General features: G+C 60.7%; 48 protein-coding genes and 2 pseudogenes (2 of these 50 cut by a window edge). 19 read left to right on the top strand and 31 right to left on the bottom strand.

The window, feature by feature from the left end:
* From H8F23_RS22570 to hemE, 11 genes are all read left to right on the top strand, one after another.
* A protein-coding gene (locus H8F23_RS22570; RefSeq protein ID WP_093430076.1) for a pilus assembly protein PilM crosses the window boundary here: on the top strand, positions 1-880 show its 3' portion. 185 nt of this gene lie to the left of the window's left edge; only the last 880 of its 1065 coding nucleotides appear in the window; its start codon lies beyond the left edge, outside the window; the stop codon is at positions 878-880.
* Positions 880-1446: a PilN domain-containing protein gene (locus H8F23_RS22575; protein WP_194935820.1), complete on the top strand. Its 567-nt coding sequence runs from the start codon at positions 880-882 to the stop codon at positions 1444-1446. The genes H8F23_RS22570 and H8F23_RS22575 overlap by 1 nt, the downstream gene beginning before the upstream one ends.
* On the top strand, positions 1443-2066 hold the full coding sequence (pilO, locus tag H8F23_RS22580) for a type 4a pilus biogenesis protein PilO (protein WP_099757776.1): 624 nt from the start codon (positions 1443-1445) through the stop codon (positions 2064-2066). The genes H8F23_RS22575 and pilO overlap by 4 nt, the downstream gene beginning before the upstream one ends.
* Entirely contained in the window at positions 2063-2590 is a 528-nt protein-coding gene (locus tag H8F23_RS22585) for a pilus assembly protein PilP (RefSeq protein ID WP_194935821.1), read from the top strand. Before pilO ends, H8F23_RS22585 begins: the two co-directional genes overlap by 4 nt.
* A 13-nt stretch (positions 2591-2603) precedes the next feature.
* A complete protein-coding gene (pilQ, locus tag H8F23_RS22590; RefSeq protein ID WP_194935822.1) occupies positions 2604-4685 on the top strand; it encodes a type IV pilus secretin PilQ family protein in 2082 nt (693 codons plus the stop codon).
* 4 nt (positions 4686-4689) lie between these two features.
* Positions 4690-5208, top strand: coding sequence for a shikimate kinase AroK (aroK, locus tag H8F23_RS22595; protein WP_011332081.1), 519 nt, complete (start codon positions 4690-4692; stop codon positions 5206-5208).
* Between the two features lie 152 nt (positions 5209-5360).
* Positions 5361-6461: a 3-dehydroquinate synthase gene (gene aroB / locus H8F23_RS22600; RefSeq protein WP_093430081.1), complete on the top strand. Its 1101-nt coding sequence runs from the start codon at positions 5361-5363 to the stop codon at positions 6459-6461.
* 10 nt (positions 6462-6471) lie between these two features.
* Positions 6472-8061: an AAA family ATPase gene (locus H8F23_RS22605; RefSeq protein ID WP_194935823.1), complete on the top strand. Its 1590-nt coding sequence runs from the start codon at positions 6472-6474 to the stop codon at positions 8059-8061.
* Positions 8062-8411: 350 nt separating this feature from the next.
* Positions 8412-12857 (top strand): glutamate synthase large subunit, encoded by a 4446-nt coding sequence (gltB, locus tag H8F23_RS22610; RefSeq protein WP_194935824.1) that lies wholly within the window; start codon positions 8412-8414, stop codon positions 12855-12857.
* A 33-nt stretch (positions 12858-12890) separates the two neighbouring features.
* A complete protein-coding gene (locus H8F23_RS22615; RefSeq protein ID WP_003220910.1) occupies positions 12891-14309 on the top strand; it encodes an FAD-dependent oxidoreductase in 1419 nt (472 codons plus the stop codon).
* Positions 14310-14549: 240 nt separating this feature from the next.
* Positions 14550-15617: a uroporphyrinogen decarboxylase gene (hemE, locus tag H8F23_RS22620; RefSeq protein WP_100846503.1), complete on the top strand. Its 1068-nt coding sequence runs from the start codon at positions 14550-14552 to the stop codon at positions 15615-15617.
* Between the two features lie 177 nt (positions 15618-15794).
* Here the strand turns inward: hemE and H8F23_RS22625 are convergent, their stop codons facing one another.
* Positions 15795-17069, bottom strand: a complete 1275-nt coding sequence (locus H8F23_RS22625; RefSeq protein WP_194935825.1) for an MFS transporter — start codon at positions 17067-17069, stop codon at positions 15795-15797.
* A 118-nt stretch (positions 17070-17187) separates the two neighbouring features.
* Between H8F23_RS22625 and H8F23_RS22630 the strand changes: the two genes are divergently transcribed.
* Positions 17188-18084: a LysR family transcriptional regulator gene (locus H8F23_RS22630; protein ID WP_034152950.1), complete on the top strand. Its 897-nt coding sequence runs from the start codon at positions 17188-17190 to the stop codon at positions 18082-18084.
* Positions 18085-18170: 86 nt separating this feature from the next.
* On the opposite strand, the gene H8F23_RS22635 is transcribed toward H8F23_RS22630, so the two are convergent.
* Positions 18171-18608 carry an excinuclease gene (locus H8F23_RS22635; RefSeq protein WP_194935826.1) on the bottom strand — a complete coding sequence of 146 codons (438 nt, stop codon included), beginning with the start codon at positions 18606-18608 and terminating at the stop codon, positions 18171-18173.
* Positions 18609-18724: 116 nt separating this feature from the next.
* On the opposite strand from H8F23_RS22635, the gene H8F23_RS22640 reads away from it, so the two are divergent.
* Positions 18725-19030 (top strand): type II toxin-antitoxin system RelE/ParE family toxin, encoded by a 306-nt coding sequence (locus tag H8F23_RS22640; RefSeq protein ID WP_194935827.1) that lies wholly within the window; start codon positions 18725-18727, stop codon positions 19028-19030.
* A complete protein-coding gene (locus tag H8F23_RS22645) occupies positions 19027-19314 on the top strand; it encodes an addiction module antidote protein (protein ID WP_194935828.1) in 288 nt (95 codons plus the stop codon). The genes H8F23_RS22640 and H8F23_RS22645 overlap by 4 nt, the downstream gene beginning before the upstream one ends.
* A 57-nt stretch (positions 19315-19371) precedes the next feature.
* On the opposite strand, the gene H8F23_RS22650 is transcribed toward H8F23_RS22645, so the two are convergent.
* The 21 genes from H8F23_RS22650 to H8F23_RS22750 all read right to left on the bottom strand — a co-directional run bounded on the left by H8F23_RS22650 (position 19372) and on the right by H8F23_RS22750 (position 38383).
* A complete protein-coding gene (locus tag H8F23_RS22650; protein WP_093430088.1) occupies positions 19372-20175 on the bottom strand; it encodes a hypothetical protein in 804 nt (267 codons plus the stop codon).
* Between the two features lie 25 nt (positions 20176-20200).
* Positions 20201-21427 carry a beta-ketoacyl-ACP synthase gene (locus H8F23_RS22655; RefSeq protein WP_194935829.1) on the bottom strand — a complete coding sequence of 409 codons (1227 nt, stop codon included), beginning with the start codon at positions 21425-21427 and terminating at the stop codon, positions 20201-20203.
* Positions 21427-22155 carry a 3-oxoacyl-ACP reductase FabG gene (fabG, locus tag H8F23_RS22660; RefSeq protein WP_194935830.1) on the bottom strand — a complete coding sequence of 243 codons (729 nt, stop codon included), beginning with the start codon at positions 22153-22155 and terminating at the stop codon, positions 21427-21429. Before fabG ends, H8F23_RS22655 begins: the two co-directional genes overlap by 1 nt.
* Positions 22148-22612: a hotdog family protein gene (locus H8F23_RS22665; protein WP_194935831.1), complete on the bottom strand. Its 465-nt coding sequence runs from the start codon at positions 22610-22612 to the stop codon at positions 22148-22150. The genes fabG and H8F23_RS22665 overlap by 8 nt, the downstream gene beginning before the upstream one ends.
* Complete coding sequence (locus tag H8F23_RS22670) at positions 22609-23805, bottom strand: beta-ketoacyl-[acyl-carrier-protein] synthase family protein (protein ID WP_194935832.1); 1197 nt, start codon at positions 23803-23805, stop codon at positions 22609-22611. Before H8F23_RS22670 ends, H8F23_RS22665 begins: the two co-directional genes overlap by 4 nt.
* The gene (locus tag H8F23_RS22675) at positions 23802-24257 is read right to left on the bottom strand and encodes a hypothetical protein (RefSeq protein WP_194935833.1); all 456 of its coding nucleotides are present in this window, start codon (positions 24255-24257) and stop codon (positions 23802-23804) included. Before H8F23_RS22675 ends, H8F23_RS22670 begins: the two co-directional genes overlap by 4 nt.
* Positions 24258-24397: 140 nt before the next feature.
* On the bottom strand, positions 24398-25123 hold the full coding sequence (locus tag H8F23_RS22680) for a class I SAM-dependent methyltransferase (RefSeq protein ID WP_194935834.1): 726 nt from the start codon (positions 25121-25123) through the stop codon (positions 24398-24400).
* Positions 25120-26367, bottom strand: a complete 1248-nt coding sequence (locus H8F23_RS22685) for an NAD(P)/FAD-dependent oxidoreductase (protein ID WP_194935835.1) — start codon at positions 26365-26367, stop codon at positions 25120-25122. The genes H8F23_RS22680 and H8F23_RS22685 overlap by 4 nt, the downstream gene beginning before the upstream one ends.
* Complete coding sequence (locus H8F23_RS22690; RefSeq protein WP_194935836.1) at positions 26354-27517, bottom strand: cation:proton antiporter; 1164 nt, start codon at positions 27515-27517, stop codon at positions 26354-26356. Before H8F23_RS22690 ends, H8F23_RS22685 begins: the two co-directional genes overlap by 14 nt.
* A complete protein-coding gene (locus tag H8F23_RS22695; protein WP_194935837.1) occupies positions 27514-29853 on the bottom strand; it encodes an MMPL family transporter in 2340 nt (779 codons plus the stop codon). The genes H8F23_RS22690 and H8F23_RS22695 overlap by 4 nt, the downstream gene beginning before the upstream one ends.
* Positions 29837-30439, bottom strand: coding sequence for an outer membrane lipoprotein carrier protein LolA (locus tag H8F23_RS22700; RefSeq protein ID WP_099757791.1), 603 nt, complete (start codon positions 30437-30439; stop codon positions 29837-29839). The genes H8F23_RS22695 and H8F23_RS22700 overlap by 17 nt, the downstream gene beginning before the upstream one ends.
* The gene (locus H8F23_RS22705; protein ID WP_016983876.1) at positions 30436-30861 is read right to left on the bottom strand and encodes an acyl-CoA thioesterase; all 426 of its coding nucleotides are present in this window, start codon (positions 30859-30861) and stop codon (positions 30436-30438) included. The genes H8F23_RS22700 and H8F23_RS22705 overlap by 4 nt, the downstream gene beginning before the upstream one ends.
* Positions 30854-32398 carry an HAL/PAL/TAL family ammonia-lyase gene (locus H8F23_RS22710; RefSeq protein WP_180698671.1) on the bottom strand — a complete coding sequence of 515 codons (1545 nt, stop codon included), beginning with the start codon at positions 32396-32398 and terminating at the stop codon, positions 30854-30856. Before H8F23_RS22710 ends, H8F23_RS22705 begins: the two co-directional genes overlap by 8 nt.
* On the bottom strand, positions 32379-33326 hold the full coding sequence (locus tag H8F23_RS22715; protein WP_194935838.1) for an LpxL/LpxP family acyltransferase: 948 nt from the start codon (positions 33324-33326) through the stop codon (positions 32379-32381). Before H8F23_RS22715 ends, H8F23_RS22710 begins: the two co-directional genes overlap by 20 nt.
* Positions 33323-34057 carry a glycosyltransferase family 2 protein gene (locus H8F23_RS22720; protein WP_194935839.1) on the bottom strand — a complete coding sequence of 245 codons (735 nt, stop codon included), beginning with the start codon at positions 34055-34057 and terminating at the stop codon, positions 33323-33325. The genes H8F23_RS22715 and H8F23_RS22720 overlap by 4 nt, the downstream gene beginning before the upstream one ends.
* Before the next feature lie 77 nt (positions 34058-34134).
* Complete coding sequence (locus H8F23_RS22725) at positions 34135-35814, bottom strand: acyl-CoA synthetase family protein (RefSeq protein WP_194935840.1); 1680 nt, start codon at positions 35812-35814, stop codon at positions 34135-34137.
* Complete coding sequence (locus H8F23_RS22730; protein ID WP_141127289.1) at positions 35811-36356, bottom strand: COG4648 family protein; 546 nt, start codon at positions 36354-36356, stop codon at positions 35811-35813. Before H8F23_RS22730 ends, H8F23_RS22725 begins: the two co-directional genes overlap by 4 nt.
* On the bottom strand, positions 36353-36607 hold the full coding sequence (locus tag H8F23_RS22735; protein WP_064388843.1) for an acyl carrier protein: 255 nt from the start codon (positions 36605-36607) through the stop codon (positions 36353-36355). The genes H8F23_RS22730 and H8F23_RS22735 overlap by 4 nt, the downstream gene beginning before the upstream one ends.
* 9 nt (positions 36608-36616) lie before the next feature.
* Entirely contained in the window at positions 36617-36892 is a 276-nt protein-coding gene (locus tag H8F23_RS22740) for a phosphopantetheine-binding protein (RefSeq protein WP_194935841.1), read from the bottom strand.
* The gene (locus H8F23_RS22745) at positions 36870-37682 is read right to left on the bottom strand and encodes a lysophospholipid acyltransferase family protein (RefSeq protein WP_194935842.1); all 813 of its coding nucleotides are present in this window, start codon (positions 37680-37682) and stop codon (positions 36870-36872) included. The genes H8F23_RS22740 and H8F23_RS22745 overlap by 23 nt, the downstream gene beginning before the upstream one ends.
* The gene (locus tag H8F23_RS22750) at positions 37658-38383 is read right to left on the bottom strand and encodes a beta-ketoacyl synthase chain length factor (RefSeq protein ID WP_194935843.1); all 726 of its coding nucleotides are present in this window, start codon (positions 38381-38383) and stop codon (positions 37658-37660) included. Before H8F23_RS22750 ends, H8F23_RS22745 begins: the two co-directional genes overlap by 25 nt.
* A gap of 356 nt (positions 38384-38739) precedes the next feature.
* Between H8F23_RS22750 and H8F23_RS22755 the strand changes: the two genes are divergently transcribed.
* Positions 38740-39510: a ParA family protein gene (locus H8F23_RS22755; protein WP_034152927.1), complete on the top strand. Its 771-nt coding sequence runs from the start codon at positions 38740-38742 to the stop codon at positions 39508-39510.
* Positions 39511-39639: 129 nt separating this feature from the next.
* On the opposite strand, the gene trxC is transcribed toward H8F23_RS22755, so the two are convergent.
* From trxC to H8F23_RS29370, 6 genes and pseudogenes are all read right to left on the bottom strand, one after another.
* Positions 39640-40074 carry a thioredoxin TrxC gene (trxC, locus tag H8F23_RS22760; protein WP_194935844.1) on the bottom strand — a complete coding sequence of 145 codons (435 nt, stop codon included), beginning with the start codon at positions 40072-40074 and terminating at the stop codon, positions 39640-39642.
* Between the two features lie 80 nt (positions 40075-40154).
* Complete coding sequence (selO, locus tag H8F23_RS22765) at positions 40155-41630, bottom strand: protein adenylyltransferase SelO (RefSeq protein WP_194935845.1); 1476 nt, start codon at positions 41628-41630, stop codon at positions 40155-40157.
* 48 nt (positions 41631-41678) lie between these two features.
* On the bottom strand, positions 41679-45032 hold the full coding sequence (gene mscK, locus H8F23_RS22770) for a mechanosensitive channel MscK (RefSeq protein WP_194935846.1): 3354 nt from the start codon (positions 45030-45032) through the stop codon (positions 41679-41681).
* Between the two features lie 34 nt (positions 45033-45066).
* Positions 45067-46809 (bottom strand): potassium/proton antiporter, encoded by a 1743-nt coding sequence (locus H8F23_RS22775; RefSeq protein WP_007909521.1) that lies wholly within the window; start codon positions 46807-46809, stop codon positions 45067-45069.
* A 440-nt stretch (positions 46810-47249) separates the two neighbouring features.
* Positions 47250-48122, bottom strand: a complete 873-nt coding sequence (locus H8F23_RS29365; protein WP_371042268.1) for a methyl-accepting chemotaxis protein — start codon at positions 48120-48122, stop codon at positions 47250-47252.
* Between the two features lie 30 nt (positions 48123-48152).
* Positions 48153-48905: pseudogene (locus H8F23_RS29370) on the bottom strand (MCP four helix bundle domain-containing protein); the annotation flags it as partial.
* A 248-nt stretch (positions 48906-49153) separates the two neighbouring features.
* Here H8F23_RS29370 and H8F23_RS22785 point away from each other — a divergent pair.
* The 4 genes and pseudogenes from H8F23_RS22785 to H8F23_RS29460 all read left to right on the top strand — a co-directional run bounded on the left by H8F23_RS22785 (position 49154) and on the right by H8F23_RS29460 (position 52301).
* Complete coding sequence (locus H8F23_RS22785; protein WP_194935848.1) at positions 49154-49384, top strand: hypothetical protein; 231 nt, start codon at positions 49154-49156, stop codon at positions 49382-49384.
* Positions 49381-49683, top strand: coding sequence for a cell division protein ZapA (locus H8F23_RS22790; RefSeq protein ID WP_064117128.1), 303 nt, complete (start codon positions 49381-49383; stop codon positions 49681-49683). Before H8F23_RS22785 ends, H8F23_RS22790 begins: the two co-directional genes overlap by 4 nt.
* 725 nt (positions 49684-50408) lie before the next feature.
* A pseudogene (locus H8F23_RS29455) lies at positions 50409-51434 on the top strand (cache domain-containing protein); the annotation flags it as partial.
* Positions 51435-51569: 135 nt separating this feature from the next.
* Positions 51570-52301 carry a methyl-accepting chemotaxis protein gene (locus H8F23_RS29460; protein WP_456107226.1) on the top strand — a complete coding sequence of 244 codons (732 nt, stop codon included), beginning with the start codon at positions 51570-51572 and terminating at the stop codon, positions 52299-52301.
* Positions 52302-52501: 200 nt separating this feature from the next.
* Here the strand turns inward: H8F23_RS29460 and H8F23_RS22800 are convergent, their stop codons facing one another.
* Both H8F23_RS22800 and putA read right to left on the bottom strand, forming a co-directional pair.
* Positions 52502-54304 carry an acyl-CoA dehydrogenase gene (locus tag H8F23_RS22800; RefSeq protein ID WP_194935850.1) on the bottom strand — a complete coding sequence of 601 codons (1803 nt, stop codon included), beginning with the start codon at positions 54302-54304 and terminating at the stop codon, positions 52502-52504.
* A gap of 277 nt (positions 54305-54581) precedes the next feature.
* Positions 54582-57671 carry the 3' portion of a trifunctional transcriptional regulator/proline dehydrogenase/L-glutamate gamma-semialdehyde dehydrogenase gene (gene putA / locus H8F23_RS22805; protein WP_194935851.1) on the bottom strand. 864 nt of this gene lie beyond the right edge of the window, so 3090 of the gene's 3954 nt are visible here — the last part of the coding sequence; the start codon falls outside the window, past its right edge; the stop codon is at positions 54582-54584.

Consider the following 57671-nt stretch of genomic DNA (forward strand, 5'->3'; position numbering starts at 1 on the left):
GGCCCTGAGCCGTTTACTGGTCAAGGCGCGCACCGGGCTCAAGAGCGTGGCAGTCGCAGTGGCCGGTTCCGCCGTGATCACCAAGATCATCGAGATGGACGCCGGGCTGTCCGACGACGAGCTGGAAAACCAGCTCAAGATCGAGGCCGATCAGTACATTCCCTACCCGCTGGACGAAGTCGCCATCGATTTCGAAGTCCAGGGCGTGTCACCGCGCAACCCTGAGCGGGTCAACGTGTTGCTCGCTGCCTGTCGCAAGGAAAACGTCGAAGTCCGCGAAGCGGCGCTGGCTCTGGCCGGGCTGACTGCACGGGTGGTCGACGTCGAAGCCTATGCGCTGGAGCGCTCGTTCGGCTTGCTGGCCACGCAACTGGCGGCGTCTCAGGAGCGTCTGACTGTCGCGGTGGTCGACATCGGCGCGACCATGACCACGCTCAGCGTCCTGCACAATGGCAAGATCATCTATACCCGCGAGCAATTGTTCGGCGGCCGGCAACTGACCGAGGAAATCCAGCGCCGCTATGGCCTGACCCTCGAACAAGCGGGGCTGGCGAAAAAACAGGGTGGCCTGCCCGATGATTACATCAGCGAGGTCTTGCAACCGTTTCGCGAGGCGCTGGTGCAGCAAGTGTCGCGCTCGCTGCAGTTCTTCTTCGCCTCGGGGCAATACAACGCGGTCGATCACATTCTGCTGGCCGGCGGCACGGCTTCAGTGCCCGGGCTGGATCGGCTGATCGAGCAGCGCCTGAGCACACCGACACAAGTAGCCAACCCGTTTGCCAACATGGCCTTGAGCAGCAAAGTCAACGCCGGGGCTTTGGCCAGCGACGCGCCGGCGCTGATGATCGCCTGCGGGCTCGCGCTCAGGAGTTTCGACTGATGGCGCGGATCAACCTCCTACCCTGGCGCGAGGAACGTCGCGAAGAGCGGCGCAAGCGCTTTCTGCTGGCCTTGATCGGCGTGTTGGCCGGCTCGGTCGGTGCGGTGCTCATCGCCGATCAGATCATCAGTGCGGCGATTGAGCAGCAAGTGGCGCGCAACGACTACATCGCCAAACAGATCGCCGTGGTCGACGAACGGATCAAGCAGATCAGTGAACTCAAGGCGCGCCGTCAGCAACTGGTCGAGCGCATGCGCATCATCCAGGACTTGCAGGGCAACCGGCAGATCAGCGGGCGCATCTTCGATCAACTGGCGCGCACGCTGCCGGACGGGGTGTATTTCACCGATGTGAAGATGGTCGGCAAAACCCTGTCGATCAGTGGCGCTGCGGAATCGAACAACCGGGTCTCGGACCTGATGCGCAATCTGGAGGCTTCCGACTGGTTCGACGCACCGAGCCTCAACGAGGTGAAGGCGACGACTGCAGGGCAGGTGGATCAGGCCAACACCTTTGAGCTGACGGTACGACAGACCCAGCCCCGCACCGTGGAGGACGAGCAATGAAGCCGTCCGAATGGCTGGAAAGTCTGCGCGACATCGATTTCAACGACCTCGATACCAGCAACATCGGCTCATGGCCGGCAGCAGTGAAAGCCATCGCCGGGGCGCTGTTGATGGTGTTGGTCCTGGCGCTCGGTTATAACTTTTTCATCAGTGACCTGGAAAACCAGCTCGAAGCCAAGCGCGAGGAAGAAGCCACGCTCAAGGAGCAGTTCGCCAGCAAGGCACGCCTTTCGGCCAACCTTGAGTTGTACACCCAACAAATGAAGGAGATGGAAAACACCTTTGGCGTGCTGTTGCGCCAATTGCCCAGTGACACCGAAGTGCCGGGCCTGCTCGAAGACATCACCCGCACGGGGCTGGGCAGCGGCCTGGAGTTCGAAGAGATCAAACTGCTGCCGGAGGTCACCCAGCAGTTTTACATCGAGCTGCCGATCCAGATCACCGTCACCGGTGCCTATCACGACCTTGCGACCTTCGTCAGTGGCGTGGCCGGGCTGCCACGCATTGTCACCTTGCACGATTTCGAGCTCGCGCCGGCCGATAAAGAGGGTGGGCCGAAGCTGCGCATGAGCATCCTTGCCAAGACCTACCGGTATAACGACAAGGGGCTGCAGAAATGAGCCCGATTCGCTACATCGCGTTGTCGATGACGCTGCTCGCGCTGAACGGTTGTGGTGGCAGCAATGACTTCAGCGATCTTGATGCCTACCTGAATGAAGTACGCCTGCGCCCGGCAGGCAAAATTGAACCAACCCCGACATTCCGGTCTTACCCGACATTCACTTACAGCGCAGCCAACCTGCGCAGTCCGTTCTCGCGCCAGGTGCGGGTTGATCTGGCCGGGCAGAAACAAGGCTCACGCAACGTCAAGCCCGATCCCAATCGGGTCAAGCAGTACCTCGAAGGTTTCAACATCGAGCAGTTCGAGATGGTCGGCACGATCTCCAATGTTTCCGGCTCCTTTGCGCTGTTGCGCGGGGCGGGCGGGGTGCATCGGCTGAAAGTCGGCGATTACCTGGGGCGCAATGACGGCCGCATCGTCGCTATCAGCGCCACCCAGGTCGATGTCGTCGAAATCGTCCCCGACGGCGAAGGCGCCTGGCTGGAGCGTCCGCGCACCATTCCTTTGAAAGAGCACTCATAGTGGAAGTCGAACAATGAACAGGATTTTCTCCACCCTCGGTTTTTCGCTATGGATAGCGCTGATGTCGCCGATGGTACTCGCGGCCAATCTGAAGACGCTGGACGTGGCGGCGTTGCCGGGTGATCGCGTCGAGCTGAAGTTGTCGTTCGACGGCCCGCCACCACAGCCCAAGGGCTACACCACCGAATCGCCGGCGCGGATTGCGCTGGACCTGCCCGGTGTCGCCAGTCAGTTGGCCAGCAAGAACCTCGATCTGGGCAGTGGCAATGCGCGCACCGCCACTGTGGTTGAGGCCAAGGAGCGCACGCGGCTGATTGTCAGCCTGACGCAATTGGCGCCTTACACCACGCGGGTCGAAGGCAATAACCTGTTCGTGGTGGTCGGTCAGGGCGCACCGGCAACTGCGTCGCGCCCTGCAGCCGTTGCGCCCCGCACTACGGCCAAAGCGGCCGCACCCGCCAAGGCCTTTGTGCCGAAAAGCCGGGCGATTCGCGGTGTGGACTTCCAGCGTGGTACGGCGGGGGAAGGCAATGTGGTCATCGACCTGTCCGACCCGACCATTGCTCCGGATATCCAGGAGCATGACGGCAAGATCATCCTCAGCTTCGCCCGTACGCAGTTGCCGGACAAGTTGCGGGTACGCCTCGACGTCAAGGATTTCGCCACTCCGGTGCAGTTCGTCAATGCCGGAGTAACCGCTGATCGCACAGTCATTACCGTTGAACCCAGTGGCACCTACGAGTACTCCACCTTCCAGACCGACAACAAACTGACCGTCAGCATCCGCCCGATGACTGTCGATGACCTGCAAAAGCGTAACGCTGACCGCCAGGCGTACGTCGGCGAAAAGCTCTCGCTGAACTTCCAGGACATTGACGTGCGCTCGGTGCTGCAACTGATCGCCGACTTCACCAACCTCAATCTGGTTGCCAGCGACACGGTGCAGGGTGGCATCACCTTGCGCCTGCAAAATGTGCCGTGGGATCAGGCCCTGGATCTGGTGTTGAAAACCAAGGGCCTGGATAAGCGCAAGATCGGTAATGTGCTGCTAGTGGCTCCGGCAGATGAAATCGCTGCCCGCGAGCGTCAGGAACTGGAGTCGCAGAAGCAGATCGCCGAACTGGCGCCGTTGCGTCGTGAGTTGCTGCAAGTGAATTACGCCAAAGCCGCGGACATCGCCAAGCTGTTCCAGTCGGTGACCAGTGCCGAGGCGAAAATCGACGAGCGCGGTTCGATTACCGTCGACGAGCGGACCAACAACATCATTGCCTACCAGACTCAGGATCGCCTCGACGAACTGCGGCGGATCGTGGCACAGCTGGATATTCCGGTGCGTCAGGTGATGATCGAAGCGCGGATTGTCGAGGCCAACGTTGATTACGACAAAAGTCTGGGCGTGCGCTGGGGCGGTTCGATCCAGAACAAGGGCAACTGGAACACCTCGGGCGTGAGCAACGGCACATCGTCGACCATCGGTACGCCGGGCAGCACCAGCACCAACTCGCCGTTCGTCGACATGGGCACGGTGGGCAATACCTCAGGGATCGGCATCGCCTTCATCACCGACAACGTGCTCCTCGATCTCGAGCTGACCGCGATGGAGAAGACCGGTAACGGCGAAATCGTCTCGCAGCCGAAGGTGGTCACCTCCGACAAGGAAACCGCAAAAATCCTCAAAGGCACCGAGATTCCGTATCAGGAAGCCAGTTCCAGCGGCGCGACGTCGGTGTCGTTCAAGGAAGCCTCGCTGTCACTGGAAGTCACCCCGCAGATCACCCCCGATAACCGCATCATCATGGAGGTCAAGGTCACCAAGGACGAACCGGATTACCTGAACAAAGTGCAGGATGTGCCGCCGATCAAGAAAAACGAGGTCAACGCCAAGGTGCTGGTCAACGACGGCGAAACCATCGTGATTGGGGGCGTTTTCTCAAATACTCAAAGCAAGGTCGTAGATAAGGTGCCATTTCTTGGCGATGTGCCGTATCTTGGCCGCCTTTTCCGGCGTGATGTGGTATCGGAGAAAAAATCCGAGCTGCTGGTATTTCTCACACCACGTATCATGAATAACCAGGCGATTGCTGTGAGTCGTTGATTCTGTGCGAAATTTGATTCTTGTAGGACCGATGGGTGCTGGCAAAAGCACCATCGGCCGGTTACTGGCCAAAGAGCTGCGCCTGCCGTTCAAAGATTCCGACAAGGAAATTGAATTGCGCACGGGCGCCAATATCCCGTGGATCTTCGACAAGGAAGGCGAACCCGGCTTTCGTGACCGTGAGCAGGCGATGATCGCCGAGCTGTGCGCGTTCGATGGCGTGGTGCTGGCGACCGGCGGTGGCGCAGTCATGCGCGATGCCAATCGCAAGGCCCTGCATGAGGGTGGGCGAGTGGTGTATCTGCATGCCTCTGTGGAGCAGCAGGTCGGCCGCACGTCGCGCGACCGCAACCGGCCGTTGCTGCGTACCGCCAATCCGGAAAAAACCCTGCGTGATCTGCTGGCGATCCGCGATCCGCTTTATCGGGAAATTGCCGATCTGGTGGTGGAAACCGACGAGCGGCCGCCACGTATGGTGGTGCTCGACATTCTCGATCGTCTGGCGCAGCTTCCTCCCCGTTAAAGCATCGCTCGAAATGCGCTATCCTCGGCGTCCTGTCACAGTCCGCCGAGGTTGTGGCGGATGGCGTGCGAGCGGCGTCATACGCGCTATAGGCCGCAGACAACCAATAATTCAGGGCAGGACGCCTGCTTCCATCTTCACTGTGGGGACACATGCAGACACTCAAGGTCGATCTAGGCGAGCGCAGCTACCCGATTCATATTGGCGAAGGTTTGTTGGATCAGCCCGAGCTGCTGGCTCCGCATATCCATGGGCGGCAGGTGGCAATCATCTCCAACGAGACCGTTGCGCCGCTCTATCTTGAACGTCTGACCCGCAGCCTGGCGCAGTTCTCGGTGATCTCCGTGGTGCTGCCGGACGGCGAAGCCTTCAAGAACTGGGAAACCCTGCAACTGATCTTCGACGGCCTGCTGACTGCCCGTCATGACCGCCGCACCACCGTGATCGCCTTGGGCGGCGGTGTGATCGGCGACATGGCCGGTTTTGCCGCTGCCTGTTACCAGCGCGGCGTCGACTTCATCCAGATTCCTACCACCCTGCTGTCCCAGGTCGATTCTTCGGTGGGCGGCAAGACCGGTATCAACCATCCACTGGGCAAGAACATGGTCGGCGCGTTCTACCAGCCGAACGTGGTGCTGATCGATACGGCGTCCCTGAAAACCCTGCCAGAGCGCGAACTGTCTGCCGGTCTGGCCGAAGTCATCAAGTACGGGCTGATCTGCGACGAGCCGTTCCTGACCTGGCTCGAAGAAAACGTCGATGCCCTGCGCGCGCTGGATCAGAAAGCCCTGACTTACGCGATCGAGCGCTCTTGCGCGGCCAAGGCTGCGGTCGTTGGCGCCGATGAGAAAGAAACCGGGGTACGTGCCACGCTCAACCTCGGCCACACTTTCGGCCACGCCATCGAGACCCACATGGGCTATGGTGTCTGGTTGCACGGGGAAGCGGTCGCGGCTGGCACCGTGATGGCGCTGGAGATGTCCGCGCGTCTGGGCTGGATCAGTGACGAGGAGCGTGATCGCGGTATTCGTCTGTTCCAGCGCGCCGGCTTGCCAGTGGTGCCGCCGACTGAAATGACCGAAGCCGATTTTCTTCAACACATGGCAATCGACAAAAAAGTGATCGACGGTCGTCTGCGCCTGGTGCTGCTGCGCCGGATGGGCGAAGCGGTAGTGACCGACGATTATCCGAAAGAGGTTCTACAGGCCACGCTGGGAGCGGATTACCGCGCCCTGGCTCAGCTTAAAGGTTGAAAAGATTCCAATGACTAGTTTGCATGCCGACGAGGCGTTCCTCGGCCATTTCCAGTTAAGTCACGACCCGTTCGCGCCACGCGTGCCGGGCTTCAAGTTCTTCCCGGCCCAGCGCAAACCGGTGCTGGGTCAACTGCATCATCTGGCGCGTTACAGCCAGTTGCTGCTGGTGGTCACCGGCCCGCAAGGCAGCGGCAAAACCTTGCTGCGTCAGGCGCTGGTCGCCAGCACCAACAAACAGTCGGTGCAGAGCGTGGTGGTTTCCGCCCGTGGTGCCGGTGATGCCGCTGGCGTGCTGCGCCAGGTGGCGCAGGCGCTGAACGTCGCTCAGGCCGAAGTTGGCGCGATTCTCGATCAAGTGGTGCAACTCGCACTGACCGGCCAGGAAGTCTATCTGTTGGTGGACGACGCTGAGCAACTCGACGAGTCCGCTCTCGAAGCGCTGATGGCGCTGGGTGCCGGCGCACCGGAAGGTCGCCCGCATGTGTTCCTGTTCGGTGAGTCGTCGCTGATCGCTCAGCTCGAGGCGTTGCACCTTGAGGAAGAGCGTTTCCATGTCATCGAGCTGCAGCCGTACACCGAAGAAGAAACCCGCGAATATCTCGACCAACGGCTCGAAGGTGCCGGCCGGGGTGTCGAACTTTTCACCGCGGATCAGATCTCTGATATTCACGAAAGTGCCGAGGGTTGGCCGGGCAATATCAACCAGGTCGCTCGCGATGCTCTGATCGAAGTCATGATTGCCAGCCGCTCTGCGGTCAAGCGTCCAAGTATGGGGTTCAACATGCCGAAGAAACACGTATTGGCGATTTCCGCCGTCGTTGTGGTCGCGGTCGCCGCCGCCTGGTTGATGCCGGGTCGCAACAAGGCGCCAACCACCGGCGCTCCTGCCAATGAACAGGCACAGTTGCCTTTGGGGCAGGGTGCCAATGGCGGCGCACCGAACGTCGAGTTCGCCGGCAATACGCAACCGATGCCGTTGCCGCTGGTCGGTAACTCGCAACCGGTCATGCGCGGCCCGTTGGCCGAGGCGGCTGGCGGTATTACCGAAGGCGACGATGGCGTGCCGCTGGAAGGTTCCAGCGCGACTCCGCCGACCGTGACCACTTCCGCGCCACCGGCGGGCGTTCCGGCCGGTCCCGCGCCGACACCGGTTCCGTTGCCGGCCGCCAAACCGACTCCTGCTCCTGCTCAGGTTGCCACCGCCAAGCCTGCTCCGGCCGCGCCAGTGGCCAAACCGGCTCCAGCGCCAGCCAAACCAGTCGCTGCTGCGAAACCGGCCGAGAAGCCGGTGACCGTTGCCAAAGCCGCCGGTGGCAGCTGGTACGCCGGTCAGCCGACCGGCAACTACGTGGTGCAGATCCTCGGCACCAGCTCTGAAGCGGCAGCGCAAAACTTCGTCAAAGAGCAGGGCGGCGAGTACCGTTATTTCAAGAAAGTGCTCAACGGCAAGCCTCTCTATGTGATCACCTACGGCAACTTCGCCAATCGTGATGCAGCCGTTTCTGCCATCAAGGCCTTGCCAGCGAAGGTTCAGGCTGGTAAACCTTGGCCTCGCACTGTCGCCAGCGTCCAACAGGAACTGGCAACAACTCGCTGAAGATTCGGCGGCCTTACCCAGGCCGCCTCTCCAAGCACCTCAAAATTTCTACGAGTGCGCGCCGTCTCTACAGACCGCGTGCCTTGTGGTGTCTGCGTTACAGTAGTCTTTGAGTCGTTGCAGTCAAAATTAAAAAAGTTTTGACTAGCACAGCAGATCGCTTTAAACCTTTCACAAATGCGACATGAATTTGCGACATTTCGTCGTCAAATTTGTGAGCCTCTGTGTCGCTGTGTACAATGACCACCCTTTTGCCCCCGCCAAGCCGGCGTACGTTCGGCGCAGGACGCAAGTGGTTGAATTGAAAAGAAATTTGCCTCGAAAAGAGGCAGCCTGGTGAGAAAGTGTCTATGAAAGCAGGTCTGTACCAACCAGATGAATTCAAGGATAACTGCGGTTTCGGCCTGATAGCCCACATGCAGGGCGAGCCCAGTCATACCCTTTTGCAAACGGCCATCGAGGCCCTGACCTGCATGACCCACCGCGGTGGGATTAATGCCGACGGCAAGACCGGTGACGGTTGCGGTCTGCTGATTCAAAAACCTGATGCGTTCCTGCGCGCCATTGCCCAGGAAACCTTCAGCGTCGAGTTGCCCAAGCAATACGCGGTGGGCATGGTCTTCTTCAACCAGGATCCGGCCAAGGCCGAAGCCGCTCGCGAGAACATGAACCGCGAGATCCTTGCTGAAGGCCTGCAGCTGATCGGCTGGCGCAAAGTGCCGATCGACACCAGCGTCCTCGGTCGCCTGGCCCTTGAGCGTCTGCCGCAAATCGAGCAGGTGTACATCGGCGGCGAAGGCCTGAGCGATCAGGACATGGCCGTGAAGTTGTTCAGTGCACGTCGTCGTTCGTCGGTGGCCAACGCCGTCGACTCCGACCACTACATTTGCAGCTTTTCGCACAAGACCATCATCTATAAAGGCCTGATGATGCCGGCTGATCTGGCGGCGTTCTATCCAGATTTGAGTGACGAGCGCCTGCAAACCGCGATCTGCGTGTTCCACCAGCGCTTCTCCACCAACACCCTGCCGAAATGGCCGCTGGCCCAGCCATTCCGCTTCCTCGCCCACAACGGCGAGATCAACACCATTACCGGTAACCGTAACTGGGCGCAGGCCCGTCGGACCAAGTTCACCAACGATCTGATGGATCTGGAAGAACTCGGCCCGCTGGTCAACCGTGTCGGTTCCGACTCCTCGAGCATGGACAACATGCTCGAACTGATGGTCACCGGTGGCATCGACCTGTTCCGTGGCGTGCGGATGATCATTCCGCCTGCGTGGCAGAACGTCGAAACCATGGACCCGGATCTGCGTGCGTTCTACGAGTACAACTCGATGCACATGGAACCGTGGGACGGCCCGGCCGGAGTGGTCATGACCGACGGTCGCTACGCGGTGTGCCTGCTCGACCGTAACGGTCTGCGCCCGGCACGCTGGGTCACCACCACCAACGGTTTCATCACCCTCGCGTCGGAAATCGGCGTGTGGGACTACAAGCCTGAAGACGTGATTGCCAAAGGCCGTGTCGGCCCTGGCCAGATCTTCGCCGTGGACACCGAAACCGGGCAGATCCTCGACACCGATGCGATCGACAACCGTCTGAAGTCCCGTCATCCGTACAAGCAATGGCTGCGCAAGAATGCCCTGCGCATTCAGGCGACCATGGAAGACAACGACCACGGTTCGGCGTTTTACGACGTCGATCAGCTCAAGCAATACATGAAGATGTATCAGGTCACGTTCGAAGAGCGCGATCAGGTCCTGCGTCCGCTCGGCGAGCAAGGCTACGAAGCCGTTGGCTCGATGGGCGATGACACGCCGATGGCCGTGCTCTCGCAACGTGTGCGCACGCCGTACGACTATTTCCGTCAGCAGTTCGCGCAGGTCACCAACCCGCCGATCGACCCGCTGCGTGAAGCGATCGTGATGTCGCTGGAAATCTGCCTTGGTGCCGAGCGCAACATTTTCCAGGAGTCGCCGGAGCATGCTTCGCGCGTGATCCTCAGCTCGCCGGTGATCTCGCCGGCCAAGTGGCGCTCGCTGATGAACCTCGACCGCCCGGGTTTCGAGCGGCAGATCATCGACCTCAACTACGACGAAAGCGTTGGCCTCGAAGCGGCGATCCGCAACGTTGCCGATCAGGCTGAAGAAGCCGTGCGCGCCGGTCGTACCCAGATCGTTCTGAGCGACCGCCATATTGCCCCGGGCAAACTGCCGATCCACGCATCCTTGGCGACCGGTGCGGTGCACCACCGTCTGACCGAAAAAGGCCTGCGTTGCGATTCCAACATCCTTGTTGAAACCGCAACCGCCCGTGACCCGCATCACTTTGCGGTGCTGATCGGCTTCGGCGCCTCGGCGGTCTATCCGTTCCTGGCCTACGAAGTGCTGGGCGACCTGATCCGTACCGGTGAAGTGCTGGGCGACCTCTACGAGGTGTTCAAGAACTACCGCAAGGGCATCACCAAAGGTCTGCTGAAAATCCTGTCGAAGATGGGCATTTCGACCATCGCTTCGTACCGTGGTGCGCAGCTGTTCGAGGCCATTGGCCTGTCCGAAGAAGTCTGCGACCTGAGCTTCCGTGGCGTGCCGAGCCGCATCAAAGGTGCGCGTTTCGTCGACATCGAAGCCGAACAGAAAGCGCTCGCCAGCGAAGCCTGGAGTCCGCGCAAGCCGATCCAGCAGGGTGGTCTGCTGAAGTTCGTCCACGGTGGCGAATATCACGCGTACAACCCGGACGTGGTCAACACCCTGCAAGCCGCCGTGCAGCAGGGCGACTACGCCAAGTTCAAGGAATACACCTCGCTGGTGGACAACCGTCCGGTGTCGATGATCCGCGATCTGTTCAAGGTCAAGACCCTCGACACGCCGCTGGACATCAGTGAAATCGAACCGCTGGAATCGGTGCTCAAGCGCTTTGACTCCGCCGGTATCTCGCTGGGCGCCTTGTCGCCGGAAGCTCACGAAGCCCTGGCCGAAGCCATGAACCGCCTCGGTGCGCGTTCCAACTCCGGCGAAGGTGGTGAAGACCCGGCGCGATACGGCACCATCAAGAGCTCGAAAATCAAGCAGGTCGCCACTGGCCGTTTCGGCGTAACCCCGGAATACCTGGTCAACGCCGAAGTGCTGCAGATCAAGGTTGCGCAAGGCGCCAAGCCGGGTGAGGGCGGGCAACTGCCGGGCGGTAAAGTGAACGGGCTGATCGCCAAACTGCGTTACGCAGTGCCGGGCGTGACCTTGATTTCGCCACCGCCGCACCACGACATCTACTCGATCGAAGACTTGTCGCAGCTGATTTTCGACCTGAAGCAGGTCAACCCGAAGGCACTGGTTTCGGTGAAATTGGTAGCTGAAGCAGGCGTCGGCACCATCGCCGCTGGTGTGGCCAAGGCCTATGCGGACTTGATCACTATCTCCGGCTACGACGGTGGCACCGGTGCTTCGCCGCTGACTTCGATCAAGTACGCCGGCGCACCGTGGGAACTCGGCCTCGCCGAAACTCACCAGACCCTGCGCGGCAACGACCTGCGCGGCAAAGTCCGGGTGCAGACCGACGGCGGCCTGAAAACCGGCCTCGACGTGATCAAGGCTGCAATCCTCGGCGCTGAAAGCTTCGGCTTCGGTACTGCGCCAATGATCGCGCTGGGTTGCAAGTACCTGCGTATCTGCCACCTGAACAACTGCGCCACCGGCGTTGCGACGCAGAACGAGAAGCTGCGCAAGGATCACTACATCGGTACCGTCGACATGGTGGTGAATTTCTTCACCTACGTCGCCGAGGAAACCCGTGAGTGGCTGGCCAAGCTCGGCGTACGCTCCCTCGAAGAGCTGATCGGTCGTACCGATCTGCTGGAAACCCTCGAAGGCCAGACCGCCAAGCAGAACCACCTGGATCTGACGCCGCTGTTGGGCAGCGATCACATCCCGGCAGACAAACCGCAGTTCTGCGGTGTTGAGCGCAACCCGCCGTTCGACCAAGGTTTGCTGGCCGAGAAAATGGTCGAGATGGCCTCGTCGGCGATCAACGACATGAGCGGCGCCGAGTTCGATCTGGACATCTGCAACTGCGACCGTTCGATCGGCGCGCGGATCTCCGGCGAAATCGCCCGCAAGCATGGCAACCAAGGGATGGCGAAAGCGCCGATCACCTTCCGCTTCAAGGGCACGGCGGGCCAGAGCTTCGGCGTGTGGAACGCCGGCGGTCTGAACATGTACCTCGAAGGCGACGCCAACGACTACGTCGGCAAAGGCATGACCGGTGGCAAGCTGACCATCGTGCCGCCGAAGGGCAGCGTTTACAAAACTCAGGAAAGCGCCATCATCGGCAACACCTGTCTGTACGGCGCCACTGGCGGCAAGTTGTTCGCCGCCGGCACCGCAGGCGAGCGTTTCGCCGTGCGTAACTCCGGTGCCCACACGGTTGTGGAAGGCACTGGCGATCACTGCTGTGAGTACATGACCGGTGGTTTTGTCTGCGTGCTGGGCAAGACCGGTTACAACTTCGGCTCTGGCATGACCGGTGGTTTCGCCTACGTGCTCGATCAGGACAACACCTTCGTTGACCGGGTCAACCACGAACTGGTGGAAATCCAGCGGATCAGCGGCGAGGCGATGGAAGCCTATCGCAGCCACCTGCAAAACGTGCTGAACGAGTACGTCGCGGAAACCGATAGCGAGTGGGGTCGTGAACTCGCCGAAAACCTCGATGACTACCTGCGCCGTTTCTGGCTGGTCAAGCCCAAGGCTGCCAACCTGAAATCGTTGCTTTCCAGCACTCGTGCCAACCCGCAGTGATATGCGCCTGAAGAGTTTGATGAGGTTTTAACAATGGCTGAACGTCTGAATAACGACTTCCAGTTCATCGATGTCGGGCGCAAAGATCCGAAGAAGAAACTGTTGCGTCAACGCAAGAAAGAGTTCGTCGAAATCTACGAACCGTTCAAACCCCAGCAGTCGGCCGATCAGGCCCACCGCTGTCTGGGTTGCGGCAACCCGTATTGCGAATGGAAGTGCCCGGTGCACAACTTCATTCCGAACTGGCTGAAGCTGGTGGCCGAAGGCAACATCCTTCAGGCGGCCGAACTGTCGCACCAGACCAACACCCTGCCGGAAGTCTGCGGCCGGGTGTGCCCGCAGGATCGTCTGTGCGAGGGTGCCTGCACCCTTAACGACGGCTTCGGCGCGGTGACCATCGGTTCGGTCGAGAAGTACATCACCGACACCGCGTTCGCCATGGGCTGGCGCCCGGACATGTCCAAGGTCAAACCGACCGGCAAACGTGTCGCCATCATCGGTGCGGGCCCGGCGGGTCTGGGTTGTGCCGACGTACTGGTACGCGGCGGCGTGACCCCGGTGGTGTTCGACAAGAACCCGGAAATCGGTGGCTTGCTGACCTTCGGCATCCCCGAGTTCAAGCTTGAGAAGAGCGTGCTGAGCAATCGTCGCGAAGTCTTCACCGGCATGGGCATCGAGTTCCGTCTGAACACCGAAGTCGGCAAGGACGTGACCATGGAACAACTGCTCGCCGAATACGATGCGGTGTTCATGGGCATGGGCACCTACACCTACATGAAGGGCGGTTTTGCCGGTGAGGATCTGCCGGGCGTTTATGACGCGCTGGACTTCCTCATCGCCAACGTCAATCGCAACCTGGGCTTTGAAAAGTCGCCGGAAGATTTCGTCGACATGAAAGGCAAAAAGGTTGTGGTACTCGGCGGCGGCGACACGGCGATGGACTGCAACCGCACGTCGATCCGTCAGGGCGCCAAGTCGGTGACCTGCGCTTATCGTCGTGACGAAGCGAACATGCCCGGCTCGCGCAAAGAGGTGAAGAACGCCAAGGAAGAAGGCGTGAAATTCCTCTACAACCGCCAGCCGATCGCTATCGTCGGTGAAGACAAGGTCGAAGGCGTCAAAGTGGTCGAGACCCGTCTCGGCGAACCGGACGCCCGTGGCCGTCGCAGCCCTGAACCGATCCCGGGTTCCGAAGAGATCATCCCGGCTGATGCCGTGGTTATTGCCTTCGGTTTCCGTCCGAGCCCGGCGCCATGGTTTGAACAGTTCGAAATCCAGACCGACAGCCAGGGCCGCGTTGTTGCGCCTGAGCAAGGTCAGTACAAGCACCAGACCAGCAACCCGAAAATCTTTGCCGGTGGCGACATGGTGCGCGGCTCCGACCTGGTGGTGACGGCGATCTTCGAAGGCCGCAACGCCGCCGAAGGGATCCTCGATTACCTGGGCGTCTGAACAAGCGACGCAATTCCCTGTAGGAGTGAGCCTGCTCGCGATGACGGTAGATCAGTCACCTGATGCATTGACTGAAGCACCGCTATCGCGAGCAGGCTCACTCCTACAGTTGTTTTGTGGTGCTGCAAAATCAGCATTCCAACGCAATAAATTGACCCGATAGACAAAAGGCTGACCTGCATCCGTGCCTTTTGCGCCGCGCTCTGAGAAAATGCCCGCACTTTTTTTCCGGATGCCGACATGACTGCCCTGAAGAACGACCGTTTCCTCCGCGCCCTGCTCAAGCAACCCGTTGACGTCACCCCGGTGTGGATGATGCGCCAGGCCGGCCGCTACCTGCCGGAATACCGCGCCAGCCGTGCCCACGCCGGCGATTTCATGAGCCTGTGCATGAATCCGGAATTCGCCTGCGAAGTCACGATGCAACCGCTCGACCGCTATCCACAACTGGACGCGGCGATCCTGTTTTCCGACATCCTCACCATCCCCGATGCCATGGGCCAAGGCCTGTACTTCGAGACCGGTGAAGGCCCGCGCTTCAAAAAAGTCGTCAGCACCCTGGCTGACATCGAGGCCCTGCCGATCCCTGATCCGCACAAAGACCTCGGCTATGTGATGGACGCAGTCAGCACCATTCGTCGCGAGCTCAACGGTCGCGTGCCGCTGATCGGTTTCTCCGGCAGCCCGTGGACCCTGGCGACCTATATGGTCGAAGGCGGCTCGTCAAAAGACTTCCGCAAGACCAAAGCGATGCTCTACGACAATCCACAAGCCATGCACCTGTTGCTGGATAAACTGGCGCAATCGGTGACCTCGTACCTCAACGGCCAGATCATGGCCGGTGCACAAGCGGTGCAGATCTTTGACACCTGGGGCGGCAACCTGTCGGCGGCGGCGTACCAGGAGTTCTCGCTGGCCTACATGAAGAAAATCGTCAGCGGCCTGATCCGCGAACACGACGGTCGCAAGGTGCCGGTGATCCTCTTCACCAAAAACGGCGGCCTGTGGCTGGAAAGCATCGCCGAGGCTGGTGCCGACGCACTGGGCCTGGACTGGACCTGCGACATCGGCAACGCCCGCGCCCGTGTTGGCGACAAGGTTGCCCTGCAAGGCAACATGGACCCAACTGTGCTCTACGCAAAACCGGAAGCGATCCGTACTGAAGTCGGGCGCATTCTGGCGAGCTACGGCAAGGGCAGCGGTCATGTGTTCAACCTCGGCCATGGCATCACGCCTGAGGTTGATCCGGAGCACGCGGGCGCCTTCCTGCGCGCGGTGCATGAGCTGTCGGCGCAGTATCACGAGTGATCGCCACACCATAAAAAACGCCCGGCTAAATGCCGGGCGTTTTTGTTTCCACGATTCAACGTCGTACGCAGATCAATTGTAGGAGTGAGCCTGCTCGCGATAGCGGTGAGCCAGTCGACCGATGTGTTGGCTGACACACCGCTATCGCGAGCAGGCTCACTCCTACAGGGTTTTGTCTCAGGCCTTAACACCCTGCAACGGCGGCAACTTCGCCAGTTTCAACGCCACCAATAGCGCGATCAGCAACAACGCTCCGATAAACAAGCCAATCCCGTTCCAGCCGCCCAGATGCCAGAACACCCCGCCCGCCGTGCCGGCAATGCTCGACCCGGCGTAATAACTGAACAGGTACAACGACGACGCCTGTCCCTTGGCCTTGGTCGCGCGACGGCCGATCCAGCTGCTCGCCACCGAATGCGCGCCAAAGAAGCCAAAGGTGAAAATCAACATGCCGACAATCACCAGCAGCAGCGGCGTAAACATCGTCAAGGCAAGGCCGGCAAACATCAGCGCAATGGTCGCCCACAAGACTTTGCGTCGCCCCAGTTTATCGGCGAGCGAACCGATCTTCGCCGAGCTGTAGATCCCTGACAGATACACCACCGACAACAATCCGACGAACACCTGATCAAGGTTGTACGGCGCAGCCAGCAAGCGATAACCGATGTAGTTGAACAGCGTGACAAACGCGCCCATCAACACGAACGCTTCAAGAAACAGTAGCGGCAGCCCGGCATCGCGAAAGTGCATGGTGAAGCCGTCGAGCAGGCTGCGCGGGTGCAGCGAGCGTGAACGGAAGTTGCGCGACTCCGGAAGGATCTTCCAGAACACCGCTGCGGCAATCATCGCCAGACCGCCGATCACCAGCATCGCCGTGTGCCAGCTGACAAAATCGATCAGCACACCGGTGATCAAGCGCCCGCTCATACCACCAATCGCGTTGCCGCCGATGTACAAACCCATCGCCAGGCCAATGTGTTGCGGGTGGATTTCTTCACTCAGATAGGTCATCGCCACCGCTGCCAGACCGCTCAACGACAGCCCGATCAGCGCACGCATGAACAGCACGCCTTCCCAGCTCGGCATCATCGCGCTGGCCATGGTGCACAGCGCCGCTGCGAACAGCGCGGTCACCATCACCGGTTTGCGCCCGATCCGATCGGAAATCGGCCCGGTGATCAGCAGGCCGATGGCGAGCATGCCGGTGGCCACCGAAAGGATCAGGCTGCTCTGCGCGGCGTTGATTCCGTACTCGTGGGACAACAGCGGCATCATTGGCTGCACGCAATACAGCAGGGCAAACGTCGCGAAGCCGCCGCTGAACAGCGCCAGCACCGTGCGCATGAACATCGGCGTGCCTTTTTCGATGTAGATCTCTTGCAGCTCGGCGACGACATCGTCCGCTGCGGCGGGCGGGACTTCATGGGCAAGGGGCGCGACAGCAGTTTTCACTTCAGACCTCGGAGGGCACGGCCAGGCAGGCAATGAAAAAATCATATAGCTGGCTAATGTTTCTATCCAATATATTGTTCGACCTGTTTGATAGCTTTAACGACCTAATGGGGTTTCCATGGAATTGCGTCATCTGCGCTACTTCATCGCCGTCGCCGAGGAACTGCACTTCGGCCGCGCGGCACAGGTGCTGGGCATCTCGCAGCCGCCGCTGAGCCAGCAGATTCAGGCGCTGGAGCAAGAGGTTGGTGCGCGGTTGTTCGAGCGCACCAATCGTCGTGTTGAGCTGAGTGAGGCCGGACGGTTGTTTCTGGAGGAGGCGCGGTTGGTGTTGGCGCAGGTTGATAAAGCGGCGGACGTCGCCCGGCGTGCGCAACTCGGTGAATTGGGCGAGTTGAAGATTGGTTTCACCTCGTCGGCGCCGTTCAACTCGACCATTCCGCAGGCGATCTTTTCCTTTCGTCAGCGTTTTCCGGCGGTGCACCTTAACCTTCGCGAGATGAGTAGTACGCAGGTTGCCGAGGGCCTGGTGGACGAGTCGATCGAGGTCGGCATCATGCGCCCGCTGGGTTTGCCCGATTCGCTGAGTGTGGTCGAGTTGATGCGCGAGCCGCTGGTCGCCGTGCTCGGCTCCAAGCATCCGCTGGCCCAGGGATCGGAGGAGGGCTTGTTCCTCTCGGCGCTGGCGCTGGAGCCGTTCGTGTTCTTTCCGCGCAGCTACGGCAGCGGGCTGTATGCGCAATTGCTGAGTCTGGCGCGCGATGCCGGGTTCAGCCCGCACTTTGCCCAAGAAGCCGGGGAGGCGATGACCATCATCGGTCTGGTCGCAGCGGGGCTGGGGGTTTCAGTGCTGCCGGCGTCCTATCAGCGGATGCGCATCGACGGCGTGGTCTATCGCCCGTTGCTCGATCCGGAGGCGGTGTCGGCGGTGTGGCTGGTGCAGCGCAAGGATCAGAAATCGCCGATGGCCAAGGCATTTGTCGACCTGCTTACGCGCAAGGTCGAGTCTGCTTAAAAGATCGCAGCCTTCGGCAGCTCCTACAGGGAGACCCGAATTCCATAGTAGGAGCTGCCGAAGGCTGCGATCTTTTGATCTTGCCGTTAGGGCAACCGCACCAAATCCCCCTTCAGCGCCACCCGCGTGACAAATATCCCCGCCCGGCACTCGTACGTATTCAAATCCTTGCGCACATGCTGGTCGTAGTAACTGACGATATTCACCACCGCATTCGCCCCGACTCGCTTGGCATCGGCCTGCAACTTGATCAGATTCGACTGCAACACCCACTCGCAGGAGTTGTGGTCACTCTTGTTGAAGCCATTGGTCTTCAAATCACTGACCACCCCTCGGCGCAGCAACTGCTGCGTGCCCTGCGGCCCATTGCCGAGCAGATAGAACTTCACACTGCCATCCAGCCGTCCGGCGCGAAGCGCATCCGACAGCACGGTTTCGAAGGGCATGTACATCAGATTGGTAGCATGGCTGGCGCTGGGCAGTAGCGCGAAAAGCGCAGCGGCGATCAGGGCTTTCACTTGCATGGTCATCTCCTTGACGTAGCGATGAACATTCGCTGATTCAAAGAGTGTAGACACCGTACATCTGCTACAGAGAAAACAGTGTGGAGTATGTGTAGCTCAAAGGCTACACTTCGGCGATGACTGAGATTCTTCGAAGTTCCACATTTTCCAGCTGGCTTTTAAAGTTGGCTGATAGTCGCGCCAGGATGCATATTCAGGTGCGAATTGATCGTATGGCTGACGGAAATTTTGGCGATGTCAAAGCTATCTGTGAAGGGCTCAGCGAAGTCAGAATTGACTATGGCCCCGGATATCGAGTCTATTTCATGCAACAAGGTCGGCAAGTGGTCATCCTCCTTTGCGGCGGAGACAAGAGCAGCCAACTCCGAGACATCAAGCAAGCCAGGCTCATCGCGGAGTCCTGGCAGGAGCAAAACCCATGACCGAAAAATTCACTCGTTGGGACTCAGTCGAGTACCTCAAGACAGAAGAGGACATGGCTAACTATCTGGACGCCTGCATGGAGGAGGCTGGAGATGACCCGGCTTTTATCGCCAAGGCACTTGGCACCATAGCGAGAGCGCGAGGCATGACTCAGGTCGCACGTGACGCAGGGTTGTCCCGAGAGAGCCTCTACCGCGCACTATCAGGTGAAGGAAACCCCGAGTTCGGAACAATCCTGAAAGTGGTGAAGGCGTTAGGATTGAAGTTACACGCCAGTACTTGATCCGGGCTGAATGACAAAGGGCGCCGAATGGCGCCCTTTGTCGTTTCTACAATCCCATCAATCCACGTGCGCCAGATCCCCGCGCAACGCCACGCTCGACACCACCAGACCGGCACGGCACTGGAATTTTTCGGTGTCTTTGTACAGGTCACGCTGGTCGACGCTGGCGATGTTGATCACGGCGTTGGCGTCGGCTTTTTTCGCAGCGTTCTGCAGGGTTGCCAGCGCCGATTGCAGGGCCCAGAAGCAGGCGTCTTCGTCGGATTTGTTCGAGCCGTTGGTCTTGCGGCTGCTGCTCACGGTGTCGAGTTTACGTACTTGCTTGGGCAGGGTTTCGCCGGCCAGGTAGAACTTCACGCTGCCGTCGAGCAGGCCGGCGTCGGTGGCGCGTTTAACGCCTTCACGGAAGCTCAGGTAAGTCGGCTCGTCGGCGCCCTGTTTGATGATGCCCAAGCTGTTGACGGCTTCGATGTCCGGGTTGATCGACAGCTCTTTGAGCACGTTGTCGCGCAGGCGGTTGACCCAGCGGTTGTAGTTGCCGTGGATCTTGCCGTCCTTGGCGTCGAGGCCGTAGCTGCTCCGGTAGTCGATTTCGAACGAGGTCGGGGTGAACGGAATATCGACTTCGGCGTGATGGCGACCGCGTACGGTGATCGCCGCTTTGATCATGCCCGGACGCACCGATTGCACGACCCACTGGCGATCGTTCAGCGCAGTGACGATGGCGCGGCTCATCTGTTGCTGGGTGAAACCGAGGTTGGGCGAGAACTCTTCCTTGGCGTTGTAAACCGGTTTGCTGGTGCAACCGCCGAGCACAAAAGCCAGTGCCAACAGAGCGGCGATGCGGTGAAACTGAGTCATTCCCTTCACTCCAAACGTGTTGCGGTCAGTGCCAGCGGCGGAAAATCAACGAGGTGTTGACGCCACCAAAAGCGAAATTGTTGTTCATCACGTAGTCGTGATGCATCTGGCGGAATTCGCCGCGCAGGTAATCGAGCTTGCCGCAGTGCGGATCGACCTCGTCGAGGTTGAACGTGTGCACGTACAGGTCGCGGTTCATCATCTCGATGCTGAACCACGACTCCAGCGCGCCGCAGGCGCCGAGGGTGTGGCCGAGGAAACTCTTCTGCGAGCTGATCGGCATGCGTTCACCAAACAAACTGCTGGTCGCCAGTGTTTCGGCAATGTCGCCCTGTTCTGTAGCGGTGCCGTGGCCATTTACATAACCGATGGCCTCCGGCGTCAGGCCGGCGTCTTCCAGCGCCAGTTCCATGGCACGGCGCATGGTCACTTGTTCCGGGCGTGTGGTGTGCTGGCCGTCGGCGTTGCTACCGAAACCGACGATCTCGGCGTGGATATGCGCACCGCGCGCCAGAGCATGTTCCAGCTCCTCAAGGACCAGCATACCGCCGCCTTCACCGATCACCAGACCATCGCGGCCCTTGTCGTACGGGCGTGGACTGGTCTGCGGCGCATCGTTTTTCAGGCTGGTGGCGTAGAGTGCGTCGAAGACCATGGCTTCGGTCGGGCACAACTCTTCGGCGCCGCCGGCGAGCATCAACGGCAGGCGGCCGAACTTGATCGCCTCGTAGGCGTAACCGATGCCCTGGCTGCCGCTGGTACAGGCGCTGGACGTCGGGATCAAACGACCGGTGAGGCCAAAGAAGATGCTGATGTTGGCGGCGGTGGTGTGCGGCATCATCCGCACGTAGGAGTTGGCGTTGAGGCCTTCGGCGACAGAGTTGAGCAGCATGTTGCCGAACGCTTTGATCTCGTCGGTGCTGCCGGTGGACGAACCACAGGCGACGCCCATGCGCCCATCCTTGATCGATTCATCGCCTAGCAGACCGGCGTCAGCCAGGGCTTTTTCTGCTGCGCCGACTGCCAGTCGCGACACCCGGCCCATGCTGCGCAATTGCTTGCGCGTCCAGTGCGCAGGCACTGCAAAGTCATCGATCGGCCCGGCCAGGCGCGTGTTGAGTTCGCTGAAACGATCCCACTCGTCCATCCGGCGAATGCCGCTGCGATTGGCCGCGAAGTTGCCGGCGATGGTCTCCCAGTCGCTGCCCAGCGAGGTGATGCCGGCCATGCCGGTGACGACGACGCGCTTCATCAGCACAAGCCTCCGTTGACCGCCAGCACCTGGCGGGTGATGTACGAGGCTTCCGCCGACATCAGGAAATTCACCGCACTGGCCACCTCTTCCGGGGTGCCCATGCGTTGCGCGGGGATCATTTTCATCAATTCTTCCACCGGCACGTTTTCATCCAGCATCGCCGTGTCGATCAGGCCCGGTGCGACGCAGTTAACCGTAATTTTGCGCTTGCCCAGCTCGATCGCCAACGCCTTTGCCGCGCCGATCACGCCGGCCTTGGAGGCGCTGTAGTTGACCTGGCCGCGGTTGCCGATCAGCCCCGACACTGAGGTGATGCAGACAATGCGACCAGCGGCACGGCGGCGGATCATCGGCATCATCACCGGGTGCAGGACGTTGTAGAAACCGTCGAGGTTAGTGCGCAACACCACGTCCCAATCGTCATCGCTCAACGCAGGGAACGCGCCGTCGCGGGTCAGCCCAGCATTCAATACCACGCCGTAATAGGCGCCGTAGGTTTCGACGTCGGCTTCCAGAATGGTTTTGCAGGTTTCGCGATCGGCAACGTCGAATTGCAGGATCCGCGCCTTGCGGCCCAGCGCTTCGACTTCAGCCTGAACGGCTTGTGCTTCGGCCATGCCGCTGCGGCAATGCAGGACGATATCGTGCCCGGCCTGCGCCAGACGCAAGGCAATGGCGCGGCCGATGCCACGGCTGGAGCCGGTGACCAGTACGGATTCAGTCATCGTTCGACTCCTGTGTCTGTTGCAGATATTGAGTGGCTTCGGGCGGGCGGAACACGTTCAGCCGCGCGCTGGCATGAATGCCGGCGCCGTTGATATGGCATTCGAAGACGCCCATGCCGTTGTCATCTTCCAGCGAGCGCAGGCCATGGATGGTCAGTTCGCTGCCGGCGGGAAACGCTTCGACGTTGCACTCGAACTTGCGCGTACCGAGCAGAAAGCCCAGCTCCACCGGATTGCCTTTCTGCCGCGCGTGGCAACCGGCAAATGCGGCGACGCTCTGCGCCATCAGTTCGATGCCGACCCAGGCCGGCAGGCTGCCGTCGGGCAGGTTGAACAGGCCATCAGGCTGGACCGTGAGACGGGTGTAGATCTGCTCATCGTCAAAACTTGTGATGCTGTCGATCAGAATCATGTCGCCCGCATGGGGCAGCAGTTCGGCGAGCGGCCAGGGGATCATGGGGCGTCTCCGATAATCAGGCTGACGTTGTTGCCGCCGAAGGCAAACGAGTTGCTCATCAGGTAGCGGGGTGCAATGGACGTCAGGCGCTCGCTCGCGGTCACCCACTTCAGCGGTGGCAGCGCGGGATCGGCCTGTGCGTCCCAGACGTGCGGCGGCAAGGCGTGATCGGAGTTGTCGGCGCTCAAGCTCAGCCAGCAGAACGCCGCTTCCAGAGCACCGGCCGCGCCAAGGGTGTGGCCGGTCATCGGTTTGGTCGACGAGCACGCGACGCCTTCGGGAAACAGCGCGGCAACCGCCAGGCTTTCCATGGCGTCGTTGTGTTGGGTAGCGGTGCCGTGCAGGTTCAGGTAGTTGATCTGCGCTGCTTGCAGATGAGCGCGGCTCAAGGCTTTCTGCATCGCTTGCAGGGCGCCGCGCCCGGTGGGTTCAGGGGCGGAAATATGATGGGCGTCGGAGCTTGCACCGGCGCCGAGCAAGGCAATGGCCGGGCCGTCGCCCTGTTGTTTGCTCATGACAAACAGCACAGCTGCTTCGCCGATATTGATGCCGCTGCGGTTGGCCGAGAACGGATTGCAGCGCTCGTCGGACATCGCTTCGAGTGACGAGAAACCGTTGAGGGTCAGTTTGCACAGGCTGTCGACGCCGCCGCACAGCACCGCGTCGCACAGGCCCAGATCGAGCAAACGCTGAGCGCTCATCAGTGCCCGGGCGCTGGAGGTGCATGCCGTGGAAATCACATAGGCCGGGCCGCTCAGTTGCAGCCAGTCGGCGAGGAAATTGGCCGGGGCGCCGAGTTCCTGTTGACGATAATCGTATTCCGCCGGGAACTGCTGCTCGCGGATGTAGTGCGCCAGACCTCGACTGGCCTCGTCGATGCCCGAAGTGCTGGTGCCGAGGACCACCCCGATGCGCTCACGGCCGAAGGTCTGGATCGCTTGATCGATGTCATCGCGAATCTGCAACGCCGCTTCCAGTAGCAGCTGATTGTTGCGGCTGCGCTGATCGGCGAGTTCTGCCGGGATCGGCGCCAGTTCGCCCTGGACGGCAGCGACGGGCAACTCACGCTCCGCCACCCAGCCGGACTCGCGGCGCATGCCCGAGCAGTCGCCGGCGAACAGGTTGCGCGCGACGGCTTGTTTGTCGCGGCCCAGCGCGCAGATCACGCCGAGGGCATTCAGGTAAGCGGTCATGGCGTCGGTTCACCCAACGGAGAAACGCGGTAGTGCGGGCCTTGAGGCAGGTTCAATTCGAAGCTCAACGGTTGTGAATAACGGATATCCCAACGCGCCGACAGGGCGCGTTGCTGGCCCTGTTGCAGTGCGGCGGGGTAATTGCGCAGCAGCTCGCCGGACGGGGTCAGGGCGAACAACAGCGCAGCAAACAATTCCCGGGCTTCCGGGTTCGGCGGCAGCAACCCATCGGCCTGCCAGTGGCCGTCGATCAGTTGCTGCCGCGCTTGGGGAATGCCCAGCGGGTCCATCATCGACCAGCGAATGCCCGGGCCTTCGCGCTGGATCACCAGCAACCAGTCCTGGCGTTGTTCGGCTTGTTGGCGTTCGATGTGCAGTTGCAGAGGCAGCGGGAGTGTTGGATTGCCCGCAGGCAACGGCGCCTGGCTGGCGCAGGCGCTCAACAGAAGCATCACGCCGACCACAAAAAGTCGCCAAACCGCGGACACTGTAGGAGTGAGCCTGCTCGCGATAGCGGTCGCACATTCAAAATACAGGTTGGCTGACCCACCGCTATCGCGAGCAGGCTCACTCCTACAAGGATTTGTGTACATCAGGAAACCTCTGCCAACGGCTTGCGCGCGACAACGTTCACCAACGTCTCTTCTCGCTCACCAAACGGCTTCGGCTTGCGCAACCCGAACCGTTCCAGCAAGCCAAAATCTTTCGACCGGCTCCACCACAAATACGGGTAGGAAACATTGCCTTCGCCAAATTCGAAACCCTGCCCGCGAATCATCTGCAGATACTGCGCCGCACTCTTTTGCACGTGCATCGGATGACGGAACAACCAACGGATCACCCATGTATCAATGTAAGCCTCGGTGGATTCGGCGAACAGCAGATAGCCACCCGGTTTCAGCACTCGATAAAACTCGGCCAGGGCTTTTTCCTGCTCGACCAGATGATGGAACGTCTGATGGCAGAACAGCAGATCGACACTGGCGTCCGCCACATTGAGCGTCGCGCAGTCACTGCCGATCAGTTCCACCTCCAGATCCAGACGCGCCGCTTCTTCTCCGCTCAATTCAAGGCTGTGCGGGTCGGCATCAACGCCGATCAGGCGCTGTGGCGCAAAGGTCTGGCGCAGATGACCGAACGACTTGCCCTGGCCACAACCGGCGTCCAGCAGTACCGGGTTTTGCGGCAGTGCTTCACTGAACAAACCGCGCAAATCATTGATCGCCACCCGCAACACATGGTGCTGCCAGGTGTGGCTGCGCAGGAACCAGAAACCGAAGCGGGTTTCCTCGACGTAGCTGTCGCTCAAGTAGTTCATGTGGCGTCCTTTGCACAGAGTTCGGAAATCATCTTCAAGCGGCGGCGGGCTTCGCTGACGAACGGGTTGCGCTCATCCCAGGCGTAGCCGGCGAGGATCGAACAGATCATCCGACGGATTTCCGCCTGGCTGTCTTCATAAAAAATCACGTCCTGGAAAGTCCCGGCGTACCAGCCCTCGACGTAGCAGCGAAAGGTGTCGACGCCGCGCTTGAGTGGCTCGGCAAACTCGCCTTGCCAATCGACTGTTTCACCTTGCAACTGACGGTGCAAAACCGCTGCCGCCATGCTCGCCGAGCGCATGGCGATGGTCACGCCGGAGGAAAACACCGGGTCGAGAAATTCTGCCGCGTTGCCGAGCAAGGCAAAGCCCGGCCCGTGCAGGGTTTTCACGTTGGCGGCGTAACCGCCGAGCGTGCGTGCGGGGGTGTCCCACACAGCATTGTTCAGAACGCCGGCAAGGCTCGGGGTTTCGGTGATGAAGCTGCGCAGACAGGCATCCAGATCGCTGTCGCGACCCTTGAAATGTTCCTCGGCGGCGACCACGCCCACCGAGCAGCGTCCATTACTGAACGGGATCGTCCAGAACCAGACATCACGATGCTCCGGATGGGTGGTGACGAGGATTTTCTCGCGGTCGAACGCCGGGTTGTCAATGTGATCTTCGACGTGGGTGAACACCGCTTGGCGCACCGGGAAGTTCGACGGCGCTTCCAGATCCAGCAGTCGCGACAGCACACGACCGTAGCCGCTGGCATCGAGGACGAAATCCGCTTCGAGGCGATAGTCGCTGCCGTCCTCGCGACGCACATTCAGCTGCGGTTTCGTCCGGTCGAAATCGACGCTGACGATGGCGTCACCGTAGCGGATTTCCACGCCCTGCAACGCCGCTTGATCAGCCAGCAGTTTGTCGAAGTCGGCGCGTTGCACCTGGAAGGTGGTCGGTTTGCCGCCGGTAAAGGTGTCACCGAAATCGAAGGCGCTGTAACGCTCGCCCCAGGCGAATGCGGCACCGGTCTTGCGCTGGAAGCCCTCAGCGTTGACGGCATCGAGCATGCCGGCTTCTTCAACGAAATCCAGACAATGGCTGAGCAGGCTTTCACCGATCGAAAAGCGCGGAAAGTGCTGGCGCTCGATCACCAGTACATCGTGGCCCTTGCGCTTGAGCAGCGCGGCGGCGATGGCGCCGGACGGACCGGCGCCGATGATCACGACCTGACGGGATTCCATTTCAACGATTGGCACGTGAGCTCCGGGGCAAAGGATGTTGCAGATTCAAAGGTGCGCGATGCAGGCCGATCAGGGCCGGTAGCAGCGTCGCAATCAGGCCCATCAGCATCAGCGCGAAGTACAGCGCCGGGGTGATCAGCTGTTGTTGCAAGAGCAGATTGAGAAAGACGATTTCGCTCAGGCCGCGAATATTCAGCAGCACACTTTCGCGCCAGCGGCTTGCCCCCTCGAACGAAGCGCCGGCCCAGCCGAGGCCGAGCCAGTTGCCGAGCAGTTTACTGGCAATCGGCAACAGCAACAGCGCCGCCCATTGCAGCGGACCAAGGCTGGAGAGGGCACTGTGCACGTCGATCTGCACGATGCCGAAAGTCAGAATCAGCGGGATCGCCAGCCACGTCTGCAAACGGCTCATCCAGCGCGCCGGCAATGGCAGCACCAGCGGCACTTTCAGCGCGGCCATGCATAGCAGGTAGCCGATGCCGAAGATCAGTGCGTTGAGTTTGTAGTGCTCGGCCATTACCAACAGCGCAAAGAAACCGAGGCTGTAGGTCAGCGGTCGACGCGCACGCAACAGCTGCAACAGTAACGGCACAAGGGCGAGAGCCAGCGGCAGCAGCAGACTGCTCAGATGCAGACTGCCCTGGGCGAGGCCGAACAGCGTCCAGCAGGTCAGATCGATGAGGATCGCGGTCTGCACCAACCGGCGAGTGGCGGCGGGCGGATAATCGATGTGGCGCAGATACAGGTACAGCACCGGGATCGCGGTAATCGCGAACACCAGACCGATGGCCAGCGAGTTGAGCCACGGTTGCGCCGGCAGCAGCCAATAGGCAGCGGCCAGGCCACAGGCAAACGGCACGAGGAAACTCGGCACGGCGATTTTCACGCTCTGGCGATCGAGTTTCAGATCGATCACATCACTGAGGATATGCCCGAGCAGCAGGGCAAAACTCAGGCTGTAGAGGTTTTTCAGCCAGTCAGGCGCAATCAGTTGCGCGCCGCTGAGCTGCCAGCCCGGCTCGATCCAGAAGTACATCAGCAGCGGTAAGCCGAAGCTCGCCAGCAGCAATTGGCTGACGATCGGGATCAGGCCGAAGTGGCGCCCGATGCGCGTGGCCACGGCGAACAACGCCAGGGCCAGTAGCCAGAAAGCGGCGACCATCATGCCGCTGGCTCCGCGACGGCTGCCGTGTGTTCGTGGCGCCCGGCCCACGGTGCGAGCATGAAACTGAACGCCAGACCGAGGCTCACCGACAGCCCGAAGTTGCTCACCGCCGGGGTGCTGGAAACCGCCAGCAAACCGAACGACAGCCATGTCGTCACAGCCGCGAGCAACGTGCCGAGCAGGCTCACCGCCGCACCGCCGACCTGTTCGCGCATGAGAATCGCGTAGTCGACGCTGATCGCTGTGACCAGCAGCAGGCCGAACAGGCTGAACAGGGTCAGCGGCTGACCGAGCCAGCCGAGACTGGCGAGGCTGCACAACGCGGCGAGCAACGGCAGGGCAACGATGCGCAACGCACCGCCGAGACCGAACGGCAGCATCAGCACCAGCACGATCAACGCGCAAGAAGCGAGTTTCAGTTCAGCGGCGCTGATCTGCGTCGCGGCGAATACCTCGTTCAACTCACCGAGGCGATCGACCAGCGTCACCCCCGGCAAATCCAGTGCCTGCACGCGCAACAGTGCCGGGTTGTTCAGGCCTTGCAGGCTGGTCATTGCCGCTACGCCGTCTTCGCTGGGGCCGAGCCAGAGCGTGCGATAAGGCTCACCGAGCGGGCCGGCCAGTGCCGCGTCGATGTCTTCGGCGGGCACGGTCTGCAATTGCTGTAGTTCGGTTTGCAGCGCGGCGAGCGGCACGCCGAGGTCGAGCAGTGGCTGCCAGTATTGCGGCAGTTTGTTCAGCGCCTGACGTACCTGTTCTTGCTGGTTCGGTGGGCTGAGCAGTCGATCGAGGGCCAGATAGCCTTGCAGCTTGTCGAGGTTGACCAGTTGCTGCAGACGCTCGCTCAGCGCGGCCTGACGCTCGAGCAATTGCTGCTGATTGTCGGCGCGCACGAGGAAAAACTGGCTGGTCGGCTGATAGCCGGTGATGCGCGCGATGGTCTGCGCTTCGTCGGTCAGCTGTTGCGGTGCGCCGACCCATTGGCGAATGTCATTCTTGCTTTGCAGTTGTACTAGACCGCCCACGCAGAAAGCGATCAGCAGCGCCAGCAACACCGGCGTGCGCACGTGCTCGAGCAGTTTTTCACGCAGCGCAACCATGCGCTCGGCCAGCTGCAGCGGCCATTGCGCGGGGCGCAGTTCGACGTTATTCAGCAACGCCGGCAACAGGCACACCGCCGACAAATAGGCGCCGAGCAAGCCAGCGGCAGAGAACACCGCGATTTGCGTCAGCGCCGGGAACGGCGTCCACGCCAGTGCCAGATAACCGATGGCGCTGGTGATCAGGCTCAGGGTCAGCCCGGACAGCGTCAAACGCAACGCCGGCCAACTGCGCCAAGGCTTCAGGCTCCAGCTCTTCGACAAATAGTGCAGCGGGTAATCCACGGCCACGCCGATCAGGCTGGAGCCGAGCACCAGCGTCATCACGTGCATATGGCCGAACAGCGCCACACACGCCACCGCGCCGAACAGCATGCCGACCAGCACCGGCACGAACGCCAGCAACACGCGCCAGCGGCGGAAAGCGAGCAACAGCAGCAAGAGAATGCCGACCGTGGCACCGCCGCCGACCCAGGTCATTTCGCGCGCGGCTTGCTGCTGACCGTTGGCCGCGTAGAGCAAGCCGCTGGCGGCCAGCAATTGCACGTCGGATTTCGCCGCCTGCTCGCGACTGGCTTGCAGCAGTGCCGCGACTTGCAGCGGCAGGTTCATATCGAAAGCATTGCCGGTGGTGCGTGCACGCAGCAGCACCCAGCTCTTGCCGTCGGCATCGGCGATCAACGCACCGCTGCCGATGTCCAGTTGCACCGAGCCGTGCTGTGGTTGGCTGTTCTGGATGCGCCCGGTCAGGCCCAGCCAGTCATCCTGACTCGGCACCAGACTGAAACCGCTGAACGGATCGAACAGGGCCTGCACGCGTTGTTGAATGAATGCGTCGGGGTGTTCGATCAGCAGTTGCCGGTCGTCCTCCGAGAGCATCGCCAGTCGACCCTGCAGCAGTTGCGTGCGCAGCGCTGGCAGATCCGCCTGCAGGTTCCACTGCACTTTCTCGAACAGACCGCTGGCCTGCCACTGCTCGCCCAGCGTCTGCGCCATGGCCACCGCTTGCTGGCGATCGGCGTGGCCGACCAGCACCAGCATTTCGCGGTTGAGCGGCTCCTGCATGCGCTGCTCGGCGCGCTGTTCGAGGGCGTCGGGGTGGGTGCCGGGCACCAGTTCCATCAGGTTCGCCGACAATGGCGCACCGTCACGCCACTGCCAACCGGCCAGAGCGACGACCGCCAGCAGCAGAATCAGAAACAGCCAGGGCAGCCTGCGTTCACTCGGCAAAGTCATGTTGCTCCGCGTCGTTCAACGGTTGGCCAGCGGTGCTGTCCTGCATACGCAGCACGGTGCTGTCGCCCTGGGTTTCCAGCAGTTCGATGGTTTGCACCAGCGTGCCGCCGTCGATATTGATCTGATTGAACACTTGCTTGAGCAGCAGCGAGCGCGGGGTCAGCGTGAGTTTCCACTGCTGTGCATCGCCGCTCAGGGCCAGTTCGAAATCGCGTTGCAGGCCACTGCTGTCGCCTTGCAGCACGGCGAGGAACAAACGGTTCTGCTCGGCCCCGGCGCTCTTGTTCGGCAGCAGTTGCCAGCCGTTGCCGTCACGCCGGGCGATGCCCTTGGCGGTGATGCGATAGTCCTGTTGCAGCGGGGTCTTCAGCAGCCAGAGCAGGCCGTGGTTTTTCGCCAGAACAAAACTGCCCTTGCTGATCAGCGGCTGCGGTAATGCACGCAGGTGTTTTTCCTGAATGAACTGACCGTGGATCACGTCCGGTTTCGCCAGTTGCTCGCTCAGTTGTTGCAAGTCGAAGGCGTTGGCCAGAGAGGACATCACCAGTAGCGCCAGTACGCTCAAGCCTTTAACAAAAGCATTCATCGCAGCATCCTTTCCACGGCATCGGTGAAGACCTTCGGCGAAGCCAGTTGCATCTCGCGGCTGCTGACTTCCACTGCCACTTGCACCGAGCTGGCGCGAGTCAGGCGTTCGCCGCTGTGCAGGTCGGTGATCAGGTAATTGATCTTCAGACGGTTTTCCCATTCGACCAGACTGGCGCGCACATTCAGGCGCTGACCGAACACCGCGCCGCGCACATAGCGCAATTGCAGGTCGATGATCGGCCAGGCGAACCCTGACTCGACCATGTGCGTGTAGTTGTGGCCGATCTTGTCGAGCAGCGCGCAACGCGCCACTTCCAGATACTTGACGTAATGGCCGTGCCAGACGACGTGCATGGTGTCGACGTCGAAAAACGGTACGAGGATTTCGGTGTCGGCGTGAAGCACTCCGGCGCTACGCATGCAGCCTCCAGTGTTGTGCGGCGATGCGTTGCAGGCACAGACGCAGCTCGCCTTCCAGGGCGCGGTCTTCGATCACCGGCGGGAAGTCCTTGGCCAGTTCTGCGTGCATCGCCGCCAGCGACGGCGGCAACGGTCGCGCGTCTTCGGCCTGAGCGCGCAGCCACACGCCTTGGTTGGCGGCGAGCAGGGTGGCGGCGGCGACTTGTTCGGTCAGCTCCAGCACGCGGATCGCGTCGCGGGCGGCGATGGTGCCCATGCTGACTTTGTCCTGGTTGTGGCACTCGGTGGAGCGCGAGAACACACTGGCCGGCATGGTGTTTTTCAATGCTTCGGCGGTCCACGCGCTGGTGCCGATCTGCACGGCTTTGAAGCCATGGTTGATCATTGCCCGGTCCGCCGGAGCACCGGAGAGGTTGCTCGGCAGGCCGTGGTTGTAGCGTTCGTCGACCAGCAGCGCAAGTTGCCGATCCAGCAGGTCAGCAACGTTGGCCACCAGGTTTTTCAGGCTGTCCATGGCGAACGCGATATGCCCGCCGTAGAAGTGCCCACCGTGCAGCACGCGCTCGGCTTCGGCGTCGATGATCGGGTTGTCGTTGGCGCTGTTCAGTTCGGTTTCGATGAATGAACGCAGCCAGTTCAGGCTGTCGGCCAACACGCCGAGCACGTGCGGGGCGCAGCGCAGCGAGTAGCGATCCTGCAAGCGATGCAGTGGCGCGGTCGGCGCGTCGATCGCCAGATCCTTGCGCAGCCACGCGGCAACCTGCATTTGCCCCGGATGCGGTTTGGCGGCGAACAGACGTTCGTCGAAGTGCTCCGGATTGCCTTGCAGCGCGACCACGTTAAGCGCGGTGATGCGCGTGGCCAGTTGCAACAGATAGTCGGCACGGGCGAAAGCGAGGCAGGCGAGACCGGTCATTACGGCGGTGCCGTTCATCAGCGCCAGCGCTTCTTTCGGGCGCAGTACCAGCGGTGTCCAGCCGAGTTCACGATGCACATCGGCAGACTGGCGGCGTTCGCCACGGAACATCACTTCACGCTCGCCGGAAAGTGTCGCGGCAACGTAGGACAGCGGCGTCAGATCGCCACTGGCGCCGACCGAACCTTCCTCAGGGATAAGCGGCAGGATGTCGTATTCGAGGAACGCGTGCAGACGCTCCAGCAATTCCACGCGCACCCCGGAGACGCCGTGACACAACGACTGCAAACGCGCCGCCAACACCGCGCGGGTGGCTTGCGCGTCGAGCAGTTTACCCAGCCCGCAACCATGGAAGGTGTAGAGGTGACGCGGCAGCGCCTCGACGTGATGCAGCGGCACCGCGACCACGCAGGAGTCGCCGTAACCGGTGGTGACGCCATAGATCACGCCTTCCTTGTCCAGCAGCGAATCGAGGAACCGCGCGCCCTTGGCGATGCGCTCGCGATAGTCGGCGTCGCTTTGCAACTGCACGGGCGCCTGACGGTTGGCCAGGGCCAGCACGTCTTCGATGCGCAAAGGGCGTTCGCCGAAGGTTACCGGCTCATGGGTTGGCGTCGTCATCGGTCTTCCAGAAAGGGTAAAAGTTGAACCATTGTTGCGGCGCTTCGAGGCAATAGTGACTCAGGCGCTGCGCATAGCGGGTGGCCCACTGATGAATGACCTGCTCGCGCTCGCTGCGCTTCCACACCACGGCGTCGGCGAAGGGCTCGAGAGTCAGGCGATAGTGTCCGTCCGGTTGCTTGAGGCACATCAGCAGATTGACCGGGCATTTGAGCAGGCCGGCGAGCAGCCACGGGCCTTGCGGGAACGGCGCCGGGTGGCCGAGAAAGTCCACGGTTACGCTGCGCCCGCCGTGCAGCGGCACGCGGTCGCCGGCAATCGCCAGCCACTCACCGCGCTCCAAGCGTTCGTGCAGTTGCAGCATGATCACCGGGTCCAGTTCGCTGACTTGAATCAGGCGCAGATTGGTCGCCCCGGCCTCGCCCAGCAAACGGTTGAATTGCTCGGCGTGCTTGGTGTGCACCAGCACGTTCATGGTGACCTTTTCGCCGATCTCCGCCAGTGCGCGACAGACTTCCAGATTGCCCAGGTGCGCACCGACCAGCAGTTGTCCGCGACTGCCGCGCAGCTGATTGCGCAGCAGCGCCGGGTCGATGATTTCGATCTGTTCGATGCGCAACTTGCCATTCCACACATCGAGCTTGTCGAGCATCGAATCGGCGAACGCCATGAACTGACCGAACACCCGCCAATGAGTGGGGCGTAAATCTTCGCGCTGACTCCACGCCGCCAAACGCTGCTGGTATTGCCAGGCGCTGCGCCGTGCGGTGCGGCCAAACAGGAAAAAGTACAGGACGATGCCGTACAGCAACGGACTGAGCAGGCGTCGGCCAAGGACCTTGGCGGCGAACGCGGTGAATTTCATCAACAGAAAGCTGCCGCGTTCTTCGCGGTCGGCCCAGTGCTGCTTGTCGGCTTCGCCGCTCATGCGCGCCACCGCCGCCAGAGGATCACCGGGAAGCGCAGCAACATGCCGAGAAACAGCCGTGTGTGCATGCTGGAAATCAGTGCGTTGTCGTGGAACAGACGGAAGTGCGACACACCGTCCAGTGGATAATGCACGCTGGTTTGCAGCCAGCGCATCGGCTGATTGCGCCACGACAGACGCACGAGAATGTCCGAGTCGAAATCCATGCGCTTGCCGACTTTTGCCGAGTCGATCACCGCCAGCGTCGGGGCCAGCGGATAGACGCGAAACCCACACATCGAATCGCGGATCTGCAGCGACAGCGTGTTGATCCAGACCATGACATGAGTCAGGTAGCGCGCGTACAAACGACCTTTCGGCACGCTCTCGTCGAACAGCGGAAAACCGCAGATCATCGCCTCGGGATGGGCGCGGGATTCATCGACGAAACGGGCGACATCGTGCAAATCGTGTTGCCCGTCGGCATCGACCTGCAGCGCATGGCTGAAACCCAATAGTGAGGCTTCGCGCAAACCGGTCATCACCGCGCCGCCCTTGCCCTGATTCGCGGTCAGGCGTACCAGATGCACGTTGTCGCGCTCGGCCAGTGCGTCGAGCACTCTGGCGCAAGATGGCGTGCTGGCGTCGTCCACCAGAATGCACGGCAGACCTTGCGCGAGCAGAGCCTCGACCACGGTGCCGATCGCAGTTTCGTGGTTATAAACCGGGATCACGGCACAAGGATTATGCATACGTTTTCTCCACTGGAAGACCGCGATCCCTGTAGGAGTGAGCCTGCTCGCGATTGAGTGCGCAGCACTCACCAAGGTCAACCATGCTCTACACCCAAAAGAATCCGCCCACTGGAACAGGTCGCCGTGTCATTGCGATAAGCGAAATACAATTTGCCGCGCTCAGGATCAAAGCGCAGGTGCAGCTGAATTTCATCCCCAGGCCGCACCAATTGCTGGAACTTCAGCACTTCCATCCCGGCAAACGGACCGCTCAGGTTGAGCAATTGGCGACCGAGGTTCAGTGCCCATTCCACCTGCACCACGCCGGGCAGGACCGGGGCTTTGGGGAAGTGGCCGCTGAAATAGGCCAGGTCCGGTGGCACGCTCAGTTGCAGGCTCCACTCGCCAGTGGTCTCGACTTGTTCCAGCACTTCGGGCGCTTTCGCTCGCGGGGCCATCAGCAGCGCTTCGATATCGGCCTGCGGCAGTTTGCCTTGGCTGTTCAACGGTAATTGCCGCACCAGCCGCCAACGTCGCGGTAAAGCCAGGGCTTCACAGTGTTGGCGCAAATGCTGGCGCAGGGTTTCGGTCAGGCTGCGGCGACCGTGCTCACGCAAGGCAAACAGGCCGGCCTCGCTGAGCACCAGTAGAGCACCGAGAGAGGCGCGATTTTCCTGGACCACGCCCAAGCGCGCTTCGGCGACCCAGTCGTGGGCAACCAAGGCTTGCTCAAGCATGGGCAGCGAGATGCGTTTTTCTTCCAGTTTGACGATCCGGTCCAGCCGTCCGAGCAGTTCGAAGCGGCCATCGGTGCCGATGCGCGCGGCGTCAGCGCTGTGCTCGACGTGCCCGGCAGGCAAGTAAGGTGAGGCGATCAGCAGGGCGCCGTCGCTGTCCTGGCTCAGTTGGACGCCGGCGAACGGTTGCCACAGTTGTTCGCCCTGACGCCAGGCGATACCGCCGGTTTCCGAGCTGCCGAGGATTTCCGTCGGCCATTGCTGCAAGCGTTGCTGCAGACTTTGCGCAGCTTCGACCGGCAACGCACCGCCGGAGGAAAACACCCGGCGCACGGCGCTCAGGGCCGGCCAGTCGAGGTTGTCGCCCATACGTTTGAGCAACGCCGGGCTGGCCACCCACGCAAAGGCTGGATGTTCACGGCTGGCACGCTGCAAGTCTTCGGGGAACGCCAGTTGCTTGCGCACAAACGGGCGCCCGGCACACAGCGGCCACAGCACGCGAAACAGCAAACCGTAAATATGCTGGGTGGCGACGCTGCCGATGATGCAGGCCTCACCGAGATCCGCGCCCCACAACTGTTCCAGTGCTTCGACCTCGTTGGCCAGTTGGCGCAGGGTTTTGTCGATGCGCTTCGGCTCGCCGCTGGAGCCGGACGTGCACAGACTCAGGCGGCACTGGTCGAGGTCCAGTGCGGCACCGGCTAGCGGCGGCTGCTGAACGTCGCTCAGTTGCGCGTCATCGGTTTGATCCGTCAGCCACAGATCGACCTCAGCCGACCAGCGCTGGCGGGTTTGCGCTTGCAGGTCCGATGGCAGCAGAACACTCACGCCTGCACGCCATGCACCCAGCAAAGCGATGGCCAGTTCGGCAGCATCTTCCAGGTGCACAGCCAGGCGCTTCACGCTCTGAGCTTGCAGGCCGGCGGCAACGCTCAGGGCCTGTTCGCACAGCTGCGCGTGATCGAGGGCCGGTGCGTGGCTGATCACTCGCGCCGGCACAGGCTTGAGCAACAACTGCTCAAGTTTTATCCAGTTCATGTACGGCCTCTTACCCGTTGTCGTATCAGCCATTCAATGGCAAACATCAGGCCGATCAATCCATAGGAGATCAGGCCGGTGTACAACATCCACCAATTCAGCGGCGCCCACAGGGTCAGCAGGGCGGCGCATAAACCGTTGCAGAAGAAAAACACGCTCCAGGCCACGGTGACCTTGCGCGTATAGCGGATCGCGATGTCCGGCAGCTCTGGCTCACGCAAGCGCGCCAGGCGCTCGACCATCGGCGGGCCGTATTTCAGGCTCAGGCTGAACAGCACCAGCATGAAACCGCTGATCAGCACCGGGTACCAACGCAGCAACAGCGGGCTGTCGAACAGCGCCAGCAGCAGGCAAAAGGCGATGGCCACGCCGGCCATCCACAGGCTGCCTGGCTTGCGCTCGCCGGTCAGTGCCCGCGCCAGCCACAGGCTGCCCAGCAGCAGACCGAACTGCCAGGGGGCAAAATGCTCCATGCCGAAATACACCGCAAAGGGGTACAGCAGACCGGCCAGCAGCAGGCCCAGGCCGATCAATCGGCTCATGCGGCCGGTTGAACCAGACGGTAGACCGCCTCGACCACGTCGCCGACCGTGCGCACCGATTTGAATTCTTCGGCGGCGATTTTCTTGCCGGTCTGGCGTTTGATGTGATCGATCAGATCGACCGCGTCGATGCTGTCGATTTCCAGATCCTGATACAGGTTGGAGTCCAGGCTCACACGGGCCGGATCCAGTTCGAACAGCTCGACCAAGGCATCGCGCAGGGTGTTGAAAATATCGTCACGAGTTTGCATGGTCCGGTCTCAAGCTGCCTGTTTTGCCGTGACGAACGCCGCAAGGCTGGCCACGTTGGTGAAATGGTTACGGGTGTCTTTGGCGTCGGCATCGATCTTGATGCCGTATTTTTTCTGGATGGCCAGACCCAGTTCCAGCGCGTCGACGGAATCCAGGCCCAGGCCTTCGCCGAACAGCGTTTGTTCGTCGCCGATGTCGTCGACGCTGATGTCTTCGAGGCCGAGGGCGTCGATGATCAGCAGTTTGATGTCACGCACCAGGCTAGGGGTGTTCAGATCGCTCATCTTCGGCGAGCTCCTTAATAAAATATGAGTGCAAATAATCGTTGAGCTTGCGCGAGGCTTGCGGTGCAGGGCCTTGTGCGGCGAAGGCTTGTGGGTCTATATCGGCCCCAACGCGAAAACTGAAGTGCACGCGGCGGCTGGGGATCCGGTACCAGGGTTCGGCTTTGGTCAATGTCGTCGGGCTGACCTTGATGATCACCGGCGTGAGGGTTTTCGCACCGCGCAGGGCAATCGCCGCAGCGCCCCGATGAAAGGCCGGCGCCTGCCCCGGCTGGGTGCGCGTGCCTTCGGGAAAAATGATCAGGGTCTGGCCGTTTTGCAGGGATTGGGCGGCGGCATCGAGCATGTCCATGCTGCCGTCGTTGCTGATGTATTCGGTGCGGCGCAGCGGGCCACGGGTGAAGGGGTTTTCCCACAGGCTTTTCTTCACCACGCAATTGGCCTGGCGCACCAGACCGATGAGGAACACCACGTCGATCAGCGACGGGTGGTTGGCGATGATCATCTGCCCGGGGCGACCGAGACGCTCGGCGCCTTGAATGTCATAGGTCAGGACTCCAGTGCGGGCCATGAACCGGACGAAAAACCAGAATAGCCGGCTGACGGTCTGCCGCGCGCGTTGGCGATGCACAACGGCGTCACCGGGCAGGCAAGCCAATAGCGGAAACACCAGCACACGCAGGCACAGCCCGCCTAGCCCGAACAGGGCGAAGCTTGCGGCGGTGGCCAGCAGGCGCCAGTAGTAGGCATCGCGGTTTTTTTCGGTCACGGGTTGCGTTGCCAGGTCCATACACGATTTTTCCAGGCATGTTGGCAATGGGTTTGCTGGCCGAGCAGGGTTTGCAACAGGTTGAGCGCGTGGGGCCAGTGCGCTTTTGACCGTGTTTTTGTGGTGCTGTTCAGGGTCAGCCGCCAGTCGGTACCGGGGGTGAGCAAAAGACCGAGTGCATAGGGAAACGGCACGTCATCGATCCACGCCGAATAGGCTTCGGGCGGTTGTTCTTCGGTGATCACCAGCAGCACTGCCGGAGCGCCTTCGTTGAGCAGCGCCGCCGCTTCGAGCATGCCGTGCTCAAGGCCGTCGCCGGCCGCGGCGAGGGCGGTCATTTCGCTGGTTTCGCCACGCATGATCGACCACAGACCGATGATCGCGTTGTGTACGGACAGGCTGAACTGGGTCGGCGACAGCGGCTGTTCGGTCGCCAGATCACTGAGGATGTCGTAAGTCCGTGGGGTTTCACCGTGGCGCGAGACGAACACCAGCGGCAGGCTGTCCCGCCCGTCGGCCAGGGGCCAGCCAACGCTGAACGCCATGCGTGCCAGACGACTGAGGCGGCGGCGCTGCATGGCCGGTAAAAACGACACATCGGGCGCGGCATCACTGCGCTGGAGTACGACCGGTTGTCGGCTCCAGGCCTGCCAGGCGTCCACGCTGTCGAGGCCAGGGGCCCACGCGCGCCATTGGGCGATGTTGAAGTTGATCACGGACATTCATCCCGCCCCTGCAGGCTTTTGTTGACGCATTGAATCGCCAAAGCCGCAGCAGGCTTGACGTGGCGCTTGGCGCCGGGTGGCGCGCATTATCCCGGTGCGACGAGTGTGTAGCAAATGCTGGTTACATTTTGCGCAACGAAATGTACCGAGTGGTTCGCAAGAAAACTGTCACTTGGCCATTATCCAGATCGTGAGCGGCTTGTCTGTCGGGAATCTCGGCGATCAATGGCGGCGATTGCCCTATCTGTCCGCGGATATTTGCACCTGACTTTGTAGTCCGTGTCCGTGAAGGTAGCGAAGCGAGGTCGAGCGCATCTACACTCGGTCATTCTTTGATACACGGAGGTTTGGTCATGCGGCGCGTGGTGTTCAATCAGAAAGGTGGCGTAGGCAAGTCGAGCATTGCCTGCAATCTGGCGGCCGTCAGCGCCAGCGAGGGTTATCGCACGCTGTTGGTCGATCTCGATGCCCAGGCCAACTCCACTCAGTATCTGACCGGGCTCACCGGCGACGACATTCCGATGGGTATTGCCGACTTCTTCAAGCAAACCCTGTCTTCCGGGCCGTTCTCGAAGAAGAATCAGGCGGACATCTACGAAACGCCGTTCGACAACCTGCACATCATCACCGCGACGGCCGAGCTGGCCGACTTGCAGCCCAAGCTTGAGGCCAAGCACAAGATCAACAAACTGCGTAAGTTGCTCGATGAGTTGTCCGAGGATTACGACCGCATCTATCTCGATACGCCGCCAGCGCTGAATTTTTATGCGGTATCGGCGCTGATTGCCGCTGATCGCGTGCTGATTCCTTTTGATTGCGACAGTTTCTCGCGCCAGGCCCTGTATGGGCTGATTGCTGAAATCGAAGAATTGAAGGATGACCACAACGAAGGTCTGGAAGTCGAAGGCATCGTGGTCAACCAGTTCCAGGCCCGGGCGAGCCTGCCGCAACAGATTCTCGATGAATTGATTGCCGAAGGTCTACCGGTGCTGCCGGTGTACCTGACCAGTTCGGTGCGTATGCGCGAATCACACCAGGCCAGCATGCCGCTGATCCACCTTGACCCGCGCCACAAGCTGACCCAGCAGTTCGTCGAACTGCATAACTTGCTCGAAGATCACTGATTCCCTGAGCTCCGCAAATCCACTGTAGGAGTGAGCCTGCTCGCGATAGCGGTGTGTCAGTCAAATCGATGTCGACTGGACGGACGCCATCGCGAGCAGGCTCACTCCTACAATTGGATTTGTGTTGGCTCAGATACCCTGGCTACGCAGCCACGCCATCAGCTGCGGCAACGGAAACGCGCCACTCTGCCGCGCCACTTCCTTTCCGTTCCTGAAAAGAATCAGGCTCGGAATCGAGCGAATCCCCAACTGCGCCGACAACTGCTGATTGGCCTCGCTATCAAGCTTGGCCAAGCGGCACTTGCCGGCCAGCTGCGCCGCCGCCTGCTCGAACACCGGCGCAAACGACTTGCACGGCCCACACCACTCCGCCCAGACATCCACCAACAGCGGCAGATCGCCTTTGATCTGGCTGGAGTAATCACCTTGCTTGAGTTCGAACGGTTTGCTCAACAATACGGGGGATTTGCAGCGCCCGCACTTGGGCTGATCCGCAAGGCGCTCGGCGGGGATGCGGTTGAGGCCGTTGCAGGAGGGGCAGGGGATGAGGAGTGGGGTGGTCATATTCGGCTCGTTGGCGTTCAGCGTTTCGTACGACTTATCTGGAGCCGTACGAACTGTTTATCAAGATGAGGCGTTGGCACTCAGGAAGAACAACTGATCTCCAAATGCTTGCCCCACTCCGGCGGCCGCTCCGCATAAGCCTCCATCCCCGGCTGCTCTTCAAACGGTTTGCTCAACACCGCGTGCAGCCGGCGTACCTCTGAGTAATCGCCTTGCTCAGCCGCATCGATGGCTTTTTGCGCCAGGTAATTGCGCAGGATGTATAGCGGATTGACCGCATGCATGCGGGTGCGGCGCTTTATCTGATCGCCATCGCCATCGCCATCGCCATCGCGGGCGACTCGGGCGACGTAGCGTTCACCCCAGGCATCGAAGCCTTGGATGTCGACGAAGTCATCACGTAGGCGGGCGACGGTCTGTTCGGCCGATTCTTCACCGAGTCGGCGGAAGAACAGCGTGTAATCAACGCCGCTGTTCTGCATCAGTTGCAGCAGGTTTTCCAGCAGCTTCTGGTCATCGTCCTCGGCCGTGGTGAAACCGAGGCGGCGGCGCATCAGGTCGAGGTAATGCGCCTGAAACATAGGCAAGTACAGGCCGAGGCTTTCGCGCAGGGCTTCGACGCTGATGAACGGCGTCAATGCCTGCGCCAGCGCGCTGAGGTTCCACTGGCCGACCGGCACTTGATTGCTGAACGAGTAGCGCCCCTGATCATCCGAGTGGTTGCAGATGAAGTTGGCGTCGAAATCGTCAAGGAAGGCGAACGGGCCGAAGTCGAAGGTGATGCCAAGGATCGACATGTTGTCGGTGTTCATCACGCCGTGGCAGAAACCATAGGCCTGCCACTTGGCGATCAGTTCGGCGTTGCGCTCGACGATTTCGCGGAACATCGCCAGATAAGGCTCCGGCTGCTCCAGACATTCAGGGAAGTGCATCGCCAGAACGTGCTCGCCGAGCTGCTTTTGCTGCTCGGGGCGCTTGGTGTAATAGAAATATTCGAAATGGCCGAAGCGGATGTGGCTCGGCGCCAGACGCAGGACCATCGCCGCGCGTTCCTGCTTTTCGCGCCAGACCGGGGTGTCGGAGCCAATCACGCAGGCTGCCCGCGAGGACGGAATGTTCAGCGCGTACAACGCTTCGGAGGCGAGGAATTCACGGATCGACGAACGGAGTACCGCTCGGCCATCGCCCATGCGCGAAAACGGCGTCTGCCCGGCGCCCTTCAGGTGCAGGTCCCAATGCTCGCCGGCCGCGTTGTATACCTCGCCCAACAATAAACCACGGCCATCGCCCAGTTGCGGCGTGTAGCCGCCGAACTGATGCCCGGAATAGACCATCGCCCGCGGTTCGGCATCGGCCCACAGCTTGTGGCCGCCAAACAGTTCGGCAAATTCGTTGGTTTCGGCAGTCGCCGGGTCGAGATCCAGCAAGGCCAGCGCCGCCGGGCTGGCGACGACCAGACGCGGATTGTCGATCGGCTCGGGCAGCACGTGGGCGGAGAACGCGTCGCCCAGGCGGGCGAAGCGATTGTCGAAGGTCAGTTCGTCGAGGGCTTTCAAGGGCCGGCTCCAGCAGAATGTCCGAGCATTCTGCTGGGAATAGACCGGTTAGTCGAGTTTGGCCGGCGGCGGCTCTTGCCGCGGTTTCTGATCGTCGGCGACCGGCACGATGGTTTTCGTTTCCGGCTCAATCGGCACCATCTTGTATTCCTGACCGTGGAGGTTCTTCAGGTACACCTCCATCTGGCGGAACGAGATGTTGATGTGCTGCTTCTTGAACTCGCGGTTGATGAAACGGTTGACCTCATCGAGCACCGGGTTACGGTCGCCGAGATCGCGCACGTGCATGCGCAACTCGTGGTCGAGGGTGCTTTCGCCGAAGTTGAGGAAGTACACGTGCGGCTCAGGTTCTTTGAGTACACGCGGGTTTTCGCGGGCAGCCTTGAGCAGCAGTTCCTTCACCAGATCCAGATCGGAGCCGTAGTCGACACCAAGTTTCAGCGTCACGCGGGTGATGGTGTCGGTCAGCGACCAGTTGATCAGTTGCCCGGTAATGAACGTCTTGTTCGGGACAATGATGTCCTTGCGGTCGAAGTCGGTGATGGTCGTGGCACGGATGCGGATCTTGCTCACCGTGCCCGACAGGTTGCCGATGGTGATGGTGTCACCGATCCGCACCGGGCGTTCGAACAGAATCATGATGCCGGAGATGAAGTTCGCAAAGATCTCCTGCATACCGAAACCGAGGCCGACCGACAGCGCCGCCACCAGCCATTGCAACTTGTCCCAACTGACGCCGAGGGTCGACAGGGTCGAGACGAAGCCGACACCGGCGATCACATACGACAGCAACGTCGTGGTCGCGTAGGCACTGCCCTGAGCCAGATTGAGCTTGGACAGCACAAACACTTCCAGCAGACCGGGCAAGTTACGCGCGAGGGCGAAGGTGATGCCGATGATGATCAGCGCGCCGAGCATGTCGCCGATGCTGATCGGCACCATGCTCATGTTGGCGCCGGTGCCGCTGGTGTATTCGTAGAGGGTGATGTTGTCGAGGTACGAGAACACCGAAATCAGATCCGACCAGACCCAGTACAGCGCCGCGATGAAGCCGCCGAGCAGGGCCAGACGGATCAGGCGCAGGGACTGCTCGTTGACCTTTTCGATGTCCAGCGTCGGCTCTTCGATCACCGCTTCGCCATCGCCGGCTTCTTTCGCCGCCTGACGTTTGGCCAGGGCGCGCTGATAGGCCAGACGTCGCGCGGCAACGCTCAGACCACGGACGAACGTAGCTTCGATCACCAGCCAGAACATCAGCAGGTACAGGGTGTTGATCAAGCGGTCGCTGAGCTTCAGCGCGGTGTAGTAGTAGCCGAAGCACACCGCCACGAACAACGCGATCGGCAGCAGGGTGAACATCACGCCGACGGCTTTGCGGAACAGCGAAGTGTTCTCGTGGGCCGGGCTGCTGATCAGCAAGCGACTGAGCAGCCACGCCATCAGGGCATAGCAGGTCAGCACCACCGGCATGCCGAGCACGTCGTCTGCCAGTGCGGCCGGCTGCAATTCGGCGACGGCAACAATGGTCACCAGCGCCATGACCACCAGGCCCAGTCGACGGATCCAGCCTTGCAGGAACTCGACCTGCGGCTTTTCCCAACGGAAGTGCAGTTCTGCCACACCACCCGGCGCGAGAATCCGGTAAGCGGTGTAGAACACCAGCCACGCCTGCCCCATTTGCAGCAGTGCTGCGCCCATATTGGCGTTCTGTCCACGGGCATCGATTTGCAAGGCCAGGCCGCAGAGCGCCAGGCCCAATGCCACCGGCATCGCCAGCAGAATATTGATCAGAATCGCCTGCGGGGTGTGCCATTGACTGTCGCGTTTGAAGTGACCGATGTCCTGGTGAACCTTGTTCAGCCGCGCGTACAGATTCTTGCGCCGCCATAGCAATGCACCGATCAGTAGCGCCAGCGGCAGGAACAGCAACGGCCGCTGGATCAGACCGTCTGTCAGCTCACTCAGGCTGGAGGCCCACGGCAGGGTGTCGACCTGACGTTTCAGGCGTTCCGGCACCGCGCGCATCCATTCCAGGTCCAGGGGCTTGTTGCTTGGAATCCAGAACATCTGCTCATCCAGCGTTGCGCGCAGGCTCTGTGCGGTGCTCAGCAGTTGTTTCTGGTTGAGCTGCAGGGTGATCGACTCGTTGAGCATGGCGCTCAGTTCGCGGTTCAACCGCTCCAGCAGATCGGCGCGGGTGTTGGCCAGGTCCAGCAGGTTTTTGCGCAATTGCGGCGTGACCTGCTCCGGCGGCTGCGTGGAGAGCAGGTTGTCGACATAGGCGGCGGGATTACTCAGTTGCTCACGCTGCTGGCTGACGTCGAATTGCCACAAGCGAATGTCGGCGATCTGATCGGCCAGATCGCGGTCGACCTTGAGGCGCGGCAGGGCTTGTTTCTGCTTATAGAGAATCTTCGACAGCAGCAGGCTGCCCTTGAGCACGCTGATCTGCTCGTCCAGCGCTGAATCGCTTTGGGTCAGGCTGTCGAGCTGTTGTTTGGTCTGCAGATTCTGCTGGGTGACTTCGTTGAGGCGGTCAGTGCTTTTGAGCAGGTAGTCGGAGAGCTTGAGGTTGGCCGTGCTTTCGATGGCCAGCAGACTGCTGCTCCCGGCCTTCTGCGCTTCGATCGACTGTTGGGTAACGGTTTCCTGCGACTGCGCCAGACGCTTCTGGTTGATCAGGGTTTGCAGTTCCTGGATCTCGCGGTCGAGGCGATCGGACTTCTCCGAAAGCAAGTCATGCTGAGCGTTGCCCAGATCCTGCAACTGGCTGTTGCCGGCCAGCTCCTGACGACGCAGCGGAATCAGCGCATTCAGCGCCGCCAGTTCGGCGTTCAACTGGTCGCGCTGCTCGGCGGTGACGGTTTTACCCGCGTCCTTGCCGGACTTGAGGATGTTGTTGATCTGCTGGATGCGCGTCTGGCTGGCGGATATCTCCGCTTGCGCGCGCTCGGGGCGAGTCTGCGCGGTGATGATCAGGCTGTTAGCGTCGGCGAGAGCTTTTTGCAGGTCACTTTGCTGAGTCGAGCGATCGGTGAGGATCTGTTCCAGTTGCTGAATCGACTCCTTGGGAAAACGCTGCGCTACCGACACCACCGCGTTGGCTTTGAGGCGGGCCAGCTCGCGGGTGTTTTCAATGGTCTGCTTGGGGGCGGTCGCCAGTTGCTGCTTGAGATCGATCAGTTTCTGTTCGTAATCACGCTGATTGTTCAGCTGATTGAGCGTGTTCTGCAGGACGGTCTGCAGGGTCTTCTTATCGGCATCCGGCAGTTTGCTGTCGGCGAGTTTGTCCAGGCTGGCCTGCACGGCGTCGCTGGACGGCGGTTCGGCGGCGTAAATCGGGCCGACAGTGAGACTCAGGCCCAGCAGGGCCGCGGCGAAAAAGGAGCGCAGGGTAGGCATAGAGACCGGTCAAGCAAGTGAGAGTGGACGCAGTTTAGAGGAAGAGCCCGGGGCCCGGGCGACTTCCTTCGGGGAATCTGACGCCCACTTTGCCGATCTTGTTCCCGTCCATGACCGCAACCGTCCAGTGAGTGTTGTTCCACTCCACCTGGTCGCCAACGATCGGTGCACCACCGACCTTGTGGGCAATGAACGCGCCCAGGGTCATGTCCGGATCGATGCCCTCGGCCGGCAGGCCATACAGCGCTGCAACCGCTTTAAGCTGGGCGTCTCCTTCGAGTACAAAATCGCCGAAGAAACGCAGATCGAGGCCACGTTGCGGCGCCTGGCTGAACAGTTTTCCGAGGGCGCCGAGGTTGTGTTCATGGCCGATAACGCACAGTAAATCATCGACTTCCAGCACCGTACTACCCGACGGATGGAGCAGTTGCTGGCCACGAAACAGTGCCGCGATGCGCGTGCCTTCGGGCATTTTCAGTTCGCGCAGGGGCGAACCGATGCACCATTTCTCCGCGCCCAGCTTGTACACGAACAGCTCCCACTCGCTGGTGACGTGGACTTCCAGTGCGGCCCGGGAAATCGGCGCCGGCTCTGGCGGCACGGTCACCTTCAATAGCTTGGCGACCCACGGCAGGCTCGTACCTTGCACCAGCAGTGACACCAGCACGATGAAGAACGCGAGGTTGAAATACAGCTGCGCGTTCGGCAGCCCGGCCATCAGCGGGAACACCGCGAGAATGATCGGTACCGCGCCGCGCAGGCCGACCCAGGAAATAAAGGCTTTCTCGCGACCGTGGAAGGCCTTGAACGGCAGCAGGCCGACCATCACCGACAGCGGCCGCGCAAACAGAATCATCCATAGCGCCAGACCGAGAGCGGGCAGGGCGATCGGCAACAAATCGTGCGGCGTCACCAGCAGCCCCAGCACCAGGAACATGCCGATCTGCGCCAGCCACGCCATGCCGTCGAGCATGTGCAGAATGCCGTGACGGCTGCGCACCGGGCGGTTGCCGATGACCAGACCGCACAGATACACCGCAAGGAAGCCGCTGCCGTGCAAGGCGTTGGTCAGGGCGAACACCACCAGGCCGCCGGCGATCACTAGAATCGGATACAACCCCGCAGCGAGGTTGATACGGTTGACCAGTTGCAGCATCAGCCAGCCGCCACCGAGGCCGATCACGCCGCCGATGCCGAACTCGCGGATCAGGTGCGTCAGCAGGCTCCAGTGCAATCCGGTCTGGCCGCTGGCGAGCATGTCGATCAGGGTCACGGTGAGAAACACCGCCATCGGGTCGTTGCTGCCGGATTCGATTTCCAGGCTGGCCGTCACCCGTTCGTTCAGGCCTTTGCCGCCGAGCAGCGAGAACACCGCCGCTGCGTCGGTTGAGCCGACGATGGCGCCGATCAGCAGGCCCTGAATCAGGTTCAGATCGAACAACCATGCTGCCGCCATGCCGGTCAGCCCGGTAGTGATCAATACCCCGACCGTGGCCAGCGACAGTGCTGGCCATAACGCGACGCGGAAACTCGACACCCGCGTGCGCAAGCCACCGTCGAGGAGGATCACCGCGAGAGCGAGGTTGCCGACCAGATAGGCCGTCGGGTAGTTATCGAAGATGATCCCGCCGCCATCGACCCCGGCGGCCATGCCGACCGCGAGAATAATGACCAGAATCGGGATGCCGAGGCGGGAAGAGAGTGAGCTGACGAGAATGCTTGCACCTACCAGCAACGCGCCGATCAAGAACAGGCTGTTGATGGTCGTCGCATTCAAAGGCAGTACTCCAGAAGCGTAAAGACGGGCACAAACTGACCATGCAGTCTGCGTGCCAGCGATTCTAACCTGTTGAAATGTGATGCTGTCAAAAAGGTTTTTACGCTGGCGTGTTCGGGATTTTGGTTCGGCTGAAGATTGCAGCCCTCACCCTAGCCCTCTCCCAGAGGGAGAGGGAACTGATCGAGGTGTTTGTGCGAGGTACATCGACCTGAAAATTCTGAGTCGAACTCAGGTTTGAAAAGCACAAAGATCTGCTCCCTTTCCCCTCTCCCAGGGGGTGAGGGGACTGATCGCGGTGTTTATGCGAGGTACATCGACCTGAAAATTCCGAGTCGAACTCAGGTTTGAAAAGCACAAAGATCTGCTCCCTTTCCCCCTCTCCCTCTGGGAGAGGGCTGGGGTGAGGGCGCTTTTGATCTTGATCTTGATTTACTGAATTACAGGCTGAACCGCCCAACCATGTTGTTCAGATCCAGCGCCAACCGCGACAGTTCATTACTCGCCGCACTGGTCTGATTCGCGCCGGTCGCCGATTGCACCGACAGATCGCGGATGTTGACCAGGTTGCGATCCACTTCCCGCGCCACTTGCGCCTGCTCTTCGGCGGCGCTGGCGATCACCAGGTTGCGTTCGTTGATCTCGACGATCGCGGTGTTGATGGTGTCCAGCGACATGCCGGCACCACGGGCGATGTTCAAGGTCGACTCGGCGCGCTCGGTGCTGTTGCGCATCGAGTCCACGGCGTGTTCGGTGCCACTCTGAATGCTGCCGATCATCCGCTCGATTTCGCTGGTCGACTGCTGAGTGCGGTGCGCCAAGGCCCGCACTTCGTCCGCCACCACGGCAAAACCACGACCGGCTTCACCGGCACGCGCCGCTTCAATGGCCGCGTTAAGTGCCAGCAAGTTGGTCTGATCGGCCAGGCCACGAATCACATCCAGCACTTTGCCAATGTCGCGGGATTCATTGGCCAGATCACCGATCAACGACGCAGTGCTCTGCACATCAGCGCTCATGCGTTCGATCGCGCTGACGGTTTCCTGCACCAGATCACGACCATCACCCGCCGAAGTGGTGGCGTTCTTCGAGGCTTCCGAAGTGCTCACGGCGTTGCGCGCGACTTCCTCCACAGCGCTGGTCATCTCGTTGACCGCAGTGGCCGCCTGTTCGATTTCGTTGTTCTGCTGAGTCAGGCCGCGCGCGCTTTCGTCGGTGACGCTGTTCAGTTCTTCAGCCGCCGAAGCCAATTGAGTGGCGGAACCGGAAATGCGCTGCAAGGTGTCGCGCAGTTTCGATTGCATCTTCGCCATCGCTGCCAGCAGGCGACCGGCCTCGTCCGAACCATCGACATGGATGGGCTGGGTCAGATTGCCTTCAGCGATGGTCTCCGCAGCGTCCAATGCTTTGGAAATGGGCTTGGTGATGCTCACCGTCAGCAACCACGCGAACAGGAAGGTCAGGCCAGTGGCGATTACCAGCAGAGTCACCACCAAATCAAACGCCGAAGAATACTGATCGGCCGCTTGCTGATTGGTCTCGCTGATTTGCTCGCCATTGATTTGCATCAGACGGTTGAGCACGCTGTTCATCGCTTCCGAATTGTTCAGCAACTCGGTGTTCAGCAACGTCCGTAATTCATCCACCTGATTAGTGCGCGACAGGCTCTTCATACGGTCTTCGATCTGGCGGTACTGGCCGAGCAGCTGCACGTACTGGTCGTATGCCGCACGTTCCTCGGGGCTGCCGATCAGTGGCTCGTAGGCCGTTTGAGCCGCGCGAATCTGCTGGTTGCGCATGTCCAGCAACTCAACGGTTTTCTGCTGCACGTCGGGCTCGCGGTTGACCAGCAAGCGGTACGACAGCACGCGCAGGCGCAGGGTCAGCTGGGTGAATTCGTCGAGGTTCTTGATGCTCGGCACGCTGCTGGACGAGATGTCCTCGGCGGCGCCGCGGATTTTGCTCATCTGGTTCAGGGCGAACACGCCGAGAATCAGCATCAGGCCGCCGATCAGGGCGAAGCCGGTAAACGCCCGTGGGGCGATATTCATATTGCGGAGGGACATGGGCGGATACCAAGAGAGGGCCGCATCCATGCGGGCTGAGACTGCTGTATGGATGACTTATCGGTCATGCGACTAAAGTCTTGAGGTGGTGTGCGTATTTGTCGCAGAAGCGCTTGAGCGACGAAGTGCAGGAACCAGATCGGCAGATCACAGTCTTTAAAACTCGCAGGAACGGTCCGCCACCAGGAAAATCAAGGCTTTGCGCCGGTTTAACCCTGGCATCCGTGATGACTTTTCTTTATCGTACGCGCCCTTTGAAAAACGCTTGGAAGATCAAAATGTTGGAAGCATCCCTCAGCCAATTGGAACAGCTCGTCAGCGACCTGGTGCAACAGAACCAGACCCTCGCGCAAACCAACCAGACCCTGTCCATGGAACTGGCCCAGGCCAAGGATGAAAACGAAAGCCTGCAACTGAACCTGATGGAGCAGGAAGAAAAGCACGGCGCCACCGCCGCCCGCATTCAAGCCCTGGTTGATCGCGTCAACGCCGGTCCAGTCAGCGCATGAACCACCACACAGCAGGGGTAAAAGTCGTCTCCATTCTCGGGGAGGACTATTCGATCAAGGCACCGGCCGGGGAAGAACAGACCCTGCTGGACGCGGCAATGATGCTCAAGGCTGCGCTGGACGATACCAAGCGCAAATACCCGACACTGATCGGTGACCGCTTGCTGGTGCTGGCGGCGATGAATCTGTGCTCGCAGCAGATCGAAATGAAGAAACAGCACAAAGAAGAACTCGACCGGTATCAAGAGCAAGTCAGCGCCACGGTCGACACCATCGCCAAGACCATTAACCAGGGTTGATGCGCGTTTTGCAGCGCCTCGGTACTTCGAGGCGCTAATATCGAAGGGCTCTGTGCTATTGAGTTTTGATGACTGGTTGCGAGTAGACCTTCCTCAACCATTCTCCATTGGATTGCTTCATAAACTCTCCGTGGGAGACCCTATAGATCGCACTACCGATCGTTATTTCATCTCCGCGAGAAAGCAGGTTTATATATTCTGATCCCGGGATTGGCTGACTTGTACTGTACGTTGCTCCTGAGGACGTGGTGATCGTAGCTTTATAATGAACTACGGGGAAAACCATGACTTCGGTAAAGCGCTTTCGGATGATGATTGATGGGTTACCGGAAACGTTGACAAAGTCGTCGACCTGCGCTGATTTCACAAACGTATCGTTGTCAGACAGCGTTTGTGTATACGTCTCGGCTGGAATTGTGTCATCCATGTTTTTTTCACCTGCATCGACAGCATGAAGTCTGTGAAGCGAACGCTTGAGCACAGACAGGGAAACTGCAATCTATGCCTCTCGATGCGGCCTGTAACCTGTCAGAGTTGACAGTGTTCTCCCCATTAAATCGGCCCGCTTCTTGCTCGTCGAAGATCACTGCTTCAAGGTCTGTCTCTTATTTGCGTGATTTTTGTATACATCTGGCGCGACAGTTGCAGTGTTTCAGCCTCTTATTCTTTGGGGGTGCTCCATGCAGTTGTGGCGACGCAGTATTCAATGGCAGCTGATTCTCAGCATGGGCACGGCCCTGCTGGTCAGTATCCTGATCGTGGTTGGCATTTATACCCTGGTGGTCAACCGCCTCGCCCAGAGCTATCTGGTCGAACAAGCACTGCCGTCGAGCATCGAAGCGACGCGCAACGATATCGAACGCATCCTCGTGCAGCCGCTGACGGCGGCCAAGGATATCGCCAGCAACACCATGGTCCGCGACTGGCTCGCCTCGGGTGAGGACAGCAGCAAAACGGCGGGCTTCGCGCAGTATCTGGAAGGCATCCGCGCCGAACATAAAGCTTTCACGGCTTTGATCATCGGCACCGAATCCAATCATTACATCACCGAAAAAGGCCTGGATCGCACCCTAAGTCGCGCCAAACCGGCCGACGCGTGGTTCTATTCCTTCCTCGACAGCAATCAGCCGCGCACTCTCAATATCGACAACGACGGGGCCACCGGAGAATTGGCGCTGTTCATCGATTTGAAGGTCGAGCAGGCCGGCAAAGTGGTCGGCGTGGCCGGACTCGGGCTGAGCATGAAAGAGCTGTCGGAGTTGATCCACAACTTCAGTTTTGGTGAGCGTGGCAAGGTCTATCTCGTGCGTTCCGACGGTTTGATCCAGGTGCATCCCGAGGCGCAATTCAGCGGCAAACGCACCTTGGCGGAGCAGATTGGCGCCTCCGCTGCTCAAGCCGTCATGGGTCAAAAAAATGCTGTGAGCAGCAGCTTCCAAAGAGATGGCGAAGACTTTCTCGCCTTCAGTCTGCCTTTGCGCGATCTGGGCTGGACTCTAGTGGCCGAAGTGCCGCAGTCGCAGATCTACGCCGAAGCCCGTAAAGCGATGTGGATGAGCGGCGGTATCGGTCTGGCCGTAGCGCTGGTGTGCCTCGCTTTGGTGGTGTGGCTGGCGCAAGGGCTGGTGCGGCCGATTCGTCAGGTAACAGCGGCGCTGGTAGCGATTGGTAGCGGCGGTGGAGATTTGACCCACCGGTTAGATTCCAGCCGTGCCGATGAACTGGGCGACCTCGCTCGCGGCTTCAATCGTTTCCTCGACAGCCAGCGCGGCATGATCGGTGAAGTGCTGACCACCAGCGAGCGTCTGCGCACTGCCGTGGGGCAGGTGGCGAAGGTAGTGGAGAACACCGCTGAGCGTTCTGGCCGTCAGCAGGAAATGACTGACATGGTCGCGACGGCGGTTCATGAAATGGGCCTGACCGTGCAGGAAATCGCGCAGAACGCCGGTAATGCGGCGCTGGCCTCGCAAACCGCGCGGGATGAGGCGATGCAGGCGCGGGAAGTGGTCGGTGGCTCGATTCGGCATATTGAAAGCATGTCGGATGAGATTGGCGTAGCCGCGGGTGCGGTCGGCGAGCTGGCGCATCAAGTGGCGTCGATTGATTCGGTGCTAGCGGTGATTCGCGGAGTTTCTGAGCAGACCAACCTGCTGGCACTTAATGCCGCCATCGAGGCGGCGCGTGCCGGTGATATGGGTCGCGGCTTTGCAGTTGTCGCCGATGAAGTGCGCACCTTGGCGCGCCGCACTCAGGCATCCACTGACGAAATCCAGCAAATGATCGGCAGCCTCAAGCAAGGCGCGGAAAACGCCGTGTCGTCGATGCGCACCGGCCAAGCGGCAACCGGCACCGGGGTTGAGTCAAGCCAGCGCACCGGGGCGTCGCTGACGGCGATCACCGGGCAGGTCGAGCGCATCAGTGACATGAACCATCAGGTGGCGACGGCGACGGAAGAGCAGTCGGCGGTAACGGAAGAGATCAACCGTAACGTGCAGGGGATTTCTGATCTGGCGCGGGCGACGGCGGGGGAGGTTCGGGCGTGTCGTGAAGACTGCCAGATGTTGCAGAAGCTGGCGGATGATTTGGCGCGGCAGATGGGTGGGTTCAAGTTGACTTGAGTGTTGAGCCAGAAAAGCCCCTCACCCTAACCCTCTCCCAGGGGGAGAGGGGACTGAGTGTGGGATGCTTGAGAAGTACGCCGACCTGAAAATGCTGCGATGAATCCATAATCGACTGGATTTTTCAGGTCGATGTATAGCGTCAGACACCTCACCCCAGCCCTCTCCCTCCGGGAGAGGGCTGGGGTGAGGGTAGGCTTTCAGAACCACGCATCCTGCATCGCCAGGCACGTATCATCCCGCGCTTCCAGCAACGCCAGCTCATGGTGGCAGCCCGGCACTTCCCACGTCAGGAAATACCGCGCCGCCTGCAACTTGCCCTTATAGAAGTCGGCATCCGCTGCATTCCCTTTGGCCAACCCTTCCTCGGCTCGAATCGCCTGCTCCAGCCAGCGCCAGCCAATCACCGTGTGGCCGAACACCTTCAAGTACAGCGCCGAATTCGCCAGACTGCTATTGACCTTGCCCTGTGCCAGGTCGGTCAACAAACCGATGGTTACCGTTTGCAGACGCGCGACCAGTTTTTCCAGTGGTTCACGCAGGGCGGTCAGCGATTCATACGCCGTCGCGCGCTCAGCGGTGTTGGCGATCAGACGAATCAGTTGCTTGAGCCCCGCGCCACCGTTCTGTGCCAGTTTGCGCCCGAGCAAATCCAGCGACTGAATGCCGTGGGTGCCTTCGTGAATCGGGTTCAAACGGTTGTCGCGGTAATACTGCTCGACCGGGTATTCGCGGGTGTAACCATGGCCTCCAAGAATCTGAATCGCCAGTTCGTTGGCCTTGAGGCAGAACTCCGATGGCCAGGACTTGACGATCGGCGTCAGCAAGTCCAACAGCTCATGCGCCTGTTTACGCTCGGCTTCGCTCTCAAGCGTAGTGGTGTCATCGAACAAGCGCGCCGCGTATAGGCCGAGGTCAAATGCACCTTCGACGTAGGACTTTTGCGTCAACAGCATCCGTCGTACATCGGCGTGCTGAATGATCGCCACCGGCGCCGTCGTCGGATCCTTGCTGTCCGGAACGCGACCCTGTGGCCGCTCGCGGGCGTAATCCAGCGAGTACAAGTAACCGGCATAACCGAGCATCACCGCACCCATGCCGACGCCGATCCGCGCCTCGTTCATCATCTGGAACATGTAGCTCAGGCCTTGATGCGGCTTACCCACCAGATAACCGACACATTCACCGTTATCGCCGAAGTTCAGTGCGGTGGAGGTGGTGCCGCGCCAGCCCATCTTGTGGAAAAGCCCGGCCAGCAGCACGTCATTGCGCTGGCCGAGACTGCCATCATCGTTGACCAGAAACTTCGGCACGATGAACAGCGAAATGCCTTTAACGCCCGCAGGTGCGTCCGGCAGTTTGGCCAGCACCATGTGCACGATGTTTTCCGAGAGCGGATGATCACCGCCGGAAATAAAGATCTTGTTGCCCTTGAGGCGATAGGTGCCGTCGGACGCCGGCTCGGCGCGCGTACGAATATCCGACAACGATGATCCTGCATGCGGTTCGGTCAGCGCCATGGTGCCGAAGAAGCGGCCATCGATCATGGGCTGCAGGAAGCGTTGTTTCTGCTCGTCAGTGCCGAAGCTCTCGATCAGGTTCGCCGCGCCCATGGTCAGGAACGGGTAGGAGGTTGAAGCGGCGTTGGCCGACTGGAAATGCGCGAAGCAGGCTTGCGACAGCAGTGTAGGAAGCTGCATGCCGCCGGCCTCGAAACTTCTCGCGGCGTTGAGGAATCCGGCTTCAAGGAAGGCATCCACCGCCGGTTTCACCTCGGGGATCAAAATCGCCTTGCCGTCCTCATAGCGCGGCTCGTTCTCGTCGCCCTTGCGGTTGTGCGGCGCAAAGTACTTCTCGGCGATGTTGCGCGCGGTGCCGATGGCGGCATCGAAGGTCTCGCGGTTGTGCTCGGCAAAACGCTCACGCCGGGTCAGGCCCTCGGCATCAAGGACTTCATACAGCTCGAAAGCCAGATTGCGGGAACTGAGCAGCGTCTCGGACATGGCGGCCTACCTGAAATTGGGGTTGGGCCGAGTCTAGGCGTGCTGATAAAGGCTGAACAGGATGATTGATGGGCGTGATACAGAAGCAAAAGATCGCAGCCTTCTGTAGGAGCTGCCGAAGGCTGCGATCTTTTGATCTTTGTAGGAGTGAGCCTGCTCGCGATAGCGGTCTGTCAGTCAAATAAATGTGTCTGATAGATCGCTATCGCGAGCAGGCTCACTCCTACAGGGGATTTCATTCCAGGCGACCATTGCGGTCGCCTGGATTTACAGCGGTTTAGCCGATCGTCATCAAGCTGGCATTCCCCCCCGCCGCAGCGGTGTTAACGCTCAGCGCCCGCTCAATCACCAGGCGCTCCAGCGCAATGTTGGTCTCGCCCTGGGACAAGCCCTGAACCCCAACGATCGCGCCGGCACGCTTGGCGATCTGCTGGCAAACGCCGCGCAACTGGTCGGAATGGCCGTGATGCAGAACCGCATCAAACACCACCTCGTCTTTATTCCAGTCGGCAACCAGCTTGATCCGCGCCTGAATCTCCTTCGGCAGGCGTGCGAACAAGGCCTTGCTGATGTCGGACTCCGGCCATACCGCCGAACCGCCTACCGCCAGCACCGCCGCCAGTTGCGTCAGCAAATCACCTTCAACCTCGGCCAGGCACAGCACATGCTCGCGCGGCAGGATCGCGTAGCTGTTTTTCTCACCGGTCGGGCCGGCCAGCACGCGGGTGATGCCGCTCTGCGACTGCGCAGCGTACTGCACGCATAGAGTGCTCAGGTCGGCAAACTTGTGGCTGTCGGCCCAGGCTTTCAGCGCGGTCAGCGGTTTGCTCATGGCGTCGCGCAGACGAACGTCCGGTGCCACGGCAGCATCACCGCGAGCGAAGGATTGTTCGATGGCATCCGTAGGACGTGTCGCCAGCAAACGGTACAGATACAGAGGGCCACCGGCTTTCGGACCGGTACCCGACAGGCCTTCGCCGCCGAATGGCTGCACGCCGACCACAGCACCAACGATGTTGCGGTTAACGTAGACGTTGCCGGCGTTGACGTTGTCGATCACCTTGGCGATGGTCTCGTCGATGCGCGTGTGCACGCCCAGCGTCAGGCCATAACCGGAAGCGTTGATCTGGCCGATCAGTTGATCGATCTCTTTGCGCTTGTAGCGCACCACGTGCAGCACCGGGCCGAAGATCTCGCGTTGCAGCTCGTCGAAGCTTTCCAGCTCGATCAGCGTCGGCATGACGAAGGTGCCGCGTTTGACTTCTTCGGTGTCGGCAATCGCCACTTGGTAGACGTTGCGACCTTTGTCGCGCATGCCCTGGATGTGCTTGTCGATGCCCGCCTTGGCTTCGGCGTCGATCACCGGGCCGATGTCCACGGACAGACGCTCAGGATTGCCGAGACGGCTTTCCGCCATGGCACCTTTGAGCATTTCGATGACGCGATCGGCGGAATCTTCCTGCAAGCACAGTACGCGCAACGCCGAGCAACGCTGACCGGCGCTGTCGAAGGCCGACGAAACTACGTCGATGACGACTTGTTCGGTCAGTGCCGAAGAGTCGACGATCATCGCGTTCTGGCCACCGGTTTCGGCGATCAGCGGAATCGGACGGCCCTGGTTGTCGAGGCGACCGGCAATGTTGCGTTGCAGCAGGCGCGCGACTTCGGTGGAACCGGTGAACATCACGCCTTTGACGCGTTCATCACCGACCAGACCGGCGCCGACAGTTTCACCGCGCCCCGGCAGCAGTTGCAGCACGCCTTCCGGGATGCCGGCCTCAAGCATCAGGCGAACAGCCTGAGCCGCCACCAGTGGGGTTTGTTCGGCCGGTTTGGCCAGTACCGGGTTACCGGCAGCCAGTGCAGCAGCGACCTGGCCGCTGAAGATCGCCAGCGGGAAGTTCCACGGGCTGATGCACACCACCGGGCCCAGTGGGCGGTGGGCGTCATTACTGAAATCGTTGCGAGCCTGCACCGCGTAATAACGCAGGAAGTCGACGGCTTCGCGGACTTCGGCGATGGCATTGGCGAAGGTCTTGCCGGCTTCGCGAGCCAACAGGCCCATCAGCGGCTGGATCTCGCCTTCCATCAAGTCAGCGGCACGTTCCAGAATCGCGGCACGTTCGGCCGGCGGGGTGGCCTGCCAGATCGGTGCGGCGTTCAGTGCGCATTGGATGGCATTGTCGACGTCTTCGACGGTGGCCTCTTGAACATGACCGACCACATCACGGTGGTCGGCCGGGTTCAGAACCGCTGCTGGCGTTTCGTTGCTGGAAGCGCAACCGAGCATCGGCGCAGCTTTCCAGTCATTGTGCGCAGTGGCGAGCAAGGCGCAGGACAACGAGGCCAGACGATGTTCGTTGGCCATGTCGATGCCGCTGGAGTTGGCGCGCTCTGAACCGTACAGATCACGCGGCAGCGGAATACGCGGATGCGGCAGGCCGAAACCACCTTCCACGGTCGCCATCTGCTCGATCTGCGCCACCGGATCGGCCACCAGTTCCTGAATCGAAATCGACTGGTCGGCGATGCGGTTGACGAACGAAGTGTTCGCGCCGTTTTCCAGCAAGCGACGTACGAGGTACGCCAGCAGGGTTTCGTGAGTACCGACCGGAGCGTACACGCGGCACGGACGGTTCAGCTTGCCTTCGGAAACTTTGCCTACAACCTGCTCGTACAACGGTTCGCCCATGCCGTGCAGGCACTGGAATTCGTACTGGCCGGGGTAATAGTTCTGACCGGCAATGTGGTAAATGGCCGACAGGGTGTGGGCGTTGTGCGTGGCGAACTGCGGGTAGATGACTTCCGGCACCGACAGCAGTTTGCGTGCGCAAGCGATGTAGGAAACGTCGGTGTACACCTTGCGGGTGTAGACCGGATAGCCTTCCAGGCCTTCGACCTGGGCGCGTTTGATTTCGCTGTCCCAGTACGCGCCTTTTACCAGGCGGATCATCAAGCGATGACGGCTGCGACGGGCCAGATCGATCACGTAGTCGATCACGTACGGGCAGCGCTTCTGGTAAGCCTGGATGACGAAACCGATGCCGTTCCAGCCGGTCAGTTGCGGCTCGAAGCACAGGCGCTCAAGCAGATCCAGCGACAGTTCGAGACGGTCGGCTTCTTCGGCGTCGATGTTCAGGCCGATGTCGTATTGCTTGGCCAGCAAGGTCAGCGACAGCAGGCGCGGGTACAGCTCGTCCATCACGCGCTCGTACTGCGCACGGCTGTAACGCGGGTGCAGGGCCGACAGCTTGATGGAGATGCCCGGGCCTTCATAAATCCCACGACCGTGGGAGGCTTTGCCGATCGAGTGAATGGCTTGTTCGTACGACGCCAGGTACTTCTGCGCGTCGTGTTCGGTCAGGGC

This window comes from Pseudomonas neuropathica (genome assembly GCF_015461835.1).
Taxonomy (GTDB): Bacteria; Pseudomonadota; Gammaproteobacteria; order Pseudomonadales; family Pseudomonadaceae; genus Aquipseudomonas; species Aquipseudomonas neuropathica.

Coding starts and splice junctions, on each gene's coding strand:
- H8F23_RS22730 (WP_141127289.1), bottom strand. CDS start 36,356: ATGAGCCGATTGATCGGCCTGGGCCTGCTGCTGGCCGGTCTGCTGTAC.
- H8F23_RS22735 (WP_064388843.1), bottom strand. CDS start 36,607: ATGCAAACTCGTGACGATATTTTCAACACCCTGCGCGATGCCTTGGTC.
- fabG (WP_194935830.1), bottom strand. CDS start 22,155: ATGACTGAATCCGTACTGGTCACCGGCTCCAGCCGTGGCATCGGCCGC.
- pilO (WP_099757776.1), top strand. CDS start 1,443: ATGAAGCCGTCCGAATGGCTGGAAAGTCTGCGCGACATCGATTTCAAC.
- H8F23_RS22575 (WP_194935820.1), top strand. CDS start 880: ATGGCGCGGATCAACCTCCTACCCTGGCGCGAGGAACGTCGCGAAGAG.
- H8F23_RS22790 (WP_064117128.1), top strand. CDS start 49,381: ATGAACCACCACACAGCAGGGGTAAAAGTCGTCTCCATTCTCGGGGAG.
- H8F23_RS22670 (WP_194935832.1), bottom strand. CDS start 23,805: ATGACCGCTTACCTGAATGCCCTCGGCGTGATCTGCGCGCTGGGCCGC.
- hemE (WP_100846503.1), top strand. CDS start 14,550: ATGACTGCCCTGAAGAACGACCGTTTCCTCCGCGCCCTGCTCAAGCAA.
- gltB (WP_194935824.1), top strand. CDS start 8,412: ATGAAAGCAGGTCTGTACCAACCAGATGAATTCAAGGATAACTGCGGT.
- H8F23_RS22800 (WP_194935850.1), bottom strand. CDS start 54,304: ATGTCCGAGACGCTGCTCAGTTCCCGCAATCTGGCTTTCGAGCTGTAT.
- H8F23_RS22650 (WP_093430088.1), bottom strand. CDS start 20,175: ATGACTCAGTTTCACCGCATCGCCGCTCTGTTGGCACTGGCTTTTGTG.
- mscK (WP_194935846.1), bottom strand. CDS start 45,032: ATGCCTACCCTGCGCTCCTTTTTCGCCGCGGCCCTGCTGGGCCTGAGT.
- H8F23_RS29460 (WP_456107226.1), top strand. CDS start 51,570: ATGGTCGCGACGGCGGTTCATGAAATGGGCCTGACCGTGCAGGAAATC.
- H8F23_RS22755 (WP_034152927.1), top strand. CDS start 38,740: ATGCGGCGCGTGGTGTTCAATCAGAAAGGTGGCGTAGGCAAGTCGAGC.
- H8F23_RS22615 (WP_003220910.1), top strand. CDS start 12,891: ATGGCTGAACGTCTGAATAACGACTTCCAGTTCATCGATGTCGGGCGC.
- H8F23_RS22750 (WP_194935843.1), bottom strand. CDS start 38,383: ATGTCCGTGATCAACTTCAACATCGCCCAATGGCGCGCGTGGGCCCCT.
- H8F23_RS22710 (WP_180698671.1), bottom strand. CDS start 32,398: ATGACGACGCCAACCCATGAGCCGGTAACCTTCGGCGAACGCCCTTTG.
- H8F23_RS22690 (WP_194935836.1), bottom strand. CDS start 27,517: ATGATGGTCGCCGCTTTCTGGCTACTGGCCCTGGCGTTGTTCGCCGTG.
- H8F23_RS22740 (WP_194935841.1), bottom strand. CDS start 36,892: ATGAGCGATCTGAACACCCCTAGCCTGGTGCGTGACATCAAACTGCTG.
- H8F23_RS22635 (WP_194935826.1), bottom strand. CDS start 18,608: ATGCAAGTGAAAGCCCTGATCGCCGCTGCGCTTTTCGCGCTACTGCCC.
- H8F23_RS22665 (WP_194935831.1), bottom strand. CDS start 22,612: ATGATCCCCTGGCCGCTCGCCGAACTGCTGCCCCATGCGGGCGACATG.
- trxC (WP_194935844.1), bottom strand. CDS start 40,074: ATGACCACCCCACTCCTCATCCCCTGCCCCTCCTGCAACGGCCTCAAC.
- H8F23_RS22705 (WP_016983876.1), bottom strand. CDS start 30,861: ATGCGTAGCGCCGGAGTGCTTCACGCCGACACCGAAATCCTCGTACCG.
- H8F23_RS22695 (WP_194935837.1), bottom strand. CDS start 29,853: ATGACTTTGCCGAGTGAACGCAGGCTGCCCTGGCTGTTTCTGATTCTG.
- H8F23_RS22645 (WP_194935828.1), top strand. CDS start 19,027: ATGACCGAAAAATTCACTCGTTGGGACTCAGTCGAGTACCTCAAGACA.
- H8F23_RS22640 (WP_194935827.1), top strand. CDS start 18,725: ATGACTGAGATTCTTCGAAGTTCCACATTTTCCAGCTGGCTTTTAAAG.
- H8F23_RS22605 (WP_194935823.1), top strand. CDS start 6,472: ATGACTAGTTTGCATGCCGACGAGGCGTTCCTCGGCCATTTCCAGTTA.
- aroB (WP_093430081.1), top strand. CDS start 5,361: ATGCAGACACTCAAGGTCGATCTAGGCGAGCGCAGCTACCCGATTCAT.
- H8F23_RS22720 (WP_194935839.1), bottom strand. CDS start 34,057: ATGCATAATCCTTGTGCCGTGATCCCGGTTTATAACCACGAAACTGCG.
- H8F23_RS22680 (WP_194935834.1), bottom strand. CDS start 25,123: ATGAACTACTTGAGCGACAGCTACGTCGAGGAAACCCGCTTCGGTTTC.
- H8F23_RS22585 (WP_194935821.1), top strand. CDS start 2,063: ATGAGCCCGATTCGCTACATCGCGTTGTCGATGACGCTGCTCGCGCTG.
- pilQ (WP_194935822.1), top strand. CDS start 2,604: ATGAACAGGATTTTCTCCACCCTCGGTTTTTCGCTATGGATAGCGCTG.
- H8F23_RS22715 (WP_194935838.1), bottom strand. CDS start 33,326: ATGAGCGGCGAAGCCGACAAGCAGCACTGGGCCGACCGCGAAGAACGC.
- H8F23_RS22630 (WP_034152950.1), top strand. CDS start 17,188: ATGGAATTGCGTCATCTGCGCTACTTCATCGCCGTCGCCGAGGAACTG.
- H8F23_RS29365 (WP_371042268.1), bottom strand. CDS start 48,122: ATGGCGAAGATGCAATCGAAACTGCGCGACACCTTGCAGCGCATTTCC.
- H8F23_RS22700 (WP_099757791.1), bottom strand. CDS start 30,439: ATGAATGCTTTTGTTAAAGGCTTGAGCGTACTGGCGCTACTGGTGATG.
- H8F23_RS22655 (WP_194935829.1), bottom strand. CDS start 21,427: ATGAAGCGCGTCGTCGTCACCGGCATGGCCGGCATCACCTCGCTGGGC.
- H8F23_RS22745 (WP_194935842.1), bottom strand. CDS start 37,682: ATGGACCTGGCAACGCAACCCGTGACCGAAAAAAACCGCGATGCCTAC.
- H8F23_RS22675 (WP_194935833.1), bottom strand. CDS start 24,257: ATGCTTCTGTTGAGCGCCTGCGCCAGCCAGGCGCCGTTGCCTGCGGGC.
- H8F23_RS22785 (WP_194935848.1), top strand. CDS start 49,154: ATGTTGGAAGCATCCCTCAGCCAATTGGAACAGCTCGTCAGCGACCTG.
- H8F23_RS22725 (WP_194935840.1), bottom strand. CDS start 35,814: ATGAACTGGATAAAACTTGAGCAGTTGTTGCTCAAGCCTGTGCCGGCG.